Source organism: Spongiibacter sp. C9W (assembly GCF_057370015.1).
Map to the genome: position 1 here is coordinate 1,956,300 of NZ_CM170672.1, position 55,337 is coordinate 2,011,636.

General features: G+C 56.4%; 57 protein-coding genes and 1 tRNA gene (2 of these 58 cut by a window edge). 30 read left to right on the top strand and 28 right to left on the bottom strand.

The annotated features are described in order from the left end of the window. On the top strand, nucleotides 1-946 hold the 3' portion of the coding sequence (locus tag AC2Q8J_RS09340; protein WP_486451132.1) for a VacB/RNase II family 3'-5' exoribonuclease. Its footprint begins 1,070 nt before the window's first position; the window shows 946 of its 2,016 coding nt (coding positions 1,071-2,016); its start codon lies beyond the left edge, outside the window; it ends in the stop codon at nucleotides 944-946. A gap of 22 nt (nucleotides 947-968) precedes the next feature. Here AC2Q8J_RS09340 and asnS read toward each other — a convergent pair whose 3' ends face one another. Then, a complete protein-coding gene (gene asnS, locus AC2Q8J_RS09345) occupies nucleotides 969-2,363 on the bottom strand; it encodes an asparagine--tRNA ligase (RefSeq protein WP_204994731.1) in 1,395 nt (464 codons plus the stop codon). 132 nt (nucleotides 2,364-2,495) lie between these two features. Here asnS and AC2Q8J_RS09350 point away from each other — a divergent pair, with 132 nt between their 5' ends. From AC2Q8J_RS09350 to AC2Q8J_RS09360, 3 genes are all read left to right on the top strand, one after another. After that, nucleotides 2,496-3,230 (top strand): glycerophosphodiester phosphodiesterase family protein, encoded by a 735-nt coding sequence (locus AC2Q8J_RS09350; protein ID WP_204994732.1) that lies wholly within the window; start codon nucleotides 2,496-2,498, stop codon nucleotides 3,228-3,230. After that, on the top strand, nucleotides 3,223-4,401 hold the full coding sequence (locus AC2Q8J_RS09355) for a glycerol-3-phosphate dehydrogenase/oxidase (protein WP_286695147.1): 1,179 nt from the start codon (nucleotides 3,223-3,225) through the stop codon (nucleotides 4,399-4,401). The genes AC2Q8J_RS09350 and AC2Q8J_RS09355 overlap by 8 nt, the downstream gene beginning before the upstream one ends. Nucleotides 4,402-4,677: 276 nt before the next feature. Continuing rightward, complete coding sequence (locus AC2Q8J_RS09360) at nucleotides 4,678-4,800, top strand: hypothetical protein (protein ID WP_267878898.1); 123 nt, start codon at nucleotides 4,678-4,680, stop codon at nucleotides 4,798-4,800. Between the two features lie 340 nt (nucleotides 4,801-5,140). Here AC2Q8J_RS09360 and AC2Q8J_RS09365 read toward each other — a convergent pair whose 3' ends face one another. Further along, on the bottom strand, nucleotides 5,141-5,917 hold the full coding sequence (locus AC2Q8J_RS09365) for a methyltransferase domain-containing protein (protein ID WP_486451133.1): 777 nt from the start codon (nucleotides 5,915-5,917) through the stop codon (nucleotides 5,141-5,143). Nucleotides 5,918-6,165: 248 nt separating this feature from the next. Continuing rightward, on the bottom strand, nucleotides 6,166-6,366 hold the full coding sequence (locus tag AC2Q8J_RS09370) for a YdcH family protein (protein ID WP_027873205.1): 201 nt from the start codon (nucleotides 6,364-6,366) through the stop codon (nucleotides 6,166-6,168). Nucleotides 6,367-6,580: 214 nt separating this feature from the next. On the opposite strand from AC2Q8J_RS09370, the gene AC2Q8J_RS09375 reads away from it, so the two are divergent. Continuing rightward, nucleotides 6,581-7,708 carry a nitronate monooxygenase gene (locus AC2Q8J_RS09375; RefSeq protein WP_486451134.1) on the top strand — a complete coding sequence of 376 codons (1,128 nt, stop codon included), beginning with the start codon at nucleotides 6,581-6,583 and terminating at the stop codon, nucleotides 7,706-7,708. A gap of 36 nt (nucleotides 7,709-7,744) precedes the next feature. Here AC2Q8J_RS09375 and AC2Q8J_RS09380 read toward each other — a convergent pair whose 3' ends face one another. Continuing rightward, nucleotides 7,745-8,371, bottom strand: a complete 627-nt coding sequence (locus AC2Q8J_RS09380; RefSeq protein WP_486451135.1) for a riboflavin synthase subunit alpha — start codon at nucleotides 8,369-8,371, stop codon at nucleotides 7,745-7,747. A 96-nt stretch (nucleotides 8,372-8,467) separates the two neighbouring features. Between AC2Q8J_RS09380 and AC2Q8J_RS09385 the strand changes: the two genes are divergently transcribed. Both AC2Q8J_RS09385 and AC2Q8J_RS09390 read left to right on the top strand, forming a co-directional pair. Then, a complete protein-coding gene (locus tag AC2Q8J_RS09385; protein ID WP_486451136.1) occupies nucleotides 8,468-8,740 on the top strand; it encodes a DUF1145 domain-containing protein in 273 nt (90 codons plus the stop codon). 75 nt (nucleotides 8,741-8,815) lie between these two features. Then, on the top strand, nucleotides 8,816-9,610 hold the full coding sequence (locus AC2Q8J_RS09390; protein WP_027873209.1) for a ParA family protein: 795 nt from the start codon (nucleotides 8,816-8,818) through the stop codon (nucleotides 9,608-9,610). Between the two features lie 8 nt (nucleotides 9,611-9,618). Here the strand turns inward: AC2Q8J_RS09390 and AC2Q8J_RS09395 are convergent, their stop codons facing one another. The 5 genes from AC2Q8J_RS09395 to AC2Q8J_RS09415 all read right to left on the bottom strand — a co-directional run bounded on the left by AC2Q8J_RS09395 (nucleotide 9,619) and on the right by AC2Q8J_RS09415 (nucleotide 15,760). Then, complete coding sequence (locus AC2Q8J_RS09395) at nucleotides 9,619-10,080, bottom strand: LEA/WHy family protein (RefSeq protein ID WP_027873210.1); 462 nt, start codon at nucleotides 10,078-10,080, stop codon at nucleotides 9,619-9,621. Nucleotides 10,081-10,140: 60 nt separating this feature from the next. Then, complete coding sequence (locus tag AC2Q8J_RS09400) at nucleotides 10,141-10,791, bottom strand: YiaD family glycine zipper/OmpA-like lipoprotein (RefSeq protein ID WP_204995019.1); 651 nt, start codon at nucleotides 10,789-10,791, stop codon at nucleotides 10,141-10,143. A gap of 157 nt (nucleotides 10,792-10,948) precedes the next feature. Continuing rightward, entirely contained in the window at nucleotides 10,949-13,681 is a 2,733-nt protein-coding gene (locus AC2Q8J_RS09405) for a CehA/McbA family metallohydrolase (RefSeq protein WP_486451137.1), read from the bottom strand. Nucleotides 13,682-13,716: 35 nt separating this feature from the next. Then, nucleotides 13,717-14,850, bottom strand: a complete 1,134-nt coding sequence (locus AC2Q8J_RS09410; protein WP_204994739.1) for an alpha/beta hydrolase family protein — start codon at nucleotides 14,848-14,850, stop codon at nucleotides 13,717-13,719. A 136-nt stretch (nucleotides 14,851-14,986) separates the two neighbouring features. After that, nucleotides 14,987-15,760, bottom strand: coding sequence for a ferredoxin--NADP reductase (locus tag AC2Q8J_RS09415; protein WP_486451138.1), 774 nt, complete (start codon nucleotides 15,758-15,760; stop codon nucleotides 14,987-14,989). A gap of 120 nt (nucleotides 15,761-15,880) precedes the next feature. Between AC2Q8J_RS09415 and AC2Q8J_RS09420 the strand changes: the two genes are divergently transcribed. After that, entirely contained in the window at nucleotides 15,881-16,759 is an 879-nt protein-coding gene (locus AC2Q8J_RS09420; RefSeq protein WP_204994741.1) for a LysR family transcriptional regulator, read from the top strand. A gap of 16 nt (nucleotides 16,760-16,775) precedes the next feature. Here AC2Q8J_RS09420 and AC2Q8J_RS09425 read toward each other — a convergent pair whose 3' ends face one another. After that, nucleotides 16,776-17,987, bottom strand: coding sequence for a multidrug effflux MFS transporter (locus AC2Q8J_RS09425; RefSeq protein ID WP_286695154.1), 1,212 nt, complete (start codon nucleotides 17,985-17,987; stop codon nucleotides 16,776-16,778). 90 nt (nucleotides 17,988-18,077) lie between these two features. Between AC2Q8J_RS09425 and AC2Q8J_RS09430 the strand changes: the two genes are divergently transcribed. After that, a complete protein-coding gene (locus AC2Q8J_RS09430) occupies nucleotides 18,078-18,566 on the top strand; it encodes a MarR family winged helix-turn-helix transcriptional regulator (protein WP_424143991.1) in 489 nt (162 codons plus the stop codon). 16 nt (nucleotides 18,567-18,582) lie between these two features. Here AC2Q8J_RS09430 and AC2Q8J_RS09435 read toward each other — a convergent pair whose 3' ends face one another. The 3 genes from AC2Q8J_RS09435 to AC2Q8J_RS09445 form a co-directional block, all read right to left on the bottom strand. After that, the gene (locus AC2Q8J_RS09435) at nucleotides 18,583-20,220 is read right to left on the bottom strand and encodes a ShlB/FhaC/HecB family protein (RefSeq protein WP_486451139.1); all 1,638 of its coding nucleotides are present in this window, start codon (nucleotides 20,218-20,220) and stop codon (nucleotides 18,583-18,585) included. A 38-nt stretch (nucleotides 20,221-20,258) separates the two neighbouring features. Beyond that, nucleotides 20,259-21,098, bottom strand: coding sequence for an OmpA family protein (locus tag AC2Q8J_RS09440; RefSeq protein ID WP_486451140.1), 840 nt, complete (start codon nucleotides 21,096-21,098; stop codon nucleotides 20,259-20,261). 174 nt (nucleotides 21,099-21,272) lie between these two features. Further along, the gene (locus AC2Q8J_RS09445; RefSeq protein WP_204994746.1) at nucleotides 21,273-22,019 is read right to left on the bottom strand and encodes a DUF4126 family protein; all 747 of its coding nucleotides are present in this window, start codon (nucleotides 22,017-22,019) and stop codon (nucleotides 21,273-21,275) included. Nucleotides 22,020-22,244: 225 nt separating this feature from the next. On the opposite strand from AC2Q8J_RS09445, the gene AC2Q8J_RS09450 reads away from it, so the two are divergent. After that, nucleotides 22,245-23,027 carry a DUF2889 domain-containing protein gene (locus tag AC2Q8J_RS09450; protein WP_288362640.1) on the top strand — a complete coding sequence of 261 codons (783 nt, stop codon included), beginning with the start codon at nucleotides 22,245-22,247 and terminating at the stop codon, nucleotides 23,025-23,027. A 197-nt stretch (nucleotides 23,028-23,224) separates the two neighbouring features. Here the strand turns inward: AC2Q8J_RS09450 and AC2Q8J_RS09455 are convergent, their stop codons facing one another. Continuing rightward, nucleotides 23,225-23,923, bottom strand: a complete 699-nt coding sequence (locus tag AC2Q8J_RS09455) for an SIMPL domain-containing protein (RefSeq protein ID WP_486451141.1) — start codon at nucleotides 23,921-23,923, stop codon at nucleotides 23,225-23,227. Between the two features lie 118 nt (nucleotides 23,924-24,041). Between AC2Q8J_RS09455 and AC2Q8J_RS09460 the strand changes: the two genes are divergently transcribed. The 4 genes from AC2Q8J_RS09460 to AC2Q8J_RS09475 all read left to right on the top strand — a co-directional run bounded on the left by AC2Q8J_RS09460 (nucleotide 24,042) and on the right by AC2Q8J_RS09475 (nucleotide 28,162). Then, nucleotides 24,042-25,490, top strand: a complete 1,449-nt coding sequence (locus AC2Q8J_RS09460; protein WP_286839752.1) for a coniferyl aldehyde dehydrogenase — start codon at nucleotides 24,042-24,044, stop codon at nucleotides 25,488-25,490. A gap of 146 nt (nucleotides 25,491-25,636) precedes the next feature. Next, nucleotides 25,637-26,083, top strand: coding sequence for an ATP-dependent zinc protease family protein (locus AC2Q8J_RS09465; protein ID WP_372877832.1), 447 nt, complete (start codon nucleotides 25,637-25,639; stop codon nucleotides 26,081-26,083). A gap of 37 nt (nucleotides 26,084-26,120) precedes the next feature. Next, nucleotides 26,121-27,026, top strand: a complete 906-nt coding sequence (gene rimK, locus AC2Q8J_RS09470) for a 30S ribosomal protein S6--L-glutamate ligase (protein WP_372877834.1) — start codon at nucleotides 26,121-26,123, stop codon at nucleotides 27,024-27,026. Nucleotides 27,027-27,058: 32 nt separating this feature from the next. After that, a complete protein-coding gene (locus AC2Q8J_RS09475) occupies nucleotides 27,059-28,162 on the top strand; it encodes a succinylglutamate desuccinylase/aspartoacylase family protein (protein WP_372877836.1) in 1,104 nt (367 codons plus the stop codon). Here AC2Q8J_RS09475 and AC2Q8J_RS09480 read toward each other — a convergent pair. Next, on the bottom strand, nucleotides 28,159-29,367 hold the full coding sequence (locus AC2Q8J_RS09480; protein WP_486451142.1) for an alpha/beta hydrolase family protein: 1,209 nt from the start codon (nucleotides 29,365-29,367) through the stop codon (nucleotides 28,159-28,161). The genes AC2Q8J_RS09475 and AC2Q8J_RS09480 overlap by 4 nt on opposite strands. A gap of 146 nt (nucleotides 29,368-29,513) precedes the next feature. Between AC2Q8J_RS09480 and xerC the strand changes: the two genes are divergently transcribed. Together xerC and AC2Q8J_RS09490 are read left to right on the top strand one after the other, a co-directional pair. Next, nucleotides 29,514-30,407, top strand: a complete 894-nt coding sequence (xerC, locus tag AC2Q8J_RS09485; protein ID WP_204994754.1) for a tyrosine recombinase XerC — start codon at nucleotides 29,514-29,516, stop codon at nucleotides 30,405-30,407. Nucleotides 30,408-30,409: 2 nt separating this feature from the next. Beyond that, a complete protein-coding gene (locus AC2Q8J_RS09490; protein ID WP_486451143.1) occupies nucleotides 30,410-31,117 on the top strand; it encodes an HAD family hydrolase in 708 nt (235 codons plus the stop codon). Here the strand turns inward: AC2Q8J_RS09490 and AC2Q8J_RS09495 are convergent. The 5 genes from AC2Q8J_RS09495 to AC2Q8J_RS09515 form a co-directional block, all read right to left on the bottom strand. Then, nucleotides 31,114-31,311: a hypothetical protein gene (locus AC2Q8J_RS09495; RefSeq protein WP_486451144.1), complete on the bottom strand. Its 198-nt coding sequence runs from the start codon at nucleotides 31,309-31,311 to the stop codon at nucleotides 31,114-31,116. The two genes, AC2Q8J_RS09490 and AC2Q8J_RS09495, sit on opposite strands and share 4 nt — an antisense overlap. 200 nt (nucleotides 31,312-31,511) lie before the next feature. Then, nucleotides 31,512-31,850, bottom strand: a complete 339-nt coding sequence (gene glnK, locus AC2Q8J_RS09500) for a P-II family nitrogen regulator (RefSeq protein ID WP_027873226.1) — start codon at nucleotides 31,848-31,850, stop codon at nucleotides 31,512-31,514. A gap of 145 nt (nucleotides 31,851-31,995) precedes the next feature. After that, entirely contained in the window at nucleotides 31,996-33,255 is a 1,260-nt protein-coding gene (locus AC2Q8J_RS09505; protein WP_204994756.1) for an ammonium transporter, read from the bottom strand. A gap of 70 nt (nucleotides 33,256-33,325) precedes the next feature. Then, complete coding sequence (gene glnK, locus AC2Q8J_RS09510; RefSeq protein ID WP_027873228.1) at nucleotides 33,326-33,664, bottom strand: P-II family nitrogen regulator; 339 nt, start codon at nucleotides 33,662-33,664, stop codon at nucleotides 33,326-33,328. A 61-nt stretch (nucleotides 33,665-33,725) separates the two neighbouring features. Continuing rightward, a complete protein-coding gene (locus tag AC2Q8J_RS09515; RefSeq protein WP_486451145.1) occupies nucleotides 33,726-34,415 on the bottom strand; it encodes a TorF family putative porin in 690 nt (229 codons plus the stop codon). A gap of 339 nt (nucleotides 34,416-34,754) precedes the next feature. Between AC2Q8J_RS09515 and AC2Q8J_RS09520 the strand changes: the two genes are divergently transcribed. The 3 genes from AC2Q8J_RS09520 to AC2Q8J_RS09530 all read left to right on the top strand — a co-directional run bounded on the left by AC2Q8J_RS09520 (nucleotide 34,755) and on the right by AC2Q8J_RS09530 (nucleotide 37,881). Next, complete coding sequence (locus AC2Q8J_RS09520; RefSeq protein ID WP_027873229.1) at nucleotides 34,755-35,012, top strand: accessory factor UbiK family protein; 258 nt, start codon at nucleotides 34,755-34,757, stop codon at nucleotides 35,010-35,012. 60 nt (nucleotides 35,013-35,072) lie between these two features. Next, nucleotides 35,073-36,551 (top strand): YifB family Mg chelatase-like AAA ATPase, encoded by a 1,479-nt coding sequence (locus tag AC2Q8J_RS09525; RefSeq protein ID WP_486451146.1) that lies wholly within the window; start codon nucleotides 35,073-35,075, stop codon nucleotides 36,549-36,551. A gap of 91 nt (nucleotides 36,552-36,642) precedes the next feature. Further along, a complete protein-coding gene (locus tag AC2Q8J_RS09530; RefSeq protein ID WP_486451147.1) occupies nucleotides 36,643-37,881 on the top strand; it encodes a GGDEF domain-containing response regulator in 1,239 nt (412 codons plus the stop codon). 3 nt (nucleotides 37,882-37,884) lie between these two features. Here AC2Q8J_RS09530 and AC2Q8J_RS09535 read toward each other — a convergent pair whose 3' ends face one another. Continuing rightward, entirely contained in the window at nucleotides 37,885-38,877 is a 993-nt protein-coding gene (locus AC2Q8J_RS09535) for an AraC family transcriptional regulator (RefSeq protein ID WP_486451148.1), read from the bottom strand. A gap of 109 nt (nucleotides 38,878-38,986) precedes the next feature. Between AC2Q8J_RS09535 and AC2Q8J_RS09540 the strand changes: the two genes are divergently transcribed. From AC2Q8J_RS09540 to rep, 5 genes are all read left to right on the top strand, one after another. Continuing rightward, nucleotides 38,987-39,505, top strand: a complete 519-nt coding sequence (locus AC2Q8J_RS09540; protein ID WP_204994760.1) for a 2,4'-dihydroxyacetophenone dioxygenase family protein — start codon at nucleotides 38,987-38,989, stop codon at nucleotides 39,503-39,505. Continuing rightward, nucleotides 39,502-40,488 (top strand): NAD-dependent epimerase/dehydratase family protein, encoded by a 987-nt coding sequence (locus AC2Q8J_RS09545; protein WP_486451149.1) that lies wholly within the window; start codon nucleotides 39,502-39,504, stop codon nucleotides 40,486-40,488. Before AC2Q8J_RS09540 ends, AC2Q8J_RS09545 begins: the two co-directional genes overlap by 4 nt. A gap of 15 nt (nucleotides 40,489-40,503) precedes the next feature. Then, nucleotides 40,504-41,322 (top strand): SDR family NAD(P)-dependent oxidoreductase, encoded by an 819-nt coding sequence (locus AC2Q8J_RS09550; RefSeq protein ID WP_486451150.1) that lies wholly within the window; start codon nucleotides 40,504-40,506, stop codon nucleotides 41,320-41,322. Continuing rightward, the gene (locus AC2Q8J_RS09555; RefSeq protein WP_486451151.1) at nucleotides 41,319-42,146 is read left to right on the top strand and encodes an alpha/beta fold hydrolase; all 828 of its coding nucleotides are present in this window, start codon (nucleotides 41,319-41,321) and stop codon (nucleotides 42,144-42,146) included. The genes AC2Q8J_RS09550 and AC2Q8J_RS09555 overlap by 4 nt, the downstream gene beginning before the upstream one ends. Before the next feature lie 109 nt (nucleotides 42,147-42,255). After that, nucleotides 42,256-44,262 (top strand): DNA helicase Rep, encoded by a 2,007-nt coding sequence (gene rep / locus AC2Q8J_RS09560; RefSeq protein WP_486451152.1) that lies wholly within the window; start codon nucleotides 42,256-42,258, stop codon nucleotides 44,260-44,262. Between the two features lies 1 nt (nucleotide 44,263). Here the strand turns inward: rep and AC2Q8J_RS09565 are convergent, their stop codons facing one another. Both AC2Q8J_RS09565 and AC2Q8J_RS09570 read right to left on the bottom strand, forming a co-directional pair. Beyond that, nucleotides 44,264-45,166: a S1 family peptidase gene (locus AC2Q8J_RS09565; RefSeq protein WP_486451153.1), complete on the bottom strand. Its 903-nt coding sequence runs from the start codon at nucleotides 45,164-45,166 to the stop codon at nucleotides 44,264-44,266. A gap of 154 nt (nucleotides 45,167-45,320) precedes the next feature. Continuing rightward, nucleotides 45,321-45,749 carry a c-type cytochrome gene (locus tag AC2Q8J_RS09570; protein ID WP_204995020.1) on the bottom strand — a complete coding sequence of 143 codons (429 nt, stop codon included), beginning with the start codon at nucleotides 45,747-45,749 and terminating at the stop codon, nucleotides 45,321-45,323. A gap of 199 nt (nucleotides 45,750-45,948) precedes the next feature. Here AC2Q8J_RS09570 and AC2Q8J_RS09575 point away from each other — a divergent pair. From AC2Q8J_RS09575 to AC2Q8J_RS09585, 3 genes are all read left to right on the top strand, one after another. Then, a tRNA-Arg gene (locus AC2Q8J_RS09575) sits at nucleotides 45,949-46,025 on the top strand. Nucleotides 46,026-46,346: 321 nt separating this feature from the next. Continuing rightward, entirely contained in the window at nucleotides 46,347-47,765 is a 1,419-nt protein-coding gene (locus tag AC2Q8J_RS09580) for an SDR family NAD(P)-dependent oxidoreductase (protein ID WP_286837377.1), read from the top strand. Between the two features lie 22 nt (nucleotides 47,766-47,787). Continuing rightward, a complete protein-coding gene (locus AC2Q8J_RS09585; protein ID WP_486451154.1) occupies nucleotides 47,788-48,711 on the top strand; it encodes a TIGR01777 family oxidoreductase in 924 nt (307 codons plus the stop codon). A 341-nt stretch (nucleotides 48,712-49,052) separates the two neighbouring features. Here AC2Q8J_RS09585 and bamJ read toward each other — a convergent pair whose 3' ends face one another. Further along, nucleotides 49,053-49,748 carry a BamJ family beta-barrel-assembly machinery protein gene (gene bamJ / locus AC2Q8J_RS09590; protein ID WP_286837381.1) on the bottom strand — a complete coding sequence of 232 codons (696 nt, stop codon included), beginning with the start codon at nucleotides 49,746-49,748 and terminating at the stop codon, nucleotides 49,053-49,055. A gap of 197 nt (nucleotides 49,749-49,945) precedes the next feature. On the opposite strand from bamJ, the gene AC2Q8J_RS09595 reads away from it, so the two are divergent. After that, nucleotides 49,946-50,713, top strand: a complete 768-nt coding sequence (locus tag AC2Q8J_RS09595; protein WP_486451155.1) for a hypothetical protein — start codon at nucleotides 49,946-49,948, stop codon at nucleotides 50,711-50,713. An 8-nt stretch (nucleotides 50,714-50,721) separates the two neighbouring features. Here the strand turns inward: AC2Q8J_RS09595 and AC2Q8J_RS09600 are convergent, their stop codons facing one another. Then, complete coding sequence (locus AC2Q8J_RS09600; protein ID WP_486451156.1) at nucleotides 50,722-51,219, bottom strand: TIGR02444 family protein; 498 nt, start codon at nucleotides 51,217-51,219, stop codon at nucleotides 50,722-50,724. 45 nt (nucleotides 51,220-51,264) lie between these two features. Between AC2Q8J_RS09600 and AC2Q8J_RS09605 the strand changes: the two genes are divergently transcribed. Further along, complete coding sequence (locus tag AC2Q8J_RS09605; RefSeq protein WP_486451157.1) at nucleotides 51,265-53,145, top strand: ATP-binding cassette domain-containing protein; 1,881 nt, start codon at nucleotides 51,265-51,267, stop codon at nucleotides 53,143-53,145. A 19-nt stretch (nucleotides 53,146-53,164) separates the two neighbouring features. Here AC2Q8J_RS09605 and AC2Q8J_RS09610 read toward each other — a convergent pair whose 3' ends face one another. Beyond that, on the bottom strand, nucleotides 53,165-53,821 hold the full coding sequence (locus tag AC2Q8J_RS09610) for a glutathione S-transferase family protein (RefSeq protein ID WP_204994770.1): 657 nt from the start codon (nucleotides 53,819-53,821) through the stop codon (nucleotides 53,165-53,167). A gap of 136 nt (nucleotides 53,822-53,957) precedes the next feature. Here AC2Q8J_RS09610 and AC2Q8J_RS09615 point away from each other — a divergent pair, with 136 nt between their 5' ends. Then, nucleotides 53,958-54,584, top strand: a complete 627-nt coding sequence (locus AC2Q8J_RS09615) for a class I SAM-dependent methyltransferase (protein ID WP_027873251.1) — start codon at nucleotides 53,958-53,960, stop codon at nucleotides 54,582-54,584. A gap of 1 nt (nucleotide 54,585) precedes the next feature. On the opposite strand, the gene AC2Q8J_RS09620 is transcribed toward AC2Q8J_RS09615, so the two are convergent. Both AC2Q8J_RS09620 and AC2Q8J_RS09625 read right to left on the bottom strand, forming a co-directional pair. Further along, nucleotides 54,586-55,242 carry a 2OG-Fe(II) oxygenase gene (locus AC2Q8J_RS09620; protein WP_288363741.1) on the bottom strand — a complete coding sequence of 219 codons (657 nt, stop codon included), beginning with the start codon at nucleotides 55,240-55,242 and terminating at the stop codon, nucleotides 54,586-54,588. A gap of 68 nt (nucleotides 55,243-55,310) precedes the next feature. Next, nucleotides 55,311-55,337: the 3' portion of a hypothetical protein gene (locus AC2Q8J_RS09625; RefSeq protein ID WP_486451158.1), read on the bottom strand. Its footprint extends 846 nt past the window's final position; 27 of the gene's 873 nt are visible here — the last part of the coding sequence; its start codon lies off the right edge, out of view; the stop codon is at nucleotides 55,311-55,313.

Consider the following 55,337-nt stretch of genomic DNA (forward strand, 5'->3'; position numbering starts at 1 on the left):
AGGGGGCCCTCAACTGCCTCACGCCAGCATTGAGGCGCTACATCAAGCCTGCGGGGCGTTGCGCAAGTGGCGTGAAGAAAATGCCCTGATCATGCCTGAGCAAGCAGATTTTCACTATGACTTGGACGAGCAGGGTCGCATCACTGCCATCGTCCGCCAGGATCGCAATGACGCCCACCGCTTGGTAGAAGAATGCATGCTCGCCGCCAACCGCAGCGCCGCATTATGGCTGCGCGAAAAGCGCGGCACCGACCGTGCTTTATACAATGGTCACGCCGGATTCAGAGAAGAACGCCTCGAGAGTATCGGCAAGCTGGTCGACCACGCCCTGCCAGAATATAGCGACGCGCCGGTTCAGGAACTCGACGGCTACCGGCGAGTATTGAGCGCCGCGTCTAAGGCAGATAGCCCACTGCCGCTGCGCAGCATTATGGCTCGCATGCTTCAGCCGGGGGAGCTCAGCGCCGAACCACGCCCACATTTTGGCCTGGGCTTCGATTGCTACAGCACCTTCACCTCGCCGCTGCGTAAATACAACGACTTGGTTGTGCAGCGCTGCATTCGCGCCTGCCTGGACAACACCAGCGGCGGCGACTTGAGCGACGATGCCATTGCTCAACTGCAAGAAACGCTGCGCAATGTGCGCCAAGCCAGCCGGCAAATGGAACAATGGCTACAGTACCAGTATCTGGCCAAACAGCCCTCGGAGCAGACCTACGCGGGCCACATTGCCCACCTCAATGGCGGCGGCTTTACCGTCGAGCTCCACGATAGCGGTATCAGCGGCTTCGTTGAGGCTCGATCGATTCCGGAAAAGCTCAGTTTCGACGCCGACACCCTGCGCCTTTATAACGATCAGCAAAACTATCAACTGGAGCAGGCAGTTACGGTGAAAGTGGCCGAGATCGACCCCTTCCAGCGCAAGTTACTGTTCACACTCGTCTGAGCACCAGCGCGAGTGACGCCCCTTAAAACTCCGCGTGCCTCGGTACGCGGGGGAAGGGAATCGCATCGCGGATATTGTCCATGCCGGTGATGTAATTCAACAGCCGCTCAAAACCCAGGCCGAAGCCAGCGTGAGGCACGGTACCGTAGCGGCGCAGGTCACGATACCACTCCAACCCTTCCAACTGTTGATCCTTCATGCGTTGATCGAGAACATCCAGGCGCTCCTCACGCTGGCTGCCGCCGATAATTTCACCAATGCCCGGTGCCAGTACATCCATGGCAGCTACCGTTCTGCCATCGTCATTCAGGCGCATGTAAAACGCTTTAATATCTTTTGGGTAGTTACTGACGATTAGCGGCCCACCCACATGTTGCTCACAAAGATAGCGCTCGTGCTCGGATTGCAGGTCTCGCCCCCATTCCACCGGGTAGTCAAAAGAGGCCTTCGCTGATGTGAGTATTTTCACCGCCTCGGTGTAATCCATGCGCGCAAACTCACGCTCAGACACCGCCTGCAAGCGCGACAGCACCGTGTCGTCGATATACTGATTAAAGAAGGCCAAGTCGTCTTCGCAGTGCTCCAGCACCTGCTTAATCAGGTAGCGCAAAAAATCTTCTGCCAAGGCGGCATCGTCGTCAAGGTTAGCAAAGGCCACCTCCGGCTCAACCATCCAAAACTCAGCCAGGTGCCGGCTGGTATTTGAGTTTTCCGCGCGAAAGGTCGGCCCAAAGGTATATACCTTGCTCATCGCCAGGCAGTACGCCTCGGCATTCAGCTGCCCCGATACGGTAAGAAATGCCTCCCGGCCAAAGAAGTCCTGGCTGAAGTCGACGGCGCCGTGGTCATCGCGAGGCAGGTTTTGCAAATCAAGCGTGCTGACACGAAACATTTCTCCGGCGCCCTCACAGTCGCTGGCCGTGATCAGCGGCGTATTAATCCACTGAAAGTCGCGCTCAAAGAAGTAGCGGTGCACCGCATTGGCCAGCACCGTGCGCACACGCGTGATCGCGCCAAAGGTATTGGTACGTGGGCGCAGGTGCGCCACCCCACGCAGGTATTCAAAACTGTGACGCTTTTTGGCGATAGGGTAAGTGTCGGGGTCGTCGACCCAGCCGTAGACCTCGATCTCCTCCGCCTGAATTTCCACGCTCTGTCCTTTACCCTGAGAGGCGACTAGCGTACCGACAACGCGCAGCGAACAGCCGGCCGTTAAGCGCTGCACATCCGACTGGTAATTAGCCAACTCGCCCGGCGCCACCACCTGCAAGGCGTGCTGGGTCGAGCCGTCGTTCACCGCCAAGAAAGAGAAGCCACCCTTGGAGTCACGACGACTGCGCAACCACCCCTTTATCTCGACCGTTGCACCCAGCTCTACGCTACCACTAAGTAGCTTTTTAACCGACGTTCCCAGCATATCCCTCCCCTGAACGCGTCATAACCGCGCAATTTCTCAAGCAATAAAGCAAATAGTTGGCTATTGTGCATCAACCATCTTTTTCCTGTAAGACGTAACAGCTAAAGTTGCCCCCTTGGCAGGAAAAACCCTATGCAGATCGAAAATTTTGTCGCCCACCGTGGCTGGCGACAGCATTTCCCAGAAAACACCTTGCTGGCACTGCGCGAAGCGGCTCGCGTGGGCGCGGTTAAGCTCGAGCTAGATGTGCAGCTCAGTGCTGACGGTACACCGTTTATCTTCCACGACCCAGCGTTAACACGTTTGTGCCAACAACCCGGCATGATCTGGGACTATACGGCGGCCGAACTTGCAACGATGTCAGCCTACGAGCCCGAGCGCTTTGGAGACCAGTTCAGAGGCACGCCGCTCAGCCCCCTCCAGGCGGTGACCGGTTTACTCGACGACTACCCGTCGGTAGATATTTATGTCGAGCTGAAAGGGGAAAGTCTCGCCCAGTTTGGCGCAAACGCCATGGTCAGTGCGGTCACGCAAGCCCTACAGGGCTACCAACACCGCTGCGTGCTCATCAGCTTTGAGCTCGACGCCCTGCTGGTTGCCAAGAACAACGGCTGGCAGCGGTGCGGCGCGGTTTTCGACTACTGGCCGGACTGGCAGCTGGCGTCGCTGGCTGAATTGACGCCTGAAATCGTGTTTATGGACCGCAACTGCGTCCCCGTAGAGACCGATCTGCGCACCCTGCCGCTACCGCTGCTGATCTATGAGGTAGGCAGCGCCCTGGAGGCCCGCGACTGGTTCGAACGCGGAGCCGCCGGAATAGAAAGTTTTAATATTGGCGAAGTATTACAGGAGCTCCACCTTGTCTAACGATATCCACACCGAAGTTGCCATCATTGGCGGCGGCGTTCAGGGCGCAGGCATTGCCCAAGCCGCAGCGGCAGCGGGCTACGACAGCTGTATTTTCGAGCGCGCAACCTGGGCGGCAGGCACCTCTCAGCGCTCAAGCAAATTAATTCATGGCGGTCTGCGCTATCTGGAAACGGCGCAATTCTCCCTGGTGTTCCACAGCCTGCGCGAACGCGCCCAGCTGCTGCGCAACGCGCCAGAGCTTGTTCGCCCGGTACCCTTTTATATTCCTATTTATAAAAATACCTCGCGCCGCCCCTGGCAAATTCGCGCCGGCTTAACGCTCTACTACTTGTTGAGTGGCGGTGGCCCACTGGGGCATTTCCGCAAATTGAAGAAAGAAGAGTGGCACAACCTTGATGGTCTGGATACCAACGGCCTGCAGGCGGTATTCCAGTACTGGGACGGTCAAACCGACGACCGGCTGCTAACCGAGGCTGTTGTCGACTCCGCCGCGCAACTGGGCGCGCAAACTTTCACGGGCTGGGAGCTGTTAGAAGCCAAAAAGAACGAAGATGGCTATTCGCTGACCTTCAACACGGCTGACGGTGAGCGCCGCTGCCATTGCAAAAGCCTGGTTAATGCCACCGGCCCTTGGGTAAATCAAACGTCGCAGCGCATCGAAAACGCAGCGATGACCGAGGAGATCGAACTTGTGCGCGGCAGCCATATTGTGGTCGATAAACGCCTCGGGCGCGGCGTCTACTACATGGAGGCTCCCAGCGACCGGCGCGCCGTTTTTGCCATGCCCTGGGGCGAGCATACACTGGTTGGCACCACCGAGATCATTCACCGCGATGGCCCAGATAATATCGCGCCAAGCAACGATGAAATCACCTACCTTCAAGATACGCTCAGCCACTTTTTCCCGGGTGAGAAACCCGCGCTTATCGACGCATGGGCAGGGCTGCGCGTTCTACCGCGCTCGGATGACAGTGCCAACAAACGCCTGCGCGACACATTCCTAATGTGTGACGACGAAAATAGCCCGAAAATTCTGTCGGTATACGGCGGCAAGCTCACCGCCTATCGTCACACGGCAGAGCGAGTGCTCGGGCTGCTGAGCAAACGCTTAGGCCCCCGGACACCGCGAGCAGATACCCGGCGCACGCCCCTCGCTCCCCGGCAGTAAATTGCTTGCATGGGAAGCGGTAACACCGCCGTTTCCCATCTATTACAGCAATTTAACCCCCGCGACATGATGGCAGGGGCTTAAACAAATGATGAACTTTTGCTTAGAATTCATTTAACACACTGATTTTATTGAAATTATCTAGCATTCATAAGCTTAATTTTCGCCACCTTAGGCCACACACACGACGCCGACTCCCCTCCTCCCTGTAACCCCTGTTAAGCCGCTTTCTCCCTATACTGACCCTGTCATCAAGACATTCACAGGAGAAACAACATGGCTCATACATTGACTATCAACGAGATCAACAAAGCAGAAGTGGTAACGGATATCGCAGCCCGTCTTGCACTGGCCAGCATCATTGCCGCCGGCTTTATTGCCAGCATCGTTGCACTGTAAAAACCACAGCAGCAAAACCGAGAGGATCACACTATGAAAGCGATCACTGCAACTGAAATGAACAATGCAGAAATTTATGCTGACATCACTGCTCGCGTGAGCTTTATCAGCATTGTCGCAGCGGGGCTTATTGCCTGTTTAATCGCGCTGTAAACGCTAGCTACTGCAGGCATACCACCTCCAACGCCGGCAGCTGAGTACAAACCGTCGCCAGTCCATCATCATCGCGACGAAATGCCGCCCGCCACATCGGCGGGCAGTCAATTCCCCGCCACACCTTAACGCCCCTACCAGAACGTAACACCCACGCATTCTCAGGTGCCGCAGTTCGAATTGCCAACTAGACCGCCCCGCTCTTGTGGCGGCACAACAAGTGAACATAACGCCCCAAGGCCCAAAACGGCTCCTGAGCACCGTACTGCCAGTCGATTTCAAGCATGTCGTCAACGCTGCGCTCGCGGCGTAATTGTCTGGACATTAGGTCATGGCTAATGCGAACCCCTCGGCGCGATACCACCTCAAGGCCCACCGCGGAAAGCGCCGCCTCAACATCCTGCGGCCGGCGGGGCGATGGCGGCGTTAAACCTCCGGGGTGTCCGGCAAAATCCTCGTCACGCAGTTTGTATAAATTGCCCTTAATCATATTACCCAATACCAATGCATTGAGGTTATAGAACATCAGCGACAGGTGGCCACCCTCTTTTATACCTGCAGCGAGGTGGCGTAGCACTTGCTCCATATCTGCCACCCACTCCAGCACGGCATGACAGATCACCAACTGAAACTGCCCCTGAGCGGCCATACCTTGAATAGGCGCATGGGACAACGACAACTGCCCTGAGCGGCAGTATGAAGATAGACGCTCCCCTGCCAGATCGAGCATCTCCTGTGAAATATCATTGAGCTCAAGCGGGTGCCCCTGCTCGAGAAAGACCTCGGCCATTTGCCCTAATCCACCGCCGGCGTCCCAAATGCTTACCGGCTCACCACCAAAAAGCGCTGGTAGCTTTTCCTCGAGCTCTCGGCGGCAAATTGCCAGGCGAAGTTGGCCTTTCGGATTGCCATAGATATTGCGCTGAAAGCGTTGGGCAATTCCGTCAAAGTTTCGGTCGGACATTGGGCTAGCGTCAATGCAGAAAATGAGGCGGGCAGTGTAGAAGGTGATCGCCGCGACGGCAATTAAGGAGTATACGCCAGAAACCAAAAAGCCGGCGCAAGCGCCGGCTTTCTGAAAATTCGACTTCCACTGTCGCATCCAATCCGTTGAATGCCTTAGTCTTCCTGACGACTGCTATTAGAGCAGGCTCGACGTTGGGTCAACAGGCGTTATCACCAGCCCGTGTTGTGAGATATATCTCACAAACACTAGGCGTCAATATCGGGAATCATCTCGCTGTGCAGGCGTTCGATCGTGTCTTTAATACGTAGTTTTTCTTTTTTTAGGCGCTGCAATAGCAACTGATTTTGCCAAGGGTTCGACGCCAACAACGAAATTTCTTCGTCTAAGGCGCGATGCCGGCGCTTGAGCAGCAATAGACGCGCACCTGCAGAAAGGCAATTATCCATAGTACGGTCATTTTCCAGGGTTGGATCGAAGCCCTTATTGTTACCCCCCCGGCCATGCGAAAACAAGCGTCATCAGGGCAAGCCACTGATCTTTTTCGTCACTGGGCAATGATAACTTACGCCATTGTTGCCCCCCACGGCCTTGGCAATACTGTAGCGCGTATTCATCGAACGGCACGCCAGCGGGTGTTGCCCTGATTCAGAGGCTTAGGTAATGCAAACCGAACTATGTAAAAAACTGGGTATCGAGTACCCAATCTTCGCATTCACTCACTGCCGTGACGTGGTGGTGGCCGTAAGTAAAGCCGGCGGTATCGGTGTACTTGGCGCGGTTGGCTTTTCGCCCGAAGAACTAAAAGAAGAACTTGACTGGATCGACGCCCACATTGGTGACCTGCCCTACGGCGTGGACATCGTTATTCCGCAAAAATATGAAGGCATGGGCGATATGAGCCCCGAAGAGCTGGAAAAGCAGCTCTGGGATATGGTGCCCGAGGAACACGTGGAGTTCGCACAGAAGCTGTTGGCCGACCACGGCGTTCCCGAGTGGCCAGACGGTAGCAAGGGTATGGGCCTGCTTGGCTGGACAGAAGCCACAGCCACTCCACTGCTCAAAGAAGCCCTCACACGCCCTAAGTGTAAACTGATCGCGAACGCCCTCGGCACACCACCGGCTGACAAGGTCAAAATGATTCAAGACAGCGGCCGCCTGGTTGGCGCACTGTGCGGCAAAGTTAAGCAGGTAAAAGCTCACCGCGAAGCGGGTCTGGACTTTATCGTTGCCCAGGGCGGCGAAGGTGGCGGCCACACTGGTGATGTTGGCTCTATCGTATTCTGGCCACAGGCCGTAAAAGCGGCGGGCGAAATTCCCGTACTGGCTGCTGGCGGCATTGGTAGCGGCGAACAAATGCTGGCGGCGATGGCAATGGGCTGCGCTGGTGCATGGAGCGGCTCACTGTGGCTGACCGTTGAAGAGGCGCATGCCGAACCTGCACAGAAAGAGTCATTGCTAAAAGCAACCAGTGAAGACACTGTGCGCTCACGCTCCTGGACCGGAAAGCCCTGCCGAATGCTCAAGAATGATTGGACCGATGCGTGGTCGACCCCCGGCAACCCTGAGCCGCTGGGCATGCCGCTGCAAGGCTTGGTTACCGGCGACGGCATTCGTCGCACCGCCAAATATGCCGCAGTGGGCGAATGTCAAAAAGTTGCCTTCAACCCGGTAGGACAGGTCGTCGGGCAAATCAACGAGGTCGAGTCCACCCGCAATGTGGTGTTCCGCCTGATCAACGAGTACGTCGACGCGCTGGATCGCATCAATAGCTTGATGCCAGACGCGTAAAAGCCCCGAAACAACGGCGCCTTCAAGGCGCCGTTTTTACTCCCGGTTTACGCCCTGCTCTGCCAACACCCTTTCCACCGTGTCGACAATAACCTGGGTCTGACGATCCACCTCGATATTCACTTCGCTGCCCACCACCAGTGCACTTAAATTAGTACTGCGAAGCGTTTCCGGAATCAAACAGACGGAAAAAATACCGCGCTCTTTATCCACGCTCGCCACGGTCAGGCTGCAACCGTGCAAGCCAATAAAGCCCTTGTGAAACACATATTTACACAAGGCCTCGGGCAACTGGAAAAACAAACTCACATTGTTTTCAGAACGCTGCACCTCACAGACTTTGGCCCGTCCATCAATATGGCCGGAAATCAGATGACCGCCGATTTCCGCCCCCTGCTTAGCGGAACGCTCAACATTGACGCTGTCACCCATTTTTAGCTGCCCCAGCGTGGTGAGCGACAGCGTTTCCTGCATCGCGTCAAAGTGCACTGTCGGCCCATCAATGCGAGTGACCGTCATACATACGCCATCTAGCGCAATACTGGCACCAATGCTCAGTTCATCTTGCAGAGACTCGGGCAGATCCACAGCCAGGCGTCGCAAACCCGGCTCATCGATCAAACCACACAGGGGGAAGGCGCCCTGAACAATGCCTGTATACATCCATCAACTCCTGGCTAGTGATTGCAGCAATACTACGAATATCGCATTATGCGTGGCCAACAATTATCCGCAAAGTAATAACAACAAGAGGTGCCCATGGGACTCCGTATAATGAACATTGCCACACTGGTATTTTGGCTGGCTTTCGTGATCAACTTTTTCCAACCCTTGGCTGGCGACAGCAGCCACTGGATCAATTGGGTCGGCTACGGCCTTTTAGCCGCTCACTTCTGTGAATGCCTCATCTTCCGCAAAGAGTTGCACCGCGATTACTCCAACAACCTGGCGCTGGGTTACATCACCGTGCTGCTACTTGGCCTAGGCCGAACGTCGGCGTGGCTGAATGAGCGTAAATCTACCGCAGTCTAAGTCATCAGCCATAGCCCACAACCCGCGGAACTGCTAGCATTATCCACTTCGAACAATGTGCAATAGGGCGAGTCAATGAAGCGGGTTATCTTTAACCAAAAAGGTGGCGTGGGCAAAACAAGTATCAGCTGCAACCTGGCAGCTATCAGCGCCTGGAAAGGCTTTAAAACCCTGCTGATCGACTTGGACATCCAAGGCAACAGCAGCGAGTACCTCGTCGGTGAACAGTTTCGCGACCTCGACGACAATGCCGCCAGCTTTTTTAAGCAAAAGCTGGCTCTTTTTGGCAAGAGCAAAGACGCGGGTGACTGCGTATACGAAACCGAATTCGACAATCTCTACTTGATGCCGTCAAGCCCCGAGTTAGCCGTGATCGAGCGCGAACTCGAGAGCCGACACAAAATCTACAAACTCCGCGATGCCCTGCGCGAGCTGGAAAAAGAATATGAGCATATCTATATCGATACGCCACCCGCATTGAATTTTTACAGCCGCTCAGCCCTGATTGCCGCCGACAGCCTGGTCATCCCCTTTGACTGCGATAGCTTTTCGCAGGGCGCACTGATGGGCTTACTGGAAACCGTGGAGGAGATTCGCGAAGACCACAACCCCGGGCTGCATTTAGAAGGTATTGTGGTCAATCAGTTTCAGGCCCAGGCGAGCTTGCCCGCTCAGTTGGTAGACAGTCTGCGCGCTAACGAGCTGCCTGTTTTCGAACAATACCTGAGCAGCTCTGTAAAAATGAAGGAATCGCGCAACCGACAATTGCCGCTTGTGCACCTTGCCCCCTCCCACAAACTCACGCAGCAGTTGATTGCACTGCACGACAGCTTGAGCGACAGCGGCAGCAAGGCCGCACGCCGGGCATAGCACTGCAACTAAGGCGTTGCTCGGCCATTGATACCGACAACGCCCTTCTTGACGACCGTCATATCCCCCAGGCCAAAGTTGCCCACATCTGCACTCAACTTGAGCTCATAATCCAGGTCGGCACCAACGTTACTCAGCAAATTGCGCAGTAAGCCAATGCCACTGAGCAGGTTAATACCCACTGGCACCTCAATATTGCTCTGGCCATTCGCTGGCACCCGCACTTCTTCATTAAAGCTGCCCGATGCCAGCTTGCTGCCAGCCAGGTGCATTTCATAACGCAGCCGTCCCAAATTCAGCTCAAAGCCATTTGGGTTATCCAGCTGCAAGCCCACCAGCAATTGCTGCTGAAGGCCGTTGGACGCACCAACATTAATGCGGGTTATCGCCACTTCTGGCTTGGTAATAGGGCTAAAACTTGCACAGGCACTCAACAGCAGCGCAATGGCAGCAACAAAGAATTTATTCACGGAATTTGCCTTGAAAAGAGAAGGGACGCCGAGCGGCGCCCCAAGCAGAAGAGTAGTGACTTATTGCTGCATGGGCAGCAGTTCAATCTCTACACGCCGGTTTTGAGCACGCCCGGAGGCTGTGCTGTTGTCCGCAATTGGGTCGCGAGGACCATAACCTGTTGCGCGAATACGGCTCGACGCAACACCTTGGTTCATAAAGTAACGCGCGACGCTGCCTGCACGCTGTTCTGACAGTGTCTGGTTAGTCTGAAAACTACCGGTCGAATCTGTGTAACCGTTCACTTGCATCAGCGTTTTATCAAACTCTTTAGCGACTAACGCGACGCTGTCCAATACGCTGGTGAAGCCACTCATGATGACGGAACTACCGGTATCAAAGGTGATATTGCCCGGCATAATCAATTTGATGGTATCGCCCACACGCTGCACGCCAACGCCAGTGCCTTCCAGGCGGGCACGAAGTTTGGCTTCCTGGCGGTCCATGTAATAACCGTAGCCACCACCCGCAGCAGCGCCGGCTGCAGCGCCGATCAACGCACCTTTTTTACGGTCTTTCTTACTGGATACTGCCGCCCCCAGTACCGCACCCCCTAGTGCACCCCAGCCGGCACCCTTAGCGGTATTACTGGCCTTTTCTTCCCCTGTGTACGGGTCGATGCTACACGCAGTGACAAATAGCGCGACGGTGATACATGCAACGAGGCGCATGGACTTCTGAATACGGATCATATTTCCCCCTAACACTTTGGTATGTCTGTTTTTGCTACAGACTCTGACTCGATAATGGCACAAGCTTTCCAATAAAAAAGGGCCACTATTCACATCCAGTATTATTACTGTGGCTTATGACAATTAAATAGTAGTCCTAGTTCAGCGGTGCGCGCCACTTTCCATCTCGATTGGCATCAAAGTAAATGGGGTTACTCAGCGCCAGCGGATGCAAACCGGGGTACAGCTGGCGGTAACGGTCACCCGCAGGCCCGCTTACCTCAACCACTACCCAGGCATCCTCCTCGACCACCAGCTCGATTACTTTGTGGTCGTTAGCCCGGCATGGCAGCTGACGATATATGCGACCGTTTACCCAGATTGTCATCTGCTCCAGCTCGACCCAGGGCGCCGAGCGCAGCTGCACATGTAGCTCTGCCCTACGCCCCGCGAAGGTATCGCCAATACCCGCTTGTTGGTCACCCTCTCGCAGGGTGAGCGCCATGAACGGGCCGGTCGTCATAAAGCTGCGCCCCTCTGACAGCGCCTCCACCAGCGCTGCCTCGCTGATGGGCAAGCCGCCGGACTCCGGCAGATAAATATAATTTCTTGGGATCGCAGCGTGCTGACGACGACCATGGGAGTCGCTATTTCCCGTCGCACCGCGTCGGGCGCCCTGGTTCAGCAGCGAGAACCAGTCGTCACGCACTGCCTCATACACCGCAAACTCACTGCCGTTGAGCACTTCCAACAAGTCAAAATCAATATCGCGGGCACCGCTGGCCGGGGCCACCTTCAACAGGCTGTTATTGTTCTCACTATTCAAGGGCAGTGCAGGATCGTACTCTTTCCCGACAGAAAGGTGCTCGAAAAACGCCAAGTCAGTGTCTAGCGGAGCGACAGCCCGTGGATGGTTTAGCTGAAACAGTGCGCCTGGGTCACGACGCTTAACATCGGCAATCAATTCGCGCAGCGCCCTACCTTCAATTTTGGGAATGCCCCCAGCGTATTGCTCCGGCCGCGCCTGCAGGGGAAATGCATTACTGTGGCCGATTGTGAACGGCGCCTCGGCGGTGTGCGCCATACCCGTGAACTCACTGCCTACTACAAGCTGCAGCACCCCGTTCAAGCCCATCGCCGCCACCGCATTGCGACCATCGACAATGCGATTGTGCTCTGAAGCGACCAGAAGTTCGGCGCCCTGCGCGGCAAAGCTGCGCAGACGCTCTTGCAGGGGCAGCACGGAATCAAAGCTGGCGCCACTGTGAACGTGTAAGTCAGCGCTTCGCCAGTCTTCGCTATACCACGCCCGCTGGGGCGGCCGAATAGGCAATTCACTGCGCTGCCCGGCGACAACGGTCAGCAGGTATTCTTCGATGTCATATTCAATTCCGCGCCCCACCAGCACGCGGTAGTGCCCCTCGGGCAGAGAAATATGCTCGGGGTCAGAGGGAACGCCGGCAAGGTCAATGCGATTCCCCTGGTCTTCATTGCGCAGGGCAATCCCCCCTTCAGAAAACGCCAGTAAGTCGTCGCCAAACTCGGGGTCGGCCGTGCCATCCACGCCGAAAAAATACAAACTCATGGCAACATTGCGAGGCAAACTGAGTTCACCATTTTGGGTAAACACCCAACGTCCCGAGTCATTGCGGCTATCCACCACCGAAAGCTCTCTCGCTTTGCGCTGCCCCCAGGGGGTCACTGCGCTAACCCTGACGCGCTGGGCACGATCGGGCAGGCGCACGCGAAAACTACCATCGGCATTAGGGCGCACCTGCGTTACGGCTCTTTCATGCCGGTCCCACACCGAAAAGGACACCGCTTGGTGGCTGCTATAGCCGCGCAGCTCGGGACCCCGATAGATCTGGTCGGTGACCGATGCCACGTCGCTGCGCTTGCCTACCACCACATTAAAATTGGCGAGCAAGCGCTCCTTTTTGTCGATATCCATAAATCGATTCTGCAACATCGACAACCAGTTCAGGCGCTCACTTTGCATCCACAACGGGCGCGTCATCCAGCCGTGCATGCTGTAATCGGGAAACACTGCCAGGAACGTAGGCAGCGAGCGTCGCGTGCCACTGGCAGTAATCAGCTCAGCAGACTCAAGCTGGACGCCATAGCTGACCCCGGCCTCATAGGCGTCGCTGCCAACCAGAATATTCCAGTCTGCGGGCATGAGACCATTGATCAACGAAGCGGTGTCGTGGCGATCTATCTGCTTTTGTGCAAAGCCCAATGTCGCCTCTGGTGCATAGCTCGAATAGCTAAAGGGCGACAGCGCCCGCTGCGAGTAGAGAGTAAACAAACCGCTCAAACGCAGTGCCGGCCCCTCGGCGTAGCGGCTTATCTCTACCTGCACGTTCAGTGTTTGACTGTCTTCCTCAAGACGGTAGCGAACAATCTGACGCAAGCCATCGCGCTGGCCCAGGGTAACGATTTCGGCACCACCATCACGAATTTCGGCGTGAATGCGCTGCACGGGAATCGCGGTGTCTTTGCTCAAACCCGTCAGGAAATTGGCGTAGCTCCACTGGTCATCGTCCCGGTCACAGTAACCGAGATCGACCAAGCTGCCACCACCGCTAACGATGCCCGCATCGTGTTCTACATCACTTATCGCCGCGCAAAGTACACCGTTACTCAGCCACCAATCACCCACGCCGGCAATCGCATCGGGCCCACCGCGGGGATAGCTATCCATCTTAGCCAGCTGCATTTGCTCGGCCCGCAACAGTGACGATACCGCCTCCGGCTCGGCATCCACATCAGGTAAAAATTCCAGCGGCGGACGAACTAACGATTGCGCCAACACCGCAGAGGTTAGTCCGCAGAAACATACGGCGAGCAAGGCTCGCGCGCGGCAAAAAAAGCGAGGGGGACGAGTCATTAAATATCCTTTTTCATGAAAGGCCCCAATATGAGTTATGGCAGCTGTACGCTGACATCTGTTTGCTCGGCCGGCAGTTGCTCACCAAGAAAACGCTTAGCAGCCACACGCTGCTGCTGGCCTAAAGCGAAATGTGATTCTAAGAATGCATAAATCGCCAGGGTATTTAGCCAGTGCTGACGAATCGGGTTCATCGCCGTCGGCAGCGGCATCTGCGTACACAGCTTGGGCTGCTCAGCAAAAATTAAGCCCTCTTCCAGGCTGCCTAATTCGTGACTCCAATCATCGTCTTCGGTTTTTTCTAAGCCTTGATTGACTTGTCGGCAGCCTAAACTGTCCGGGTTGTCCATCCACCGCAGGGCACGAGCCAAACTGGCAAAGCCAGTGTGCGAAGCGCCATCAATGGTAACCAGTGTCGCACCGGGCACCCTCTGGGGAATATCGGCGGCATTATCCTGATAGCTGATCATCGGGTCTATGGGCGAGGCTACCATCATAAAAGGCAGTGGTCGGCTCTGGAAAAAAGCAGGGCCAAACATGTAGCTGGGGCCGGCAATCGATACCGCCGCACTGACACGGGGGTCGTGCAAACGCGGATGAAAGGCGACCATTGTCGATGTCATGCCGCCCAGCGACAATCCAATAGCGGCAATACGCGAGTCGTCAATATGCTGGTAGAACTGGTTGCCCTGCTCGGCATTCCAGCTTAGGAATTGGTCAATCAGGAAGCTGATATCTCCGGGCTGATTTACCACGTCTTTTACCAATGGGCCGCCAGGGGCATTAAAATTGGTAAGCGGGTAGTCCATTGCCGCCACAATATAACCGTGGCTGGCCAAATGCTCGGCCAAATAACGGCCGCCGGTTCGATCCGACATAAAGCCGTGGCTATATATCACCAGCGGTGCGCGACCATGCAGCACCTCGGGCAGCCATATACGCGTTTTCAGCTCGCGCTCATCGCTACCGGAAAAATCGCCGTTCGCCTGCATGGGCCGCGTGTCGTCTACAAGCGTGACATCAAAAAATGTCACTTCTTGGGGGCCGGCTTGCAACCACTGCGCCGACGCCGAATCAGCCGCCAGAGGTTCAGGCTTTTTAGTAAAGACAAATACGGCGGCAGCCGCCCCGACGAGCACCAAGAGTGCCAAAAGAATTTTCTTTAACATATGCGGCTATCTTAAGAGAAACAGAAAGCCGTAACTTAACAAGAGCCGCGCCGCGACTCCACATTCGCCATCAATATCGGGATAAAAAAGCAGCCAGAGGCAACTTTTTTATCCCGCGACCACGCCTCACCCAGCCTCAGTGTTCAACAAATGCCCGCTCAATCACGTAGTGCCCGTAGTCGCCCGCGCGCGTTTCGCGAAATCCCAGGCTGTCGAGCAACTGCGTACTCTCCTTTAGCATGGCCGGGCTGCCGCACAACATGAAGCGATCATGTTCGGGATTCAGGGCCGGCAAACCCACATCGGACATGAGTTTTCCGCAGCGTATTAAGTCTGTTAAGCGGCCATTGTTGCGATACGCCTCTCGGGTTACCGTTGAGTAATACAACAGCTTTTCGCGCACCAGGTCGCCAAAGTACTCGTTGCCGGGCAGCTCTTCACAAATCAGCTTTTGGTAAGCCAGCTCGCTCTGGTAACGAACGCCGTGGGTTAAAATCACCTTATCGTACTGCTCGTAGAGCTCCGGGTCTTTAATCAGACTCATGAAGGGCGCTAAACCGGTTCCCGTAGAGAGCAGGTATAAGTTGCGCCCGGGCAACAGATTGTCTGCTATCAATGTTCCGGTCGGTTTACGGCTCACCAGCACCTCGTCGCCCACGCGTATTTTTTGCAATTGCGACGTCAGCGGCCCATCGGGAACCTTAATACTGAAAAACTCCAGCTCGTCTTCGTAGTTAGCACTCACCAGGCTGTAGGCACGCATCAGCGGGCGTCCGGCCTGCGGTAAACCGATCATTGTGAAGTGACCGTTTTTATATCTGAATGAGGGGTCACGGCTGGTTTTAAAGCTGAACAGCGTATCATTCCAATGGTGCACGCTCGTTACTCGCTCAGAACTTATCGTCTTCATTGCTCACCTCGTTGATACTGTGCTACTTGGCTGCTGCCACTGAATTTGCAGTTACTGTACGTCGCGGCTAACATATCGGTAAAACAACTTATTTGAATTTAAATAATCGGATCAATTGATATGCATTACACACTTCGCCAGCTAGAAGTCTTTCTCGCGGCCGCCCATACCGAGAACATCACTCGCGCCGCCCAACAGCTATCAATGTCCCAGTCCGCCGCGTCCAGCGCACTAAAAGATCTGGAGAAACAGTTTTCTATTCAATTGTTTGACCGCGTCGGTAAACGACTGCAAATCAATGAGTTAGGCCGCGCCCTCAGGCCGCAAGCAGAATCTTTACTCGACCAGGCACAGGCCTTAGAACACGCCTTTAAACAGCATGACTGCATTGGTGAAATTAAAATTGGCGCTACGCTGACCATTGGTAATTACCTTGCCGTGGACATCATGGCGGAGTTCATTCAACGCCACCCCAGCGCGAGCGTGCAGCTGCATGTCGCCAACACCGAGGCCATCGGCCAACAGGTACTCAGTTTTAATTTGGATATGGGGCTGATTGAAGGAGAGTTCCAACACCCCGACTTGGAGGTAACGCCCTGGCGAGAGGACGAGCTGCAAGTGTTCTGCAGCCCGCTGCACCCACTTGCCAAGAAAAGCTCACTGACGGACGACGACCTTGTAAAGGCTCAGTGGATACTGCGCGAGCCGGGTTCGGGTACACGCCAAGCGTTTGATCGCGCCATGCACGATCTGCTGCCAAACATGACAATTGGCCTGGAGCTGCAACATACAGAAGCGATCAAACGCGCGGTCGAGAACGGCCTGGGCATCGGCTGCCTGTCACGCGTCTCACTGGAAGCGGCCATAGATAGCGGCCGCATCATCGCTCTCCCCACGCCGAGCCGGGACCTGCGACGCAACTTCTACTTCATTTTGCACCGCCAAAAATACCGCAGCGAGGGGATCATTCGCTGGCTCGAGCTATGCCAAAACAGTTAGGGCCTGTTAACAGGCCCTAGTGAGCCTCTGCATAACTATCCGCTTCCACCTGGCGAGCGTAGAGAGAGGGGCGCGGCAAGACTATTAGCGCCAGCACAGAGCAAAGCGCCATGGTTATTGTCATCGGCCACAGCTGGTCACTGACAAAACGCGTGGACAGAGCGCTGACAAGCGCGCCAATTAAATACTGGCCACTGCCCAGCAACGCCGAAGCAATGCCGCTGTGCTTGGGGAAAAAGTGCAAACAGCAGGCCTGGGTATTGCCCATAACCCCACCCAGAGCACCCACACTCACCACAATTAGCCCGACCACTAACCACAAGGGCGGGTTAAACGGTGTGACAAGCAGCAAACCGAGGCACGCCAGCCCCTGCAGCATCACCGCACCATAGAGTATTTTGGCCGCAGGCAAGGTATTGAGCAGATAGTTATTCACCCGGTTGGCGATCGCCAGGGTAACAATATTGGCCGCAAACAGAATCGAAAACACCGCCTCGCTCTGCCCGTAGTGCTCCATATACACCACAGCGGAATTGACCAGGAAGGTCATCATCACCGCGAAAGTCAGGCCTTGTACCAACACGTAGCGCATGGCCACGCGGTGGCGCAACACATGACGATAGCGCTGCAACAAACTCTGCGCGGGCCCCGGCAATGCTGAGGCGTCGGTAACGTGGAGGAAGCGCCACGTTGCCAGCAGCACCACGGAGGCGTAAGCCGCCAGGGCAACGAAAACGGCTCGCCAGCCGCTCATCGTATAAAGCAAGGTGCCCAGTGCCGGCGCGATGGCAGGCGCGAAAATCGTAATCAACGCGATCAGTGCGAACAGTTTGGCAGTCGCCTGCCCCTCCGTGTTATCGCGAATAATCGCCGGCACCACAACCGAAGCAAAGCCACCGCCGACAGCCTGCAATACCCGGGCAAACCAAAAGACCTCCAGGCTCTCAGCGAAGGCCAGAATTAAGCTGGCGACAAAAAAGATCGCCAAACCACCAAATAACACCGGCCGGCGGCCCCAGTAGTCACTGAGGGGCCCACCGCAAAACTGTCCAAAGCTCAGGCCCAAAATATACAGACTTACGGTGATCGCCAGCTGCTGCACCGGCACAGAAAAGTCCCGGGCGATAGCCGGAATTGTCGGCAAATACAGGTCGATAGCCAGAGGTGACAAGGCAAAAATCGACGCTAGCAGAAAGGTGATGGGCAGCGACACCGCTCGCGAGTTCATAACGGCTCCAGTTAGGCAAGCGAGCAGAGTAACTGGCAACTATCTTTCTAGCAAGATAAAATTCTGTTCCCACACGACGGAAACAACGCGATGGACGACCGACGCATAGGCATTGCCGAGCTGCGTGAACAGCAACGCGAGAACTGGCCCCAAGCCTACAGAGATTGCCAACCTTCGATATTGAGACTGCTGCGAAGCGCCGATGACTATTTGCGTGCCGGCAGCGAGCAGCTAGCCAGCCACAACCTATTGCCAGCAGAGTTTGATGTGCTCGCGGCACTGCGCCGCCAACCGTCGCCGCACTGCGTTAGCCCGACAGCGCTGTGCAAGGCCTTGTTGATGAGCAGCGGCGGTTTAACCAAGCTGCTGAAACGGCTGGAAACGGCGGGCTTGATTGAGCGCCCTGCCAATCCCGATGATGGCCGCAGCCAATTAGTGAAACTCAGTCCTTCGGGAATACGCCGTGCTGAACAGGCGATGACAACACTGTGTGAGCTGCAAAAACAGTGGCTCGCACCACTGACTGATGATCAGCGCCAACAGCTTAGCCAATTACTGGATCAGCTGTTGGCGCGCTAAGAGTGCGCTTAGCCGCCTACCACTGCCAGCGCAAGCTCCAATAGAAATCGACTTCCTTGCTATCCAGGCGCGCCTCGTCGTCGACGTCATCGGCCAGGGGCACTGCCGCCACCCAGTGACTACTCAAACCATAGGGCATCTCCAAGCTCACCCCAAGGCCTGCATCGGCCAGGTTTTGCCACTCGCCGAGTTCATCGTCGGTGTCAGTAAACCTGGCGGCACCATACTCAACAAACAGCGCAGGCGTTAACGTAAGATCGCGCCATGCGTACTCTCGCTGAATCGCCATACTGGCGTGCACACCGTCATCGCCAACGAGCGTGCCCGGCAACCAGGCTGACAAGCTGCTGCCGCCACCCAGCACCCACTGGCGCTGCTGAGGCAGTTGCGTATTGTCGGACCATTGCCCCTGCGCCGACAGCCGCAACTCCGTGCTGCCATTCAGTGACAACGTCATCGCCACCGCGGGCTTGGCAATTAGATACTCGGCGCTGCGTCGACCAATCGCAACCTTTGCTGTTGGCTCTTGGCCAAGACTGCCATCGTCATCGCTCAGCCCCAGCTCCGTGGCAAACTCCATTCGCGCGAATACCGGGCGACCCAACCACTGCTCGCGCAGGGTATAGCGCGCACCGAGCTCCAGCGACACGAAGCGCTCCTCCAAAAGCGCATCACCACCGGCTTGGGGCTCAATGCGTGAGTCCACATAGGAGAGGCGCTCAAAGACATTGAAACGGCGCAGGGGGTTACTAAACAGCAGTTGCTCACCACGCAGACTTGCCTGCTGAATCTCCGCATCCAGCGGCAGTGTCAGCACCTGCTGTTGTATAGGACAGCTGATCAATGGCGGTAGGCAAAACCCACCCCCGCTGCTCGTTACGACAACTTCGGGGGCGCGCTCATAACGAATATAGGATAGATCAATGCCGTAGAGCCCGTAGCGTAACGGCTGGTCGACGCTGACCTCGACTTGCTGGTAATCATCGCCATCACCGGTCTCACCCCAGTCGCGAATAACCGTTTGCGCATTGGCCTTCAGTTCGGTGCCAGTGGCAAAACGATGGGCAAGGCCTACACGGGCAAAATATCGCCCCAAAAACCGGCTACCGCGGTTATTGAGCTCCACATCAACATCCGTGGCATTGCTATCGGCAGCCTCGCGCTCTACGAAGTCCAGAATCACCTCGTTGTCGGCATGGGCCTCGTAGCTAATGTTGTACTCCAGGCCTGCTCGCTCGGCGTATATCGACGCGGGCACCCGAGCGCGGTCAAATTCGTGCAGTTGCAGGTTGTCATCACCGACCAGGCCGGAGAAAAAGTGGGTGAGCAAGGGCGCACCTCGAAGGCCCTTCACACGATTTTGGGAGACCATTACCGTCACGGTGTCGCCAAGCCGGAAATAACTCAGCCCCATTAACAGGTGCCCCATATTGTAGTAGCGGCGACTCAATGCAGTGATCGCGGCAGAGGGGCTATCTGCGCCGTCCAGGATCGCCTGCAGCTGCGCCTCTGAAAGGTAAGGCGCTTCCTGAACACGCAGCAACACACCGTTAATCTCCCGCTGCACGTAGCTACCCTGGTATTGTTTCGCAAACTCGACTTGTTGTTGCGTCGCCAACTGCGGCGGCATCACGGGTGGCAAATCAATTGCCATGTTCTTTCTCCTTAGACTGGAATTATCGGCGTCACTAACTATTCAGCTTGCAAGCGAAGCTCAACACGGCGGTTGCGCGCCGGCTCGGCGGAACTTACTGGCTGCGCTTCGCCATACCCTCTTGCTCGCAAACGCTCGCCGCTAACCCCTTTGCTTATTAAGTAGTCGCGAACGGCTCCCGCACGGCGCTCAGACAGGCGAAGATTATAGGCCTCGCTGCCCGAACTATCGGTATGACCGGCAATTTCAATGCGCCCCGAAGGCGCTTCACGCAGGACATCCACCACCAAATTCAACACGGCTTTCGCGGACGGGCTCAACTGCCAGCGGCCACTGGCAAAATGCACCTCATCCAGACGCAACGGGCTTGCCGATTCCAAATGACAGCCATTAGCCATTACCCGGCGTGACGGCGGTGTGCTTCGGCATTGGTCGTCGCGGTCACAAACGCCATCACCATCGCCGTCGCGGCAATCGAGAGGGCCGGTCTGGGCATAGGCAACTTCATAGCGGGGGTCACGGTACTCCACCTCACCCAGCGCTGGCTGATCACCACCCTCGGCAAGGGGCCCTGCCACCAGCGCCTGGCTCGCCGGCGCATCCATCGCCGCCAGCTGTGAGCGCTCGCGCTCAGACATTCCCAACCCAACGGGGGCTAGCGGTGCCATAGAAACTGAGTCTCCCGACAAGGAGGCGTCGAGCGCCAACACGGTTTCGTCCAGAGCCAGCCCTGTTGTATCGCTCACTGCCGTTAGCACCGGCAGTAAGCCTAATGCTCGGCTCAAGTCGGCCAGTAAACCAGCGTGAACAGGTACGCTGCTGCCCAACAAAACCAGGCCGAGAGCCAGCAAACGTTGGCGACAAAAAGGGCTGAACATGGGGCACTCTCTGTTGTTTTCAATAACGCGAATAGGAACGACGGTGCGTGACCCCAACCCAATCGGGCTGAGGACAGCGACATTATGCGGCAACAATGAGCAAAAGGCAGCTTCGGTCTGGGGTTTGGAGGCATTTCCGCCGGGCTTTGAGGCTCCCAAACCTGTGCGCAGGGCTTAGCTTCGCAATAGTTTTTGCTTGGCCTGCGCGAACTCATCATCGGTAAGGCTGCCGGAGCGATGCATGCCCTCTAACTCTTTGAGCGAATCTGCCAGCGCCTCACCCTCGTCTGGCGCAATTTCCTGCTCGGCGGCCTCGCTCAAGCCCAGCCATTGCCCCAATTTGCGGAATATGCGCGCGATGCCACGCCACAATTTCGGCAGCAGCCAAATCAGCAATAACAAGAACAGCACAAATAGGATCAGGAACACGAGCGGGTGATTCAAGGCCATCCACAGGCCACCAAGCACGGCGACATCCTCGCCGATCGAGGCCGCCCAATTGCTTACCGGCTCTGGCGAGGTATTGATCAGCATACGGCTGCTGGCTTTCGCAGCGTGGGTTACCGACGTCACCGAGCCGCCGACAATGCCCGCAGCGAGTTGCAGCGCCGGGCTCACATCACCCAATGAATTAGCAGCCAGTAGCGCCCCGGCGGGAATACGGATAAACGTATGCAGCGCGTCCCAGCCGGTATCAACACCGGGAATTTTATCGGCGAAGAATTCCACCCCGTACATCAGACCCGCAGCCATAATCACTGCCGGGTCTTGCACGACCTGTAAATTTTCAGGCAATACGATGCCGCCACTGGCACCGCCCAAGCCCAATACCAAAATTGCCGCATAGAGATTCAAGCCACTGGCCCATGCCACCCCCATGGTCAGTGATATCAGGCTAATTAGCTGTTGATACTCATCCACTTGTCGTTCCTCGGCCAGGCCAACAGATTTGCTGCAACCCCCCCCAACTGGCATCGGCGCGGGGAGAATCAGCCGTTATTCTGCGCAGTCACCAACATACTGAGAATAGGCGCGAAAAGCCACGCCGTCAGCGAGTGACCTCATGCGTCACCCAAATCGACCGGAACGGTCAATCACTGCACGCGCAGAGCGGGTAGTATCAAGGGTTGAGCTTGGAGAAATACCATGTCGACCTACAACAGTTATCCAGAGAATCCCAACTACGGAAGCGGCTGCTTTCGCCGCCGAATACAGCTGCGCGCCTCTGAGTTTCAGGTGATTGCCGAATTGGAAGACCACAACCACGGTTTTCGCTTAACCCTGGACCACGACGGCAGCACGGTAACCGCCATCAATGCGGAGACACTGCGCATTCCTTTTTCGACCTGCCCAGGCGCCGTCACGCCGCTGCAGGGCTTGGTGGGTTTGCCCGTCACGCAAGACAGCCAGGTACTGCTTGCCCACAGTAATCCAACCGCCAATTGCACCCACCTCTACGACCTCTGTCTGCTCGCCATTGCTCAGGCAGCACGCGGTGAAGGTGAGCGGGTTTACGATATGCGCATCGATGATGAAACCGGTGAGCAAGGCGGTATCGCCGAAGTCCGCGTCAACGACGAGCTGATGCACCGCTGGCGCTGCCGTGATTGGACAATTCTCGAGCCCGCCGAATTCGCAGGGAATGTCTTGTTCAAAGGCTTTACGGCCTGGGCCGGTCGCGCATTTCAGGGAGAGGAGCAACGCGCCGCCTTCGCCTTACAGAAGGCCTACTTTGTTTCCAGTGCGCGACGATACGACCTGGACGCAATGGCCGGCGAGGCGGCTAATGATTCGCGAGAGGTTATGTATGGCGCCTGCTATACCTATACCTCACCACAAATAGAACAGGCCTATCGTGTGGCCGGCACTGTGCGGGATTTCAGTCATGCCGAGCAGCACTTGTTAACGTTCAAGGACGTAACACCTTGAGTGAACCATACCCGCCTGCGGCCAGCCATTACAGCGATAGGCACAATTACGAATATTGTGACATGGGGGCAATGGCTATAGTGGAATCATGCTTAACAGCGACCGCTTCAACGCAAGCAGCCGCGAGCGAACGTCTCCATAGTAGCACCCCCGCTTGGCACCCATATGATGGGTGCTTTTTTTATGCCCGCCGCGCGCTAGTCGAGCAAAAACACCAGCGACAAGCGCGACGACACGGTTTCTTTACCCAGCAGCATCGGCGCATCGGCACTGGCTTTCGCCTCCATCATCATCACGCCGGGGTTGCCACGCGGCACCGCCGGCGCACTGCTCGCGTCAATGCGGTACACCTTGCCCAGCTTGCGACCCAGATTACTGGCCAACACCGTCGCCCGCTGGCGAGCGTCAGCCACCGCAGCAAGCAGGGCACGCTCGGCCAGCACGTCGCGGTCGGCGACAACAAATTGCACCTGGCCCAATTCAGTGATGCCCGCCGCCATCAAACCATCCACAAGATCCCCGTAGCGACTCAGGTCAGCCAGCGAAATATCGACATGGCGTTCGACCCGCTGCCCCCGCAACCTGCGCTTACCGTCCTCCCAGACATAGTCGGGGTGAACTCGGATCTGCGATGCACGAATAGCCGTATCAGCAATGTCTTGTGCACGCGCGGCCGCCAGTACCGCCGCCACGCGTCGGTCGACGTTGGCTTTTGCCGCAGAGGCCGTGCTCTGCGTGTCAGACACCTGAAGACGCAATTCGGCGCTATCGGGCAACGCTTCAACTTCACCGTAGCCCTGCACAACAATATGGGGATCATCGGGGAGCGCCGACGCCAACAGTGGCAAAGGCAGACACACCGACAGGCTCAGCAGTACATTTCGCAACAAATTCATGGGACTGGGCTTCCTTCTCTGAATCATTCCATAATCACACCGGCGGCAATGCCCCGGACAATAATATGACGCCGTTATAAACGTGCGTCACCACCACTCATCAAGCGGGAGAACAACAATGAACAGTCAGGTTGACAACAGCGCAGCAGAAAATATCCAGCGCATCCTAAACAAGCAACGCAATGCCTACATTGCCGGCGGCGCCGTCAGCGCCGAAACTCGCATCGACAGACTGACGCGCGCGATCGATTTGATCTTCGACAACCGCGACGAAATTGTCGCGACCTTAAGTGAAGACTTTGGCCACCGCAGCAGCCATCAGTCACTGATGTCTGACATCTATGCCACTATCGAATGCTTAAAGCACAGCAAAAAGCATCTCAAAAAGTGGATGAAGCACGAAAAACGCAAGGCCCCCTTCCCAATGAATCTGTTAGGTGGCAAGGCGCGTGTCGAATACCAGCCCGTGGGCGTTGTCGGCATTATCGGCACTTGGAATTTCCCCATTAACACGATCTTTTCACCGCTGGCGGGCGTGCTGGCCGCAGGCAACCGCGCGATGATTAAATGCTCGGAAGTCACACCCAAAACCGGCGAGCTGGTGGAAAAACTGGTTGCCAAATATTTTAAAGAAGATGAGCTGGTTGCCATCAACGGTGGCCCCGATGTGGGCGCCAGCTTCTCAGCGGCCCCCTTCGACCACATCATCTTCACAGGCGCGACCTCAATTGCTCGCCATATCATGCGCGCCGCCGCCGACAACCTTACGCCGGTCACGCTGGAGCTGGGCGGTAAGTCGCCGGTGATAATCAGCGACAGCTACGCGCTACAAGAAGCCGCCGAGCGTATTGTGAACGGCAAAATTCTGAACGTTGGCCAGGTCTGCCTATCGCCAGATTATGTGTTTGTGCCAGAAGCCAAGCTTGAAGACTTTATCAGCGCGGTAATGGACCACCTGGGCAGTCTGTTTCCCTCACTGCTGGACAACGCGGATTACACGTCCGTGGTCAATGGCCGCCACTTCCAGCGCTTACAGAGCTATCTGGCTGACGCGCGCGAACAAGGTGCTGACGTTCGCGAGTTCAACCCTGCGAATGAAAACTTCGACCAGCAGGAGGGCACTCACAAACTGCCGCTAACCGTCATTGTTAATCCCAGTGACGAGCTCAAGGTCATGCAAGAGGAGCTGTTCGGTCCCATTCTTTGCGTGAAGAGTTACCGCAAGCTCGACGACTGTCTGGACTATATTAATGCCCGCCCCCGGCCCCTGGCGTTGTACTACTTTGGCAAAGACGACGCCGAGCAGCGCCGGATTCTCGACCACAGCATTAGCGGCGCAGTGACCATTAACGACGTTATCTTCCATGTTAGTTGTGAAGACCTGCCCTTTGGCGGCATTGGCCCTAGCGGCATGGGCAACTACCATGGCGTCGATGGTTTCCGCACATTTAGCCACGCTAAAGCGGTCTACAAACAGAGTAATCTCAACTTTCAAAAGCTGGGTGGTATGCTGCCACCCTACGGTGACAAGGCCGACAAAACACTGAACGCCATGATCCGTAAGTAGCGCCCTGCGCGGCCGCCTGAAACGGCGGCCGCATTTACTGAAAATAGTCCTTCTCCTTCCCCCCAGAGTTCGCGCATAATCCGCGCATTATGCTAGGGTCAACGCTATAACCCTTTATACCGTCAATACAGCGTGAGGCTTATCGCTTGACAGCACCTCTAACAACACAAATCGTTCTTGGTTGGCGAGAGTGGGTTGGCCTGCCCGATCTGGGCATCAGCCACCTGAAGGCAAAAGTCGATACCGGCGCCCGCAGTTCGTCCCTCCACGCCTTCGACATTCAAACCTTCGACCGCGATGGTAAGCCCTGGGTGAAATTTAAAGTACACCCACATCAACACGACGACTCTGAAACGGTATCCTGCGAAGCAGAGATCAAAGACTATCGCCAGGTGACCGATTCCGGCGGTCACCGCAGCATGCGTTACGTGATCGAAACGACCCTTGTACTTGGCGATCAGCAGTTGTCTATCGAAATGACCCTCGCCGACCGCTCTGACATGCTGTTTCGAATGCTCATTGGGCGCACGGCAATGAAAAACTATATTGTCGACCCCAGTCGCTCTTACTGTGCGAGCGAGCCCCAGCCTTAACCCACTGCGCACCGAAGGTGCACGGAGAGTACCGACTATGAAAATCGCCATACTGTCACGCAATAGCCGCCTTTACTCCACCCGGCGACTGGTCGAAGCGTGCAAGGAGAGGGGACACGAAGTGCGTGTGCTCGATACACTCAAATGCTATATGGAGCTAAGCTCTAACGAGCCTGCGGTGTGGTACAAAGGCGAAAAGCTGGAAGATTTCGACGCCATTATTCCGCGCATCGGCGCCTCTATCACGACCTATGGTTTGGCGGTTATCCGTCAGTTCGAAATGATGGGCACCTACAGCCTGACCGAGTCGGTGGCGCTGGGCCGCTCCCGAGACAAATTGCGCGCCCTGCAATTAATGTCTCGCAAAAATATCGGTATGCCCGTAACCAGCTTCGCCCACGACGTGCACAACACCAAGGAACTCATTAAATTGGTGGGCGGCGCACCGGTCGTGGTCAAACTGCTCGCGGGTACTCAAGGGCGGGGAGTGGTGTTAGCAGAAACCGCCAAGGCCGCGGAAAGTGTTATCGATGCGTTTCGCGAGCTCAAAGCCGATTTTCTCGTCCAAGAGTTCATCAAAGAGGCGGGCGGCTCGGATGTCCGCTGCCTGGTCATCGGTCGCAAAGTGGTGGCGGCCATGCAGCGCACCGCAGCGAGCGGCGAGTTCCGCTCTAACCTTCACCGCGGCGGCAGTGCCGAATTAACCAAGCTGACGCCGGCGGAGCGCGCCACAGCGGTCAAGGCCGCGCAAATTATGGGCCTGAATGTCGCCGGGGTAGATATATTGCGCTCCTCGCGTGGCCCTCTGGTTATGGAGGTCAACTCCTCCCCCGGACTGGAAGGGATTGAAACTGCCAGCCGCAAGAACGTCGCCGGCGAGATCGTCAAGTTTATCGAAGAAAATGCCGGCCCACACAAAACTAAAACACGTGGCCGAGGCTAAACTCCGCCCTTTTTGTTCCGGAGCCTTACTGAGTGTCTGAAAACCCCACAGCAAGCAGACGACGTAGCCGCCCTCAGGCAAAGCGCATTGTGATCGCCGGCACAGAGATTATTCCCGGCAGCCGCCAACAGCTGGCGCTGCCGGTCGCAAAGCTCTACACCCATACCGAGCTTTCCATCACCATCAAAACCGTGCGCAGCAAGCGCGAAGGGCCAACTCTCTTTGTCAGCGCCGCCATTCACGGCGATGAAATTAATGGCGTAGAGATTGTCCGGCGCCTGCTCCAGCATCGTTCCCTGCGCTCATTGCGCGGCACCTTGGTCACCATACCCGTGGTCAATGTACACGGTTTTCTGAACAACAGCCGCTACCTGCCCGACGGCCGAGACCTCAACCGGAGCTTTCCCGGCTCGCCCAAAAGCTCACTGGCGGGTCGTATTGCCCACAGTTTTTTCAATGAAGTGGTTGCCCATTGCGACTACGGGATTGACCTGCACACCGGCGCTCGCCACCGCGGAAACCTGCCGCAAATTCGCGCAGACCTTCAAGACGAGCGCACCCGCGCGATGGCCGAAGCCTTCGGCGCACCGGTAATGCTGCACGCGAAAACCCGCGACGGCTCACTGCGGGAGGTGGCGAATGACCAAAAGATACCGATTCTGCTGTATGAGGCTGGGGAAGCACTGCGCTTCGACGAGGTGGCCATTCGGGCCGGTGTGTCGGGGATTATCAACGTGATGCGACAGATTGGCATGTTGCCTGCGTCACGCAGCAAGCGCCCAAAGCGCACGCCGATGGTTACCGATCAGTCTTACTGGGTGCGCGCCAGGGTTAGCGGCGTACTGAGAGCTCTCGTTCCCCTGGGCGCATTCGTCAAGAAAGATGAGGTCATTGCCGTTATCTCTGATCCTATCGGCGATAGTAGCGGGGATGTCGAGATCGTCGCGAATGATGCCGGCATCGTTATCGGCCGCACCTATCTACCGCTGATCTACGAGGGCGACGCGCTCTTTCACATCGCCAAATATAAAGCGGATATCGACGAGGCGCTGCTGCACTACAACGAAATCATGGAAGCTTTTGAACCCGAGGCCTCCCCGCCCGCACCCGGCGAAGACCCGCCGATCGCCAGCTAGACCTGCGCACGTTGTTGTAGGGTCTGTCCCTGGCAGTGGCTGTCCATAAAGCTCAGCATTAGCTTCAGGTATTCTTGGCGCCCCAGATGGATAACATGATTGCCGGGGAACCAGTGCAAATGGCTATCGGGCCAATGGCCGTGCAGTAGCCGCACAAAACGCGGCGGTGTAAAGCGGTCACCCGCACCACCAATAATCATCACTTTTTCAGGGTCTAGCAGAGGCTGATAACTCAAGGGGCTGTGTATCGCCATTCCTCGACGCAAGTCCATGGCCGAAAAGCCAGAACGCCGCTCGATCAACTCCATAATCTCGTGGGTCGGCTGCCAGCTTCGAATGGTATCTACCGGCGCAACCAATGGGGAATTGGGTATGCAGAAAGCCAGACGCGGCTCAACCGCCGCCAACAAGGCACTCAAGTAGCCCCCCAAACTCAAACCGGAAATCCCGATATGCGGCGCACCGCGCCGTTCGAGGAAGTCGACCAATACTCGCAGGTCACAGATCGATTGCAGCATGCCCTCGGTCATCTGAGCAAAGCCATCACTAAACAAACCCTGACCACTAAACAATGACAAACGCCCTGCACGCTGCCCATGAAAGGGGATAGTAAACAGAGCAATGTCATAGCCGCGCTCGTAAAACCACGGCAACGAGAAGAAGCGGCTATTGAACTCGTAGTCGCTGGCTACCACGCCGTGTACAAAAATCAGCGTCGGTCGCGGCCCCTCCGGGTGACTCCAGTACTGCGCCTGCGCGCGGCGATTGCGCTGATGGCTGAGGTAGCGGTCCACCATATCCGGGTTCAGTGGTTCAAAGGGGCTGTCGAAGCTGAGCTGAAGGGTGGGTACTTTCTTTCGCCATCCGGCCCAACGCGGTGTTTGCACGGCCTTTACATCCACCTGTGGGGGCGTCTTAAAAACCTTCGTGACATCGCGCTGTGCGGCCAGTCCGGCGTAAAAGTCCATGAACCGGCGCTCATCTGCCAAGGCGCTGGGGTTTAACAGTAGTTTGGGCAACAACGACGCACTAATCGCCGACCCCAACGCAGTGCGCAGCACACGGTCTACCGCAGCGGTTCCGTATACTTGCAAGGGGGACTCACCGTCGAGCTCGGTACCGTCGGACTGACTGTAAAAATCTTCCGGGAGGCTCAACCACCACGGCGGCATCTCAGTCACTGTGGGCAGCGCGTTATCCGTCATTGTTGTCCTTATTATTTATCAGCGTCTCACCTCGTTTTATCATATTCTCCATTAAATGAAAGCCCGCATGTGTCGAGATAAGCTCCTAGCCTTGCCCACTGGCGCGCGACAACCTAAGCTGAGACCTTCGAACACAGGCCAACCGTATGCTTGAGCAGGAAATCCGGCAATTCCTTGACTATCAGCGCGATGTCCGACGGCTTTCCCCCCATACAGTGGAGGCCTACCAGCGCGACCTGAGCAAGCTCGCCAATTATTGCCAAGAGCGCAAACTGACGCACAGCGACGCGCTCGACGCCGCCCATATCCGCCAGTTAATTGCCCAGCAACGAAGCAGTGGCGCCTCTCCGGCGAGCATCCAGCGGCAACTGTCATCACTGCGCAGTTTTTACCAGCATCGCCAGCGCGATTTCGGTGCGAAGAAAAACCCCGCCAGTGGAATCGCCGCGCCGCGACGGGGACGCCCCCTGCCTAAAACACTCAATGCAGAAGCGATAGCGCAATTGCTTGCCTTTCCGGGAAGTGAGCCGATTGATCTACGTGACCGCGCCATAATGGAGTTGTTTTATTCATCGGGCCTGCGTCTCGCTGAGCTTGCCGACTTAGACGTCGACGATATTGATCTGCGCGAAGGATTAGTTGCGGTCACCGGCAAAGGACGCAAGAGCCGCACACTCCCTGTGGGCCGGCTGGCGTGCCAGGCAGTTAAGCGCTGGCTGCGCTGTCGCCCCCAGCCGCAAGACACCGCGCTCTTCACCAGCATGCGCGGCGGGCGCCTCGGCCACCGCGCAATTCAGGGTCGCATCAAACTTCGTGCCCGGCAACAAGGTATCCCTGAAAACCTTCACCCACATATGCTGCGGCACTCCTTTGCCAGCCACCTATTGGAATCCAGCAGCGACTTGCGCGGCGTACAAGAATTACTGGGTCACGCAAACTTATCCACGACCCAGGTATATACGCACTTGGATTTTCAGCACCTCGCCAAGGTTTATGATCAGGCTCACCCCAGAGCGGGACGCAAAACCAGAAAGGACTAGCCATGGCACGCATTCGCGCAATTAGCTTTGATCTCGACGACACACTCTGGCCAAGCCGCCCGGTGCTGGAGTCCGCAGAGCGCGTATTTCAGCAAAAAGCACTAGAGCTTGCACCAAAGCTGGCGGAACATTACCCCGCCGAAGCGCTGCGCGAGCATCGCCTGGCGTTATTGAAGCAGCAACCCGCACTGCGTCACCAGATCAGTGAATGGCGTCGACTCAGTTTGGAACTTGCCCTGCGCGATTGCGGCTATGGCGAGCAGAGTCCCGAGATCGCTGCCGAAGTCTTTACTCACTTCATTGCTGCTCGCCAAAATGTTCAACTCTTTCAGCATGTAGAAGAGGTGTTACGCACGCTTAGCGAGCGATTCCTTTTGGTCAGCTTAACCAATGGCAACGCGGACCTGCGCATGCACCCCTGCAGTCGACATTTTCACGCCTGCATAAAAGCGGAGGACATCGGCATTAGCAAACCCGACCCTGCTGCCTTTCACGCCGCGCTTGCTGCCGCCGGCTGCGCTAAGGGTGAGTTGCTTCATATTGGCGACCACCCACGGGATGATATTGACGGCGCGCAGGGGGCGGGCTTAACAAGCATTCAAGCACTTATGCCCGGGATTGGCCGCGAAAAGCACACGGGGGCTCACGGCCACTTTACAGATTGGCGCGAGCTACCCACGCTTATCGAGCAGGTTGAAAATAGGCGTTAAACGCCGTCTAGATCAGCATCCGCGTGCCCGCTCCGCATATGCGGCTCAAGCTCAGTAATGTGACCACCGTGCGCCAGGAATTCAGCGACGTCCCTAGCGAGTTGCTCCCGCATTCGGTCATGACTCGTCAGCGGCTCATTCACGCCTAAGACAAGGTGTTTTTTTGTATCACCGCCTCGAACTTTTGATCCCATCAGCTTACCCTCCGCGTTGGAGAACAATCAGTCGTCACCGCTTTATACTGCGACCCCAGCCGGGCTGACAAGCGCCTTATTAGGCTTTTTCGTTATGTCACTCAGGCAATATCTACGCAAACAATAATAATGCGTTGATTGGCGAACATTCAGGCAAAAAAAATGGCGCCGAAGCGCCATTCACTAAAAAGCTCAGCCGGTTAAATCGCTTCTTCGCCGGTTTCGCCGGTGCGAATACGAATCACCTGCTCCAGCGCGGTAACAAAGATTTTACCGTCGCCAATTTTGCCGGTATTGGCCGCTTTAGTAACGGTATCGATGACCTTCTCCAGCAGGTCATCTGCCACCGCGATTTCCAGCTTCACTTTCGGCAGAAAATCAACAACATATTCCGCGCCGCGGTATAGCTCAGTGTGCCCTTTCTGGCGCCCAAAGCCTTTTACCTCGGTAACCGTAACCCCTTGAACACCAATTTCAGACAAGGCCGCACGCACGTCATCCAGCTTAAACGGCTTAATTACTGCACTTACCAGTTTCATCTCGAAACTATCTCCCAAATGTCGACTTTGCGCTAACTTAGCCTAGGCCCAGTACCCTTGGCAAGCATAGCGCCATTGCTGCAGCCTATCCCTACAACGGCAAAAGGGCGCCGCAAGGGCGCCCTGATCAAAAGGAGGCGTTGACTTAGCTCTTCACAAACTCGGGGTATGCTTCCATACCGCAGTCTGCCAAGTCCATGCCTTCGTATTCTTCCTCTTCGGTAACACGGATACCCATGACCATTTTCAGTACCAGCCACACTACCAGGCTTGCACCAAATACCCAGCCAAAGATGGTTGCAGCGCCGATCAGCTGACCGCTGAAGCTCGCACCGTCGTTGGTAACTGGCACCAGCAGCAGACCCAGAAGACCCACAACACCGTGAACAGAGATGGCACCAACGGGGTCGTCGATTTTCAGCTTATCCAGAGCCAGGATGCTGAATACCACCAGTACACCACCCGCAGCACCGAACAAGGTCGCTTGCAAGGCAGTAGGTGTAGAAGGTTCTGCAGTAATCGCTACCAGACCAGCAAGCGCACCGTTCAGCAGCATAGTCAGGTCAGCTTTGCCGAATAAGATGCGGGCTACCGCCAGGGCTGCTACGGCACCACCGGCTGCTGCCGCGTTGGTGTTCAAAAAGACCATGGCAACAGAGTGTGCGTTAGCAGCATCGCCGAGTTTCAGTACTGAGCCACCGTTGAAGCCGAACCAACCCATCCACAGGATGAAGGTACCCAAGGTCGCCAGTGGCAGGTTTGCACCAGGGATCGCGTTAACCTGACCGTTTGCACCGTATTTGCCCTTACGAGCACCAAGCAGCAACACGCCAGCCAGCGCCGCAGCGGCACCTGCCATGTGTACAATGCCCGAGCCAGCAAAGTCAGAGAAGCCAAGGTCGCCGAGGTTATACAAACCGAATACGTCGTTGCCACCCCAGGTCCAAGACCCTTCCAGCGGATAGATCACACCCGTCATCACAACCGCGAAGGCCAGGAATGCCCAAAGCTTCATGCGCTCAGCCACTGCACCGGATACGATCGACATTGCGGTTGCAACGAAGACTACCTGGAAGAAGAAGTCGGAAGCGCCAGAGTATACTGAACCGCCGTCAAAGCCGGCTTCTGCCGAGTCTGCCAACACGCCTTCAAGGTCGAAGTCGCCAATGCCACTTAACAAGATGTCACCGCCGTACATGATCGCGTAACCGCACACCAAGTACATGATGCAGCTGATCGCAAACAACGCGACGTTTTTAGTCAGGATTTCTGTGGTGTTTTTGCTGCGAACCAAGCCCGCTTCTAGCATGGCAAAGCCTGCAGCCATCCACATTACAAGTGCGCCACAGACAAGAAAGTAAAACGTGTCCATTGCGTACTGAAGTTCAAAAATTTGATTTTCCACTGGGATTCCTCCGGAAAAATTTGGGGGCCTACTGCTTTACCACCACCGCGTGGCGGGTAGCCCGCTACTCTTAGATCGCGTCTTCGCCAGCTTCGCCGGTACGAATACGGATCACCTGCTCAAGGGCAGAGACAAAGATTTTGCCGTCACCAATCTTGCCGGTATTGGCAGACTTGCTGATAGCTTCGAGCGTAGCCTCGACATCGCCATCGGCGACCGCTACCTCAATTTTCACTTTCGGCAGAAAGTCCACAACGTATTCCGCGCCGCGGTATAGTTCTGTATGACCTTTCTGTCGCCCGAAACCCTTCACCTCGGTCACGGTGATGCCTTGCACACCGATATCTGACAGGGACTCGCGAACGTCGTCGAGTTTGAAAGGCTTAATAATCGCTGTAATTAATTTCATGTTGTTCTCCTGCTAATAGCCTTGAGGGCAGGCGGGCACTGGAGTACCCGCCGCGATCTAATTACAGGCTTTTTGAGATAGAGAAGACGAAACGGTCGTCTGCAGCGCCGTCAGCCGCCACGTCGTTGTCAACGTCAGTGCCGTAGTAGGCCAAAGTCAGCGTTACATCAGCAACGTCGTAGTTGGCACCGATCATGTAATCGATGTAGCTATCGTCGTCATCGACCAGGCCGTCTTCGTCTGTGGTGGTTTGACCCACGTGGAAGTCAAGACTCACGTTCTCCGCCACACTCATGCTGTAGTCGAGGTTAATTACCGTTGCGTCACCGTTGCCATCACCAAAGTAATCAGGTGAATACACCAGGCCGAAGCTGAAGTCTGACACCGATACCGACGCAATATATTCTTGGTAATTCAGTGCCGCCTCATCACCGGGGTACATAAAGTGAACAACACCCAGGTCCAGGCCAACACCTTCAGCAACGTCGAAGGCATAACCGCCGTAGAAATCCATCTCGGTAGTTACTTCGCTGCCGAAATCGACGTTAGACGCCCAAGTACCAACGTAAAAGCCGTTGCCAAAGTCGACGTCAAAGCCGCCTTGGATGGCGCCTTTCTCACTAGTTTGTGAGTAGCCACGGAACACATAGTCCGTTGCCATTGTCACGTTACCGCTAATTTCCGCAGCTGAAGCCGCGAAAGGGGCTGCTGTTACAACTGCTACACCAAGCATTTTTTTCCAAGTGTTCATGTTCTAGTCTCCGATAGTCTTCTCTCGTTGAACGTATGCGGTTAAGGGAAGGCCCTGAACATCACATGCCTAGCTATATGCATGGGGCGTGCCAGGTTTTAAAGCGCCCAAAATCAGGGCTTTCCCGCCACAAAACACCCCTTCACGCCCCTTTCCGCACTATTTCAGATCACAAAACAACAACACACCTGAACCAAGCACCATATCGGTGCAATTTCACATTGCTCTCGTTTGCCGCCCCTAAACAGCGCAAACACCACCGGGAACAAAAACTGTGCACGCTCTGCGACGCCGTGCAAAAGTGCGATAAACTGTCGCCAACAACGAGAGAGTATCGCCATGGCAAAACCCGACTTTATTTCCCAACTTGCTGAACAGGCCGGGCGCCTGATCAGCCAAGGCCCTGATATTCAGCAAGACATCGAAGCCAAACTGCAGGCACTACTACAAAGCGCCTTCAGCAAGATGAATGTGGTATCGAGAGACGAATTCGATGCGCAAACCGCGGTGCTCAATCGCACCCGCGCTCGCCTGGAAGCCGCCGAGCGGCAGCTGGCCGAGATTACTGCCAGTTTGGAAAGTGCCGAGAATAAATAAACCGTCTTGCGCGCAGCAGGACGGCTGTTCGCAATTGCAAAAATACTCAGGGATTGAGTTATGCCACTGGCCACTGTACACAGCCGTGCGCGCCTCGGGGTAGATGCCCCGCTCGTCACCATTGAGGTGCACCTTTCCGCCGGGCTTCCGGCCTTTAATATTGTCGGGCTGCCGGAAGCAACCGTACGCGAAGCCAAAGACCGCGTGCGCTCGGCGCTGATCAACTCTCACTTTACCTTTCCCGTCAGCCGCATCACCGTCAACTTAGCGCCAGCAGACCTGCCCAAAGAGGGCGGCCGCTTTGACCTGCCTATCGCCATTGGCATCCTCGTTGCCAGCGGCCAATTACAACAACGCGAGACCGAGTCCTATGAGTTCATCGGTGAGCTGGGGCTAAGCGGCGAGCTGAGAACGGTCAATGCCGCCCTGCCCACCGCCCTGGCAACCGCAGACGCATCCAGGCAATTGGTCTTGCCCGCCGGCAGCGCCTCACTGGCAGAGCTGCTCCCCCCGGATACATTGCAGGAGGCCACAGACCTGCTTGGCGTGGTGGCTTTTCTAAAGGGCCAGCAGAGTTTGGGGCCGCCGACAGACGCCGCCGATACACGGCCCGCTGCGTATCCGGACATGCGCGATGTACGCGGTCAGTTGTTGGCAAAGCGTGGGCTGGAGATCGCTGCAGCGGGATTTCACAGCCTGCTATTTAGCGGCCCTCCCGGTACGGGCAAAACGCTGTTAGCAAGCCGGCTGCCCGGTATCCTCCCGCCCCCAACAGAGCAGGAGTGTCGCGAAATCGCCATTGTCCAGTCGATCGTTGGCCAACCACTGCAGCTTCAGCGCCCATTTCGCAACCCACATCACACCGCCTCGGCCGCTGCGCTTGTCGGCGGCGGTAGTAGCCCGCGCCCCGGCGAAATCAGCCTTGCTCATCGCGGCGTGCTTTTCCTCGATGAATTGCCAGAGTACCCACGCAAAGTGCTGGAAGTACTGCGCGAGCCCATAGAATCGGGCGAGGTGGTCATCTCCAGAGCGCGCCATCAACTCCGATTCCCGGCTCGATTCGCTTTGGTAGCGGCAATGAATCCTTGTCCCTGCGGCTTTGACGGCGACCCCCAAAAAGCCTGTCGTTGCACCCCCGACCAAATACTGCGCTACCGCAGCCGTGTATCGGGGCCGTTGTTGGACAGGATTGACTTGCGCTTGCGCCTGAATCGCATGGCCGCCGGTGAGCTACAAGACAGCCCCGAGGGCGAACCCAGCGACGCCATACGCGCCCGGGTGAGTGCAGCGCATCAGCGTCAGCTCAACCGCCAGGGCTGCAGCAACGCCCTACTTGATGCCGGGCAGCTCAGCCGGTTTTGCCGCTTGGATACCGAGGGTAAAGCCTTTATCCGGGACATCGAAGCGCGCATCAACCTCAGTGCACGCGGCCAGCACCGTCTGATAAAGACGGCGCGCACCATCGCTGACCTCGAAAGCAGCAACGATATTTGCCTGAAGCACTTGCGCGAGGCCGCGCTCTACCGCGGAGAGCTCTGATCCCAGGTAGGTGACTATACGAATCTATTTCACAGCCATCGGCACTTACAATCGAGCACTATATAAGAAGAACTTCTAGGATTTCGGAGTTATGCCGAATGTTTTGATCGTCGAGGACAACCGCTCGCTGGCCAGCATGGCCAGAGCAATTATCGAGGATATTCCCGGCTTTCAGGCCTGCGTCGCTGCCAGCGGCGCCGAAGCAAAACAGTTAATACGCGACACCAAAACGCCCTTTACCGCTGCCCTCGTCGACTTGAACCTACCTGACGCCCCCAATGGCGAAGTGGTACCAGTGGTGCAATCCTTTGACATCCCCGTGGTGGTGCTAACCGGCTTCTTCGGCGACGAGCTGCGCAACCGCATGATCGAGCTCGGTGTTGTCGACTATGTGCTAAAGAAGAACATTAGCGCTTACGACTATGCCAGCAGGCTGGTCGAGCGCATTCATCGCAATCGCAGCACGCAGGTATTGGTTGTCGATGACTCTCCATCGACCGCCGCCATGCTGAAGCGCCATTTGGAAATTCAATGCCTGAATGTGTTGGTTTGCCACAACGGCCAAGAGGCCCTCGACTGTATTCGCGAGCAACCCAATATCCGCCTGGTACTGACTGACTACAATATGCCGGTTATGGACGGCTTCGACTTTATTCAACAGGTGCGCGCCAAGTACGCAAAGGATCAACTGGCCATCATTGGCCTGTCCAGCTCTAGCGACGCGCGGCTGTCCGCACATTTTTTAAAAAGTGGCGCCAATGACTTTATTAGCAAACCCTTTGGCTACGAGGAGCTGCTCTGCCGGGTAAACCAAAACCTGGAATACATGGATCGCATCGACGAGATACGAGACGCGGCAAATCGCGACTACCTGACCAAACTCTACAACCGCCGCTATTTTTTCAGTGAGGCGCAATTGCGTCATCAGCAAGCGCAATTTCACGACCTTCCCCTGTCGGTTGCCATGCTGGATATCGACCATTTCAAACACATCAATGACAGCCTCGGCCACGACGCCGGCGACACGGCGCTAAAACATATCGCTGGGCTGCTGCAATCGGCCTTCCCCGACGACCTGATCGCCCGTTTCGGCGGCGAGGAGTTTTGCATACTCAGCGAGCAAAATGCCGAACACACCTTTGATCGACTCGACGACTTTCGCCGCAAGCTGGCGAGTAATCCCGTTAAAGAAAACGGCTACGATATTACGCTGTCCGTCAGCGGCGGCCTGAGTAATGGCCAAGATGACAGCCTGGATACACTGATAAAAATGGCTGACAGCAAGCTGTACCAAGCGAAAGAATCCGGTCGCAATCGCATTGTTGTGTAGGGCTTAAGCCAATTGCTTGCGCCACTGGCTTGGCGACGCCCCCGTCCACACTTTGAAGGCCCGACTAAATACCGCCAGCTCAGAATAACCCAAGCTCAAAGCCAGCGTTGTCAGGTCAATATCGCTGTGCGCTAAATGCTCGCAGGCCAGGTATTGGCGGCGCGCGGACAGCACCTCGGCAAAGCTGCTTCCCTCGCGCTGCAGGCGCTGCTGAAGACTCCTCGGGTGCAAACCCATCACCCTAGCCACCATGCTTAAGCTGCACTCTCCGGTTGGCAGCAACGCCGTTATCGTTTGATCCAGCTGCTGGCGCAGGCTTAACGAGGCCGGCTCAGATGCGCCCCGCCACTGCGCGCTTAAGCGTGAGCGCAGGCCGGGCTCTACATCGACCGCCGAGCCCATCAGCGACAATGGATAGCGCAGTGCATCGCAGCCCTCATCGGGCTCTACCCGGCAGCCAAACAGCGCCGAAAGCTCCGCCGCCGCAGGTGCCTGCGCTCGCAGAGCCAGGGAGTCCGGACGCACGGGGAAACTCTGCAATTGCTCCAAGCAACGCGCCAACAACGCCAAGCTCAAGCCTGCCAGCTGCCCGCAATCCACCACCGAGGCGAAAGCAAAGTCCATGCGTATCTCGATGAATCGCTCGCTGGATATTGCGCTAACCACCACACCCCTGGCATGAAAATCGAGGTTACGCTGCATCATTCGCAGGGCATCGGCTATGGTTGCCTGCAAACACATTGCCGAACCCAGCGCCCCCACTGCCTCTAACCCCTGGCGCATTCCCAACTGCACCCCAAAATCCTCGCGCCCACAGCGTTCGGCGGCAGCCGTCATTAACTGTGCTAAGACGGTGTAGGAAAGGTATAGATCCGGGTCTTGCACCACCGCCGGCGTCAAACCAAATTCCGCCATCAGCGCATTGGGATTCTGACCGCAATCCCGTACCCACTCAGAAAAGCCCAGTAGGGCGCCACTTCGAACAAAATGCTGCACGGCAGACTCGTGTTTTATCAAATAATGACTCGCAATATATCAAGCCTAACCATAAAAACGTAGATAAGCTCCAGTCTGCAATAACGCTAATAATTAGGAGGCGCTCACCATGCTCCCCAAACCCGCTATGGATCACAAAGCATTACTCACCCTAAACACCCACGAAATGCCCATGTACAAAGATGCCTTGCCAGGCGTTCCTGGTGTTGATGCGCAACCCCTGTTCCTCGATCCCCATCAGGGCATTTGGGTGCTACGCGCCGTCTTTCACCCCGGCGTCGTCTTGCCCAAGCACTACCATACCGGCACGGTGCATCTGTTCACCCTGTCGGGCAGCTGGAACTATGTGGAATACCCCGACCAACCCCAAACTGCAGGCAGCTACCTCTATGAACCCGGCGGCTCTATTCACCAATTTACGGTGCCCGCAGACGCCAGCGAGCCAGCCGTTGCCGTGATGGTGGTTTATGGCGCCAACGTCAATTTCGACGATGAAGGCAACTACCTCGGTATTATGGATGCGAGCGATATCATGCATATGTTTGACGAGCTAGTCGCCGAGCGCGGCATGGAACCCGCCCGCTATATTCGCCCCGCCGCTGCCGACTACACGTGCCCCACAGCATGACCACAGCGCCACTGCCAAAGCGGGTATTCATCACCGGCGCACAAGGCTTTATCGGCCAGCAGTTAATGAGGCGCTACCGGGACCTCGGCTGTGACGTGCGCGGCATGGACTTGCAGGGCAATCCAGAGCAAGGCATCGTCGCCGCCGACCTCTGCCAGCCCAAGCAGTGGGCCCACCGTGTGGAGGGTTGTGAGTTATTCATACACACCGCAGCGGTCGTGTCACTGTCGGCATCATGGGCAGACTATCGGCGCATTACCGTTGACGGCGTGCGCCACGCCTTGGCAAATGCGCAACGCGCTGGCTGTCGACGATTCGTGCACTTCTCTTCGATTCTTGCGATGGGCTATGACTACGTTGACGGCGCTGACGAGCAGGCTCCCGTCGTGATTGGCAAGCATTGCCGCTATGGCGTTGCCAAAGGTGCCAGCGAACATCTGGTACTCGCCGCCCACGCCAGCGGCAACATCGACTGCTGCATTATTCGCCCTGGCGACGTTTATGGTCCCGGGTCGCGAGCCTGGCTGCTCGAGCCCCTTAAAATGGCGCGATCCGGCAGGCTTTTGTTGCCCAATGGCGGTCGCGGCATCTTTACGCCCATCTATATCGACGATCTGATAGACAGCACGCTGCTCGCGGCGCACAGCGAGGCGGCCAGCGGGCAAATTTTCATCCTGTGGGGAGAGCAAGCCGTCAGCTGCGGGGAGTTTTTCAGTTACCACTGGCGCTGGGCAGGGCGCCGCGGTCGGCCACCCAGCCTGCCGCTGCAGGCCGCCATTCCCCTAGCAAAAGCAATACACACCCTTAATCGATGGCGCGGCGTGCGCAATGAGGCCTGCCCGGATACGATGCGCATGTTCAACCGAAAAGGGGCCTTTAATGGCCGTAAAGCCCGGGAATTATTAGGATTTGAGCCCAAAGTCTCCCTCGCTGAGGGAATGGAATATTCAGCGCAGTGGCTTCGTGAGATCGGCGAGCGCTAAAGGCGAAATAACACTATGAAAACACCCCCTCATTGTATTATCTCCGGAGGCGCCAGCGGTCTCGGCCTTGGACTGGCACTTCGTTTGCTCGAGCGCGGCTACCGCCTCAGTATTCTCGACCTCTCATTTGGCGAAAGCGCCAAGCAGCAGCTGTCACAAGCCGCCGCATCAAGCGCGCATTGGCAGGCCTACACCGTGGATATTCGCAATGCGCAGGCCTGTGCAGAAGCCGCCGCCAGAGCGGCAGACAACTATGGCACTATCGAGCTGGCAATCAACTGTGCCGGGGTCATACTCAACTGCCGGTTTGCAGAGATGACCGCCGAGGACTTTGCCCGCGTTGTTGAGGTCAACCTCTGCGGCAGCGTGCACTTTGCCAGAGCGGTCTTGCCCCACATGTCGGCGGGCAGTCGCTTAGCACTGGTTTCTTCAATGGCAGGGCTGGTCAGCAACTATGGCTACGCCGCCTATGGCGCGTCCAAGTTTGGGGTTGTCGGCTTAGCAACCACACTGCGCTATGAGTACGAGCCTCTTGGAATTGGCATCTCCTGTATTTGCCCACCCGAGGTCGAGACGCCCATGGTTGAGAGTGAGCGCCAGCATGGCGACCCGATCTCTCTGGAGCTTAAAAAATTCGCCGGCTCACTGGATACCAACACCGCACTTAACGGCATAATGCGCGGACTGGATACGGGTCGCTGGATGATCATTCCCGGTGTGCGCAGTCGTTTTACGGCGTCCCTTGCCAGATACTTTCCGTGGCTTTTTAACCGAGTTATGCAGTCCATGATCCGCCGCCTGCTGCACAAAGGCCACCATAGGAGTTCACCGTGACACCCGAACGCCATACTTTCAGCCACCGAGGACTTCGCCTGTCCTATTTGGACTCCGCTCCTAATGATCACCTACGCCCGGCTGTACTGCTGCTGCATGGTTTCCCTGACCACGCGGAAATGTGGCAGCTGCAAATACAGGCTCTGCACCAAGCGGGCTTTCGCTGCATTGCCCCGGACACCGTAGGCTGTGGCCATTCCGAGATTGCCCCCAAACAAAGTGATTATCATGCCGACAACATTATCGGCGATCATCTGGCACTGCTTAAGCACCTAAAAATCAACCAGAGCCATGTGGTCGGCCACGACTGGGGAGCCGTTATCGCTTGGATATTGGCGGCGAAGCATCCTAGCAGTGTCCAGCGCCTGGCGGTTATGTCGGTCGGCCACCCCACCGTTTATGCTCGCGCGGGTTGGGGCCAAAAACGCGCGGGCTGGTATACCTTGTTTTTCCAGCTGCGCGGCCTGGCGGACAGGCTACTCGTCGGCAACGGGCGCTTCTCCCTCCGTCAGATCTTTGGGTCCCACCCAAATATGGACGAGGTGATGTCGCGTTTACGCCAAGCCGGTAGAATGCGGGCCGCAGTGCGCATTTATCGCGCCAATTTTGCAGAAATACTACTGCGCAAGCAGCCGCCTGTTAGCGCGCCGACGCTCGGTTTGTGGAGTGCACAAGATGCTTTCTTAACCGAGGATCAAATGCGCGACTCTGCGGCGTGGGTCAACGGGCCGTGGCGCTACCAAAAGCTCGACGGTGGACACTGGATGAGCCTCAGCCAGACAGAGACCGTAAACGCGTTATTACTCGAGCACTTTTGCAATTGACGCCCCGCCCTCAGTAAAGAAACAGCTGCGCTCAGCGCGTGGATAGCGGTGTCGAATTAACGATGGCACTGCTACAATTGCCAGCCTTTTTTCGGCCCAGTGATTTAGCGTGAGCAAACTCAACGATCGACAACGCGAGGCAGTTCTGTACATCGACGGCCCGCTGCTGGTATTAGCCGGTGCAGGCAGCGGCAAGACCAGTGTTATCACGCGCAAGATGGCCTATTTGATCGAAAAATGTGGCATTCCCGCCCGGCATATCGCGGCGGTTACCTTCACCAACAAAGCGGCCCGCGAAATGAAGGAACGAGTGGGCACACTCGTCAAAGGCAAAGCCGCTCACGGCCTCACCGTGTCGACCTTCCACAACCTCGGCATGAATATCCTGCGCCGTGAATACGCCGCACTGAAATACAAATCGGGCTTCTCAATTTTTGATGCGCAAGATGCCCAGGCCCTGATTCGCGACCTACTTATTCAAGAACACGGCAGCGACGGCGATCAAGCGGACCGTATCCAGCAACGTATTTCCCATTGGAAAAACGAGTTCGTTATGCCCGAGCAGGCCGTCGCTGAGGCGGAAGGCCCCGCTGACATGCTCTGCGCCCAGGCTTACATTCGCTACCAAAAAGCGTTGAAAGCCTATAACGCCCTGGACTTCGACGATCTGATCCTTTTGCCAGCGCTGCTGTTTGAGCAGCGCCCCGACATCCTCGACAAGTGGCGCAATAAAATTCGCTACATGCTGGTCGATGAATATCAGGATACCAATAGCGCGCAATATACGCTGGTGAAGCAATTGGTCGGCGACCGGGGCGGCCTCACCGTGGTGGGGGATGACGACCAATCCATTTACGCCTGGCGCGGCGCAAAACCGGAAAACCTGTCACTACTAGGCAAGGACTACCCTCACCTGAAGGTCGTCAAGCTTGAGCAAAACTACCGTTCTACCGCGCGCATTCTTAAAGCGGCCAATACCGTTATCGCCAACAATCCCCACGAGCTGAACAAGGCACTGTGGTCAGACCTGGGCTTTGGCGATCCCATCCGCATTATTCGCTGCCGCAATGAAGATGCCGAAAACGAGCGGGTGGCAGTCGAGATTCTCGACCACAAGATTCGCACCGGTGGTCGCTTTGGTAATTACGCCGTGCTGTATCGCGGCAACCACCAGTCACGCCTGCTGGAACTCAAACTACAAAGCCACCAAATACCTTACAAGCTGAGCGGCGGTACCTCCTTCTTTGGTCGCAACGAGATCAAGGACATCATGGCCTATCTGCGGCTTATCATTAACCAGAATGATGACAACGCCTTTCTGCGCATCGTCAACGTGCCGCGCCGCAAAATTGGTACCTCAACACTCGAAGCCCTGGGGAGCTACGCCACCGAGCGGGAAATTAGCCTATACAGCGCCTGCGAGGAAATGGGCTTGGCTCAACGACTGCCGGAATCGGCCATCACCCGCCTGCGTGAGTTCACTCAATGGCTGGACGGGATGCGGCGGCGCTGCTACGAAGATGACGCCATCGCAGCCGTTAAACAGCTCTGCAACGATATCGACTATCTGGACTGGCTGATACAAAACAGCTCATCGGTCGCCGTCGCCGAGCGACGCATGAACAATGTGCACACCCTTATTGCCTCGCTGGAGCAAAACCTCAACGACGAGGAACGCGACGAGAGCTTTGAGGAAGCGATCAGCCGACTGGTGCTCCGCGATTTAATGGAGCGCCAGGCCGACGAGGAAGAAAGTGCCGATCAAGTGCAGCTGATGACACTGCACGCTGCAAAAGGCTTGGAGTTTCCCCACGTGTTTATGATCGGCATGGAGGAAGGGCTACTACCTCACCAAAACAGTATCGACGATGACATGGTGGAAGAGGAGCGACGGCTCTGCTACGTCGGTATCACTCGCGCCCAGCGCACGCTGACGATGACCTACTGCGCCAAGCGCAAAAGCTTCGGTGAATTTACCAGCTGTGACCCCAGCCGCTTTTTAGCTGAGCTGCCGCAGGATGATGTCGAGTGGGAAGGTCGCGCCGACGCCGACCCGGCGCAAAATCAAAAACGCGGCGGTGAAACCTTGGCCAGTCTGCGCGACATGCTTGGCTGAGTTAGAGATCCCCGCCGGGGCGAAAGTCTGACCAGGTAATCAAGCTCAACCCCTTGTCGACAAAGCCATTGTCCTTGGCATAGCGCAACGCCCGATCAAGATTAACAACGCCGTTTCTCAGCGGATCGAGTCGCACACCAACAGAAAGCACACTCGTGGCTGCCAGCGCTCGGCCCTGACTGTCTAATACCGGCCCGCCACTGTCTCCCGGCACCGCAGGCGTATCAGTAGATACGCTGTAAGACCAGCCCCCACCTTCAACCGCAACAATACTCCCCACCATCGTTTCTAACTCCCGAACACCAAAGTGCAGCGACGAATGGCCGTAGAGAAAAATATCCTCTCCCACGTCAGCCGTGCCAGTGGCCAGCGCAACGGGGCCACCAAAAGCGACGGTGGCAGGATGAATATTCGCAATATCATCGGGGTGCAGTTTTACCAGGGCAAAGTCGTTGTAGCGGCACGCATCTGAACCGGGGGTTTCACCCACCTCTTGCATCGCCCGCCAGCTGCTATATACCAGCTCCGCTGGCTGCTGAGCATTTTCGACTATCACCTGATTAAAGCCGATATCCAAGCTGCGGCTCTCACAGGGGTCAACCCCGCTGTTGGTGTCTGGGCTAAAGCAATGTGCGGCCACCCCAAGAAACACCGTTTCGGCGTTGAGCTGGTAGAGGAAATTACTCGTGCAGCTGGAGCCGTCGGCAACAACCTCAACACCGGGACGTATCTGAGTCGCCAGCGGCTCGCCAAAGCTCACGGCTCCACCATCGCCACTCACCGGCGGCTGACCGCCCCCTGTTGGGGCCTCCGGTGAACTCGGCGTATTACCGCCGCTCGAGGAGGAGCCACCACAGGCGGCTATCAAGCAACCTGCCGCTATCAGAATGAGTACCTTATTCATCACGTTTCGCCTGCCCCGCTCGCTAGTTACTGCATAATGTACGCAGCTATTACTCAAAACTCTACGAAATGTCACAGTGTGTAGATGCCGCCAGTACCTTTTTCAACGCAAAAAAAAGCCGCGACTAGCGCGGCTTCGGCAGACTGAATAGCAATTACTTGCTGTTCTCAATCATGTAGTCGACGGCGGCGATCACCTCGTCGTCTGAGCAGCTCATGCACAGGCCTTTCGCCGGCATCATGCCAATGTTGCTGAAACCGTTAATAGCATTAGCATAGACGGCGTCCAAACCTTTTTCCGTGCGCGCCGCCCAGTCAGCAACGTCACCCAACTTTGGCGCACCGCCCGCGCCAACCGCATGACAGCCCTGACAGCTGCTGGTATACACTTCTTCGCCGGACTTCGCCGCGCCGCCCGCAGCCGCCACGGTGGCGCCACAGCTGCTGTCGCCTTGCAAGCAAACTTGGCCAGCTGGCGCGATGCGAGACTCAACCTCTGCACGCTGCTTATCAGTCATTGCCCATGCTGAAACACCGGCCAGCAACGCAACGACCACTACCAGCATTTTACCCATCTGATTCATCACGATTTTCCACCCTCTCGAAATTGCGGCTGCTCAGCCTAAAAATTCTGCTGCGCATTATATCCACATGCCGCCTATTACTCCACTGACCAAAATGCCGCAGCCCAAGACCCGTGCAGAACCGGTGGCAAGGCGTGAATCTGCCGAAATTCCAAATTGAGAGTCCCACCTTGCTCTGCTATAGTTGCGCGCTGCTAAACCGCCCGTAGCTCAGCTGGATAGAGCGTCGCCCTCCGGAGGCGAAGGTCAGAGGTTCGAATCCTCTCGGGCGGGCCATTCGCGGCCTCTTCTCCTTTCTCTTCTGCAGTGCCTCACCCCTTCGGCCTAATATTATTGCCAAAATTCTCGATAGGGCTTTGTTACCGGCTATTAGATAATGCGTCTCTCGGATGGATCCGACGGTTTTGCCACGAAGGAACGCAGCTATGTTTAATAACACCCTGAATAACCACCTTATGATTCTCACCGGTGCCATGCTGGTGTTGGCCTTATTCCTCCCAGAGATTCACTAAGCCACGGCCTTACCGACACCACTCGTCCTTGATCTGTAAACATTTGCACCGCGTAAATGTGATAAATCCTTCAGGGAGTGACGAGATGCAACAGCAATTGTTTGAACGTATCCGGGTACAGCGCGCCGTGAGCGACTGTTATTCGTACCTGCGCGACTTTTCCAACATCGAGCAGTGGGATCCGTCGGTGTATCGCGCCGAAAAACTCGCGGGTGCCTCATCGGTGCCCGCTAGCTATCGACTCAGCTTTAACAGGCCCAGCAAACAGCTGACCATGCACTATCGGGAAACCCACGCCGAGGAAAATAAATTGGTGTCCTTGGAGGGCTATTCACTGGCAGATGAAGGCGGTGACAACCCCGGCCGTCTGCACGCCGTGGACGATATCGAATTTGAAGCACTCGGGCCCGAACTAACCGAAATTCGCTACCGCGCAACGCTCACCTTCGACGGTTTACCGTCGGCACTTTCTCCGCTTTTCAAGCCCGCCCTTAACCGGCTCAGTAAACGCGTGGCAAAAGGGATTGCCGATGCCTTGAACCCGAAGCCGAGCCCCAGCGCCAAGCCCAAACTGTCAACGCGTATTCACGACCAACTTATCCTGCCCGGCGCAATAAATTTCAGTAAACACGGCTATTTAAGCATGGCAGACAAAGCGCTGAGCGAACGCATGGACGGCAAGGTCGTGGTGTTAACGGGGCCTACCAGTGGCTTGGGGCTCGCCGCGGCTAAGCTTCTGGCCGGCCTGGGCGCTACGTTGGTACTACTCGGGCGCGGTGACGAGCGCTTGCGGGACTGCACTCGCGACATTATCAACAGCAGTGGTTGCGAGACCAGCAACATACACTATTACAACGTCGAGCTATCCTCCCTCGCACAAACCTCGGCGACGGCCAAACAGCTGCTCACGGACTTTCCAAACATTGATGTGCTCATCAACAATGCCGGAGCACTGTTTGCTGAACGCGAAGAAACCGAAGAAGGCAACGAACTTGCCTTGGCAGTAAATCTGCTCAGCCCAGTGTTGCTGAGCAAGCTGCTTTGCCCAGCCTTTACTGCCAATTCACGCATCGTCAATATTGTGTCTGGCGGCCTGTATTTGTCGGCCCTTCGCCAACACGATATGCAATGGCGCAAGTCGAAGTACAACGGCAGTGGCGCTTACGCAAACGCGAAGCGAGCGCTGCTGTGCTATACCCAAATTCAACAGCAAGAGACTCTGCCAGCCACCTACGCTATGCACCCAGGCTGGGCGGCCACCCCCGGCGTGGAAAAGTCACTGCCTGCGTTTAACCGACTGATGTCCGGGGTGTTGCGCGACAGCCGAATGGCTGCAGATACCGCAGTTTGGCTGGCATCCGCAGCGAAATTACCGCGCAGCGGAGCGCTCTGGCTAGACCGGCAGCCGCACCCGACGTCGGTAATACCGGGCACCGAGCCCAGTGCATCGCAACAAGCCTGGCTAGAACAGTGGCTAGACGACCAACTGGCGCCGTATCTATAACCGGGTAGCCAAGGAGCACGTTATGGGAACACAACAGGAAAGTGTCGCGGTTATTGGTGCCAGCGGCTTTATAGGCCAGGCACTATGCTGCCAACTGCTCGCTCAGGGCTACAAGGTGCACGCGGTGGGCCGCTCGAAGGCCCATTTACAAGCAATTTTTGAGGAGTGGCAAGCTGACATCCAGCTGCATGATTACAGCACCTTGCGTGAGACCGACGCCCATATCGTGGTGAATCTGGCCGGGGAAAACATTGCCGCAAAGCGATGGAGCGCACAGCAAAAAGACCGGCTACTTAGCAGCCGCCTCTCAGCAACTGAGCAAGTAAACGTCGCGGTAAAACACTGGCCGTCACTTCACACCTTCATTAATGCATCGGCGATCGGCATTTATGGCGACGGCGGTGACAAAGCGCTCAATGAAAATTCCCCAGTTGGCCGAGGATTCTCTGCTGAACTTTGCCAGCGCTGGGAAGAGAGCATCAACAGCCCCTGCAGGACCATTATCGCCAGGTTTGCGGTCGTGCTGGACAGAGACAGAGAGGCAGGCGCTCTGGCGAAAATGCGGCCGGCCTTTTCACTCGGTGTTGGCGCCTACTTCGGCCACGGCAAGCAGTGGCAGGCCTATATCCATCGCCATGACGCCGTTAAAGCGCTACTTTTTTTGATTGAGAACAAGGAGTTAGAGGGGCCGTTCAATATCAGCGGGCCTGAGCCTGTCACAAATCGCGAGTTCAGCCGGTTACTGGCAAATAAACTGCGGCGGCCCCTGCTGTTTTCAATTCCTGAATTTGCCGCAAAGATCCTGTTTGGAGAAATGCGGGAGTTATTCTACAGCTCCCAACGCATTATTCCTGACGGCTTACTGAGGGCAGGTTTTTCCTTCGACTTTCCCACCGTTGACCGTATGCTCGACGATGCGCTCCAACACCCCGACAGTCACCAGTAGACGATGTCTCACATTATCTCGCTCTGATCTCGTCTGGTGGCAGAACGAGGAAAAGCTATGATGAAGGTGTCAAGGATGACACCGGTGCATACAAGGACGTATCGCACCACTTGGGTTTTCTGCTAGGCAGTGAAACACCCCATTTTGCAGAGACGGCTTTGCAGCTCTTTCCCAAACTTTGCACAATGGCGGCGTTATACCATCGCTCAGCAAAAGCTCCCTGAGGCACTATCTCCGATCTAGAAAGAATTCACCCCAGCGAATACTGGGGTTTTTTTATTGGGGGTAAAATGCCAATAAGGGCTCTCTGAGCACCCGCACAAAAGAGCCCTTATCTTCTTTTACTTGCCTTTAATGCCCAGCAGTTCCACTTCAAAAACCAGTGCCGCATTGGGGCCAATCATCTGTCCCGCGCCACCAGGGCCGTAGGCCAGGTCAGAGGGGATAAACAGTTTCCACTTGGAGCCGACCTTCATCATCTGCAGCGCTTCAGTCCAACCCTCGATCACACCATTCACAGGGAAGCTTACGGTTTCACCGCGCTGATAGGAGCTGTCAAACACACTGCCATCCAGCAATGTTCCCTCGTAGTGCACTTCTACCGTGTCACTCTCGCTCGGGCTCGCGCCATCTCCTTCAGCCAGTACCTTGTATTGCAGGCCACTATCGGTGACAACAACACCCTCGGCAGACGCATTTTCAGCCAGAAATGCTTCGGCTTCTTTACGGTTTGTTTCAGCCAGGGCCTGAGATTCTACCTGACGTTCGGCCATCTGCTTTTGCTGGTAAGCCTGCAGCGTTGACATAATCTCTTCATCGCTCATTTTCAGCTCACCGCCGGCAATGGCGTCGCGTACACCCGCGCTAAATGCATCGACATCCAACGGCAAGTCGTCGCCGAATCGCGAGCCAATATTTGCGCCAATTCCGTAGCTTACCTTCGCAATCTCGGAATCTAATGATGGTTCAGAGTTATTGCCACCGCAGGCAGCCAGCAACCCGCTCATTACCACCGCACCCACTACTGTTTTTTTCATGAAACTACCTTAGTTTTCAGGGAATTGGGAACCGCCGAGTCATTCGGCGACACCTGTGTCAGACCATAGTCTGCCACAAGCGTTCACATAGACACAGGCGCAGACAAAAATTGGCGCCAACCAGCAGATAGCTTCCCGCCAACAAGTTTGTATAATGGAATTTGACGGTTTTTTAATCATTCCGCGGGCCCACAAATATGGTATTCAATAAAAAGAAAGTAAAAGAGAAGCCCCTGGCCGAGCTGCAGCGCCTCCAGTCAGAACTGGAAACGCTGCGTGCCAAACAGCTCGCCACCCTAGAGAAACAACTACAAGCCATTGAAAAATCAGTAGAAACGCAGAAAACAAAAACAGAAAAGGCGCGCCACAACCACAGTGAAGCGAAACAGCGGCTGCGCGACAAGCAAGGCGAGAAACCCAGCCTGATCAAGCGGGCGGAAGATAGCCTGACCAAGGCCCAGCAACAGCTGGACGATGCGCAAACCCAGCTTGCAGAGCTACGCAGTGAAGCATTAAGCCTAAAGCTCCAGTTGCGCAAAGAAAAAGCGGTTATAAAAGCGATGAGCGATGCCGAAAAATCGCTCAAAGCGACAAAAAAAGCGCCAGCCGTGACCAAACCGGCAAAAGCAGCTGCAACAAAAAGTACCAAGGCCGCGCCGAAAGAAAGCGCCTCCCCCTCTCCGACCAAAGCCGCATCAAAGCCGAAGCCGAAGCCGAAGCCGAAGTCAAAGCCGGAACCAGCAGCCGCCAAAAAGCCCGAAACGCCTGTAACGCCGGCCAAAAGCCAGGTTCCGCCGAAAGCAAAAGCGCCAGCCACGCCCAAAAGCGTTGACGCTACCAGCACTACCGCAACGCTGGCGAAGAAAGCCACACCACGACAACGTCTGCCAAAGCGGATGAGCGACATTCCCAGCCACCCGAATAAGGCCGAAGACCGCCTGGCAAGCCTGTTCGACGATTTCTAACGCCGCCCTCACCGGTCTGTGCGTAGTGCTCTGACGAGACGGTCGAGCATAGACTTCTCGGCGGCCCCGGCAACAGCGCGGATATTACGTTGCAATAATTGCCGCGTTGGCGCTTGCTCTGGATTCCAAGGCAAAACTAGCTCCGCGAGCTGTGACAACTGCCAGCGCTCGGCCGCAAGCTCCGCCTGTTTCAAGCTCTGATAGGTATCGCGCTGCCGCTCACAGGCCTCGCCGTCCAACGGTCGATTGGCCCGCCGCAACGCGCGAAGCGGTTCTATCAGCGAGGCCTGCAGTGCGCTCGCGCCGCTAGCCAGCACTTGCACACGCGACCCTGTCAGCGGTATGCCGCGCTCGGCCAGATAGGCTGCAACGATAATTAACAGTACGTTTGCCCCAGCTTCATCCTGCAAGGCCACGCAGCATTCGGCGACGCCATCGCGCGCATACCGCTCAAGCGCATAGTCCCACAACACACTGCTTTGTGAAGAATCTGTCTCGCTTGCCATAAAATCTGCCGACTCGCCCATACACCCGCGCTATAATCGCGCCCCATGATTGAACTGATAAATCTCAGCTTACAACGCGGTGGCAAAGCCTTGCTAGAGGAGGCGTCGCTGCGCGTGAATCCGGGCGAGCACATGGCGCTGGTTGGTGCCAATGGCAGCGGTAAATCCAGCCTGTTTAAACTGCTGTGCAATGAACTCAGCTATGACAGCGGCGACCTGCAGATGCCATCGCAATGGCAGATCGCGCAAATGCGCCAGGAAGTAGAGGCCAGTGACCGGCCAGCAATCGAATATGTGATTGACGGCCACCAGCAATACCGCCGCATCGAGGCCGATATCGAGGCCTGCTCTGACGACCATCGCCTTGCCGAGCTGTTGGCGGAGATGGAGCTGATCCACGCCTACCAAATTCGCAGCGACGCCGAACAACTCCTGCAGGGGCTGGGCTTTGCGCTGACAGAGGTGGACAAGCCGGTCAGCGACTTTTCAGGTGGCTGGCGCATCCGCCTCAATCTAGCCCAGGCCCTGATGTGCCCATCAGACCTTTTGCTGCTCGACGAACCGACCAACCACTTGGACCTCGACGCCAGTCTGTGGCTGGAACAGTGGCTGCGACGCTATGAAGGTACGCTGCTGCTTATCTCCCACGACCGAGATTTTATCGACGCCTGCTGCGACTTTGTCGTTCACCTGGAACACCATCAGCTCCATCGCTATCGCGGCAATTACAGTGCCTTCGAACGCCAGCGAGCAGAGCGCCTGGCGCAGCAACAGCAAGCTTATGAAAAGCAGCAGGCTGAGCGCGCCCATATGGAAGATTTTGTGCGCCGCTTTCGCGCCAAAGCCAGTAAAGCCAAGCAGGCACAAAGCCGACTTAAAGCCCTTGAGCGCATGAGCGAGATCGCCCCCGCGCATGTGGACTCCCCCTTCCATTTTCGCTTTTATGCGCCGAGCCAGTACTCCGACCCGCTGCTGGGACTCAGTAATGCCGCGCTGGGGTATAGTGAGCCCTTACTCAACAAGGTAAACCTGAGCATTCACCCAGGCAGCAGAATAGGCCTGCTCGGTGCTAATGGCGCGGGTAAGTCGACTCTAATGAAATCCCTCGCGGGCACGCTAGCGCCACTCAGCGGGCAGCGCCACAGCGGCGAACACCTGCACATGGGCTATTTCCACCAACACCAACTGGAGTCTTTGGATCTCAATGCCAGCCCGCTGTTGCAGCTTCAGCGTCTCCGGCCCGACGCCCGAGAGCAGGATATTCGTAACTTTCTCGGCGGCTTTAACTTTAAGGGTGAGCGCGCCGAGGGTAGCTGCTTACATTTCTCCGGCGGTGAAAAAGCGCGCCTTGCACTCGCCATTATTGTTTGGCAGCGGCCCAACGTCTTGCTACTCGATGAGCCCACCAACCACCTGGATCTGGAGATGTGTCACGCGCTCACCAGCGCCCTCCAGGAATTTGAAGGTGCGGTGATTGTGGTCTCCCACGACCGCCACCTGTTGCGCAATACCGTCGACGAGCTACTGCTTGTCGACAATGGCTCGGTTAGCCCCTTCGACGGCAGCCTGGATGACTACCGCCAATGGCTATTGAGCCGCAACAGAGAACTTGGCGATAAGCCGCAGTCGGCCAGCACGGCGCCCGTTGTCGACAAGAAGAAAGCGCGCCAAGACGCCGCCGCGAAACGCGCAAAACTGGCCCCCCTCAACAATGAGATCAAAAAACTAGAGCGGACACTGCAAAAAGTCGCCGAGCAACTGCAGGCCATAGAAGCTCAGCTCGCCGACACCAGCCTGTACGACGAGGCCAACAAACAAGAATTGAAAACACTATTGGCTGAGCAGGCGCGCCTGCAAACAGAAAACAACACTGCAGAAGAGGCGTGGCTGGAACTGCAAGAACAACTGGAAGCACTGGCCGACTGAGCCTGCCAATGCTAGCGGGCTACTTGCCCTGAACCATTGCCATGAAGGCCGCCATGGCTTTTTCAGACTCCGCATCCAGCTGCTGGCTGATGGGCATCTCCGCCATGCGCGCTTTCCACTCAGGCAGACCGGCCACTTCGGCGCAGATATCTCGCTGATACAAGGCGCCGCTAACCAGCTCAACAACGACCAGAGCGTAGCGCAATACAATATCCGCAGCCGTCATCTGCTCACCCATAACAAAGGGCTGAGGCGAAACCAGCGCCGACAGCGCCCGAACGCCCTTGTCGAGTGCCTCAGCAACCTCGGCGACAACGCTGTCATCGGCTTTTGCTGCCCCCAGCACCGCTGGCAGCAACCGGCGAGCAGGAAGCTCTAAATACAGCTCGATAATCTTCATTAACTCCCGACACTTCGCTCGCTGCCACTCGTCACTTGGGAGCAGCGGCTGGTCTGGGTAGCGCGCATCCAAGTACTCCACTATCACGCTGGTCTCTGCGAGGAAGCCCTGATCGGTTTCAATGCAAGGCACCTTGCCCAGTGGGCTCTTGCGCAGGTAGTCGGGCTCGGCACTCGGGTATACCGTGACCTCGTCAAAATCAATGCCCTTATGCAACAGGCTGTGCTTAACCATGTTGAAATAATTACTCACAGCAAACCCATAGAGCTTAAGCATGTTGTTCTCCAGATCGAGGTAATAAGCTCATCAGTATAGACACGCGACACAACAGAGTGAAAGCTGACAGTATGGTAAGTTGCTCACCGACAGGACTTTGGCTAAGGTTTCGCTTCCGTATTTTTTGGTGAACACCATGCCCGTTTCTCTGCCCATCGATATCGCCCTTGTGAAAGGCTTTCTCGCCGATGACGAAGCCGATGCCCTGTACCGCCACGGCTGCGAGCAAGCCCCGCGGGGCGCCCTGTTAGAAGTGGGCAGCTATTGCGGGAAATCTACTCTCTATCTTGCCAAGGCTTGCCAGGATAGCGCCCCAGAGAGCGGTGTTGTGTACGCCGTTGACCACCACATCGGCTCAGAAGAACACCAATTGGGGGAAATGTTTCACGACCCCGAGCTGTACAACGCCAACGACGCCCACTTCGACACCTTTGCAGAGTTTCGCCGAAATATCCGTCGCGCTAACTTTGAGCAGTGGGTGGTGCCGCTGGTTGCGCCCTCCGAAGTGTGTGCCAAGCATTGGCAAACCCCGTTAGCAATGGTCTTCATCGATGGTGGGCACAGTCTCGAGGCAGCCCTAAACGACTACCGGTGCTGGACAAGCCACATTCAACGCGGCGGCATTCTGGCTATTCACGACCTATTTCCCAACCCCGAAGAGGGCGGTCAAGCGCCTATTGCCATCTATCGCTTGGCACTTGCCTCCGGCTTATTTGAAGCGGTCGAGCGTGTGAATAGTCTGGGTATTTTGCGGCGCCTGTAAGCTACGACGGTGGGTCGATGTTTGCCCCCAAGCTCGCATTGACCCGAAACCAACCTGCAATGCTATGGCGCAGGCGCGCGGCGGGGAGCACTTCGTGGGGAACCGTCTCGCTGAGGAACACCACCAGGGTTCCCATCGTCGGCTTAACCGACGCCTCCACCTGACCGTCACCACTGTATATCAGCAGCTCACCGCCATCGGCAGAACCCCACTGCGGATTGAGATAAAACACCGTCGACAGTACGCGGTTGCTACGTCCGCGAAAAGCGTCGACATGTTTTTTGTAAAAACTACCCGGAGCGTAGCGCGCAAAATGGCACTCATAATCAAACAAGCCGAGAAAAAGCCGCCGATTGATACCGACGCGCAGCATTTCCATCCACGCCAAATACCCCGCCTCGCTCGGCTCGCTGTCAGAAAACCAGCGTATATGGTCGCTGCGCACAAAGTCATCGCGCTGATAGGCCTGCTGTCGCCCCACTCCCGCAGGGCGGAAGGCACTGTCATCCAGAGAAGCGACTCGCTGCTGCAACGGACTCGCTAAGCGGCTGGGAAGCGCAGATTGAATAACCGCATAGCCGCGCTCCGACAGCGCCGCTGCCAGCTCATCAAACATCGCTTCGCGCGACTGCGCGCTGTCCAATGGCTCTGTTGCCACACCACCCCCAGAAATAGCGGCTAGAAAGTCGCGGAGTGTAACCCGCGCCAGCCCTGCCAATACATCTTTTATTTGAGCTGCCGCAGCAACAACAG

What these genes read in the sequence shown, in the direction of transcription:
- xerC (WP_204994754.1), top strand. Translation starts at nt 29,514, where the DNA reads ATGCTTGAGCAGGAAATCCGGCAATTCCTTGACTATCAGCGCGATGTC.
- AC2Q8J_RS09460 (WP_286839752.1), top strand. Translation starts at nt 24,042, where the DNA reads ATGAACAGTCAGGTTGACAACAGCGCAGCAGAAAATATCCAGCGCATC.
- bamJ (WP_286837381.1), bottom strand. Translation starts at nt 49,748, where the DNA reads ATGAAAAAAACAGTAGTGGGTGCGGTGGTAATGAGCGGGTTGCTGGCT.
- AC2Q8J_RS09570 (WP_204995020.1), bottom strand. Translation starts at nt 45,749, where the DNA reads ATGAATCAGATGGGTAAAATGCTGGTAGTGGTCGTTGCGTTGCTGGCC.
- AC2Q8J_RS09440 (WP_486451140.1), bottom strand. Translation starts at nt 21,098, where the DNA reads ATGTTCAGCCCTTTTTGTCGCCAACGTTTGCTGGCTCTCGGCCTGGTT.
- AC2Q8J_RS09515 (WP_486451145.1), bottom strand. Translation starts at nt 34,415, where the DNA reads ATGAACACTTGGAAAAAAATGCTTGGTGTAGCAGTTGTAACAGCAGCC.
- rimK (WP_372877834.1), top strand. Translation starts at nt 26,121, where the DNA reads ATGAAAATCGCCATACTGTCACGCAATAGCCGCCTTTACTCCACCCGG.
- AC2Q8J_RS09375 (WP_486451134.1), top strand. Translation starts at nt 6,581, where the DNA reads ATGCAAACCGAACTATGTAAAAAACTGGGTATCGAGTACCCAATCTTC.
- AC2Q8J_RS09450 (WP_288362640.1), top strand. Translation starts at nt 22,245, where the DNA reads ATGTCGACCTACAACAGTTATCCAGAGAATCCCAACTACGGAAGCGGC.
- AC2Q8J_RS09530 (WP_486451147.1), top strand. Translation starts at nt 36,643, where the DNA reads ATGCCGAATGTTTTGATCGTCGAGGACAACCGCTCGCTGGCCAGCATG.
- AC2Q8J_RS09525 (WP_486451146.1), top strand. Translation starts at nt 35,073, where the DNA reads ATGCCACTGGCCACTGTACACAGCCGTGCGCGCCTCGGGGTAGATGCC.
- AC2Q8J_RS09365 (WP_486451133.1), bottom strand. Translation starts at nt 5,917, where the DNA reads ATGTCCGACCGAAACTTTGACGGAATTGCCCAACGCTTTCAGCGCAAT.
- AC2Q8J_RS09480 (WP_486451142.1), bottom strand. Translation starts at nt 29,367, where the DNA reads ATGACGGATAACGCGCTGCCCACAGTGACTGAGATGCCGCCGTGGTGG.
- glnK (WP_027873228.1), bottom strand. Translation starts at nt 33,664, where the DNA reads ATGAAATTAATTACAGCGATTATTAAGCCTTTCAAACTCGACGACGTT.
- AC2Q8J_RS09545 (WP_486451149.1), top strand. Translation starts at nt 39,502, where the DNA reads ATGACCACAGCGCCACTGCCAAAGCGGGTATTCATCACCGGCGCACAA.
- AC2Q8J_RS09600 (WP_486451156.1), bottom strand. Translation starts at nt 51,219, where the DNA reads ATGGCAAGCGAGACAGATTCTTCACAAAGCAGTGTGTTGTGGGACTAT.
- AC2Q8J_RS09425 (WP_286695154.1), bottom strand. Translation starts at nt 17,987, where the DNA reads ATGAACTCGCGAGCGGTGTCGCTGCCCATCACCTTTCTGCTAGCGTCG.
- AC2Q8J_RS09495 (WP_486451144.1), bottom strand. Translation starts at nt 31,311, where the DNA reads ATGGGATCAAAAGTTCGAGGCGGTGATACAAAAAAACACCTTGTCTTA.
- asnS (WP_204994731.1), bottom strand. Translation starts at nt 2,363, where the DNA reads ATGCTGGGAACGTCGGTTAAAAAGCTACTTAGTGGTAGCGTAGAGCTG.
- AC2Q8J_RS09370 (WP_027873205.1), bottom strand. Translation starts at nt 6,366, where the DNA reads ATGGATAATTGCCTTTCTGCAGGTGCGCGTCTATTGCTGCTCAAGCGC.
- AC2Q8J_RS09360 (WP_267878898.1), top strand. Translation starts at nt 4,678, where the DNA reads ATGGCTCATACATTGACTATCAACGAGATCAACAAAGCAGAAGTGGTA.
- AC2Q8J_RS09540 (WP_204994760.1), top strand. Translation starts at nt 38,987, where the DNA reads ATGCTCCCCAAACCCGCTATGGATCACAAAGCATTACTCACCCTAAAC.
- AC2Q8J_RS09390 (WP_027873209.1), top strand. Translation starts at nt 8,816, where the DNA reads ATGAAGCGGGTTATCTTTAACCAAAAAGGTGGCGTGGGCAAAACAAGT.
- AC2Q8J_RS09580 (WP_286837377.1), top strand. Translation starts at nt 46,347, where the DNA reads ATGCAACAGCAATTGTTTGAACGTATCCGGGTACAGCGCGCCGTGAGC.
- AC2Q8J_RS09400 (WP_204995019.1), bottom strand. Translation starts at nt 10,791, where the DNA reads ATGCGCCTCGTTGCATGTATCACCGTCGCGCTATTTGTCACTGCGTGT.
- AC2Q8J_RS09350 (WP_204994732.1), top strand. Translation starts at nt 2,496, where the DNA reads ATGCAGATCGAAAATTTTGTCGCCCACCGTGGCTGGCGACAGCATTTC.
- AC2Q8J_RS09550 (WP_486451150.1), top strand. Translation starts at nt 40,504, where the DNA reads ATGAAAACACCCCCTCATTGTATTATCTCCGGAGGCGCCAGCGGTCTC.
- AC2Q8J_RS09435 (WP_486451139.1), bottom strand. Translation starts at nt 20,220, where the DNA reads ATGGCAATTGATTTGCCACCCGTGATGCCGCCGCAGTTGGCGACGCAA.
- AC2Q8J_RS09405 (WP_486451137.1), bottom strand. Translation starts at nt 13,681, where the DNA reads ATGACTCGTCCCCCTCGCTTTTTTTGCCGCGCGCGAGCCTTGCTCGCC.
- AC2Q8J_RS09430 (WP_424143991.1), top strand. Translation starts at nt 18,078, where the DNA reads ATGGACGACCGACGCATAGGCATTGCCGAGCTGCGTGAACAGCAACGC.
- AC2Q8J_RS09420 (WP_204994741.1), top strand. Translation starts at nt 15,881, where the DNA reads ATGCATTACACACTTCGCCAGCTAGAAGTCTTTCTCGCGGCCGCCCAT.
- AC2Q8J_RS09455 (WP_486451141.1), bottom strand. Translation starts at nt 23,923, where the DNA reads ATGAATTTGTTGCGAAATGTACTGCTGAGCCTGTCGGTGTGTCTGCCT.
- AC2Q8J_RS09415 (WP_486451138.1), bottom strand. Translation starts at nt 15,760, where the DNA reads ATGAAGACGATAAGTTCTGAGCGAGTAACGAGCGTGCACCATTGGAAT.
- AC2Q8J_RS09615 (WP_027873251.1), top strand. Translation starts at nt 53,958, where the DNA reads ATGCCCGTTTCTCTGCCCATCGATATCGCCCTTGTGAAAGGCTTTCTC.
- AC2Q8J_RS09490 (WP_486451143.1), top strand. Translation starts at nt 30,410, where the DNA reads ATGGCACGCATTCGCGCAATTAGCTTTGATCTCGACGACACACTCTGG.
- AC2Q8J_RS09565 (WP_486451153.1), bottom strand. Translation starts at nt 45,166, where the DNA reads ATGAATAAGGTACTCATTCTGATAGCGGCAGGTTGCTTGATAGCCGCC.
- AC2Q8J_RS09585 (WP_486451154.1), top strand. Translation starts at nt 47,788, where the DNA reads ATGGGAACACAACAGGAAAGTGTCGCGGTTATTGGTGCCAGCGGCTTT.
- AC2Q8J_RS09410 (WP_204994739.1), bottom strand. Translation starts at nt 14,850, where the DNA reads ATGTTAAAGAAAATTCTTTTGGCACTCTTGGTGCTCGTCGGGGCGGCT.
- AC2Q8J_RS09520 (WP_027873229.1), top strand. Translation starts at nt 34,755, where the DNA reads ATGGCAAAACCCGACTTTATTTCCCAACTTGCTGAACAGGCCGGGCGC.
- AC2Q8J_RS09605 (WP_486451157.1), top strand. Translation starts at nt 51,265, where the DNA reads ATGATTGAACTGATAAATCTCAGCTTACAACGCGGTGGCAAAGCCTTG.
- glnK (WP_027873226.1), bottom strand. Translation starts at nt 31,850, where the DNA reads ATGAAACTGGTAAGTGCAGTAATTAAGCCGTTTAAGCTGGATGACGTG.
- AC2Q8J_RS09610 (WP_204994770.1), bottom strand. Translation starts at nt 53,821, where the DNA reads ATGCTTAAGCTCTATGGGTTTGCTGTGAGTAATTATTTCAACATGGTT.
- AC2Q8J_RS09380 (WP_486451135.1), bottom strand. Translation starts at nt 8,371, where the DNA reads ATGTATACAGGCATTGTTCAGGGCGCCTTCCCCCTGTGTGGTTTGATC.
- AC2Q8J_RS09595 (WP_486451155.1), top strand. Translation starts at nt 49,946, where the DNA reads ATGGTATTCAATAAAAAGAAAGTAAAAGAGAAGCCCCTGGCCGAGCTG.
- AC2Q8J_RS09385 (WP_486451136.1), top strand. Translation starts at nt 8,468, where the DNA reads ATGGGACTCCGTATAATGAACATTGCCACACTGGTATTTTGGCTGGCT.